Source organism: Paraburkholderia dipogonis (assembly GCF_046027395.1).
Taxonomy (GTDB): domain Bacteria; phylum Pseudomonadota; class Gammaproteobacteria; order Burkholderiales; family Burkholderiaceae; genus Paraburkholderia; species Paraburkholderia dipogonis_A.
Map to the genome: position 1 here is coordinate 57,672 of NZ_JAQQEG010000004.1, position 57,671 is coordinate 115,342.

The 57,671-nt window shown below is 62.3% G+C and carries 47 protein-coding genes, 1 tRNA gene, 1 pseudogene and 1 riboswitch (2 of these 50 cut by a window edge); of the genes and pseudogenes, 25 read left to right on the top strand and 24 right to left on the bottom strand.

Annotated features, from left to right (window positions below; genetic code table 11):
* Positions 1-1,584, top strand: partial view of a methyl-accepting chemotaxis protein gene (locus PQR32_RS05855; RefSeq protein ID WP_408223468.1) — the 3' portion only. It extends 90 nt beyond the left edge of the window; only the last 1,584 of its 1,674 coding nucleotides appear in the window; its start codon lies beyond the left edge, outside the window; its stop codon occupies positions 1,582-1,584.
* A 103-nt stretch (positions 1,585-1,687) separates the two neighbouring features.
* On the opposite strand, the gene PQR32_RS05860 is transcribed toward PQR32_RS05855, so the two are convergent.
* From PQR32_RS05860 to PQR32_RS05915, 12 genes and pseudogenes are all read right to left on the bottom strand, one after another.
* Positions 1,688-2,116, bottom strand: a complete 429-nt coding sequence (locus tag PQR32_RS05860) for a DUF3293 domain-containing protein (RefSeq protein WP_408223173.1) — start codon at positions 2,114-2,116, stop codon at positions 1,688-1,690.
* A gap of 28 nt (positions 2,117-2,144) precedes the next feature.
* A riboswitch (SAM-I-IV-variant riboswitch) is annotated at positions 2,145-2,249 on the bottom strand.
* Between the two features lie 185 nt (positions 2,250-2,434).
* Positions 2,435-4,321, bottom strand: a complete 1,887-nt coding sequence (locus PQR32_RS05865) for a hypothetical protein (RefSeq protein ID WP_408223175.1) — start codon at positions 4,319-4,321, stop codon at positions 2,435-2,437.
* A gap of 170 nt (positions 4,322-4,491) precedes the next feature.
* Positions 4,492-5,712, bottom strand: a complete 1,221-nt coding sequence (locus PQR32_RS05870) for a glycosyltransferase (protein ID WP_408223177.1) — start codon at positions 5,710-5,712, stop codon at positions 4,492-4,494.
* A gap of 26 nt (positions 5,713-5,738) precedes the next feature.
* Complete coding sequence (locus tag PQR32_RS05875; RefSeq protein WP_408223179.1) at positions 5,739-9,539, bottom strand: methyltransferase domain-containing protein; 3,801 nt, start codon at positions 9,537-9,539, stop codon at positions 5,739-5,741.
* Positions 9,536-10,945, bottom strand: a complete 1,410-nt coding sequence (locus tag PQR32_RS05880) for an ABC transporter ATP-binding protein (protein WP_408223181.1) — start codon at positions 10,943-10,945, stop codon at positions 9,536-9,538. The genes PQR32_RS05875 and PQR32_RS05880 overlap by 4 nt, the downstream gene beginning before the upstream one ends.
* Positions 10,935-11,762, bottom strand: a complete 828-nt coding sequence (locus tag PQR32_RS05885; protein WP_408223183.1) for an ABC transporter permease — start codon at positions 11,760-11,762, stop codon at positions 10,935-10,937. Before PQR32_RS05885 ends, PQR32_RS05880 begins: the two co-directional genes overlap by 11 nt.
* Positions 11,763-12,228: 466 nt before the next feature.
* A pseudogene (locus PQR32_RS05890) lies at positions 12,229-12,628 on the bottom strand (NAD-dependent epimerase/dehydratase family protein); the annotation flags it as partial.
* A gap of 411 nt (positions 12,629-13,039) precedes the next feature.
* Positions 13,040-13,115, bottom strand: a tRNA-Ala gene (locus PQR32_RS05895).
* Between the two features lie 76 nt (positions 13,116-13,191).
* Positions 13,192-13,542, bottom strand: coding sequence for a c-type cytochrome (locus PQR32_RS05900; RefSeq protein WP_408223185.1), 351 nt, complete (start codon positions 13,540-13,542; stop codon positions 13,192-13,194).
* A complete protein-coding gene (locus PQR32_RS05905; protein WP_408223187.1) occupies positions 13,539-14,333 on the bottom strand; it encodes a BON domain-containing protein in 795 nt (264 codons plus the stop codon). The genes PQR32_RS05900 and PQR32_RS05905 overlap by 4 nt, the downstream gene beginning before the upstream one ends.
* A 26-nt stretch (positions 14,334-14,359) precedes the next feature.
* The gene (locus tag PQR32_RS05910; RefSeq protein ID WP_408223189.1) at positions 14,360-14,947 is read right to left on the bottom strand and encodes a phosphoheptose isomerase; all 588 of its coding nucleotides are present in this window, start codon (positions 14,945-14,947) and stop codon (positions 14,360-14,362) included.
* Positions 14,948-15,163: 216 nt separating this feature from the next.
* The gene (locus PQR32_RS05915) at positions 15,164-15,628 is read right to left on the bottom strand and encodes a YraN family protein (RefSeq protein WP_408223470.1); all 465 of its coding nucleotides are present in this window, start codon (positions 15,626-15,628) and stop codon (positions 15,164-15,166) included.
* A 37-nt stretch (positions 15,629-15,665) separates the two neighbouring features.
* On the opposite strand from PQR32_RS05915, the gene rsmI reads away from it, so the two are divergent.
* The gene (gene rsmI, locus PQR32_RS05920; RefSeq protein WP_408223191.1) at positions 15,666-16,544 is read left to right on the top strand and encodes a 16S rRNA (cytidine(1402)-2'-O)-methyltransferase; all 879 of its coding nucleotides are present in this window, start codon (positions 15,666-15,668) and stop codon (positions 16,542-16,544) included.
* Between the two features lie 127 nt (positions 16,545-16,671).
* On the opposite strand, the gene PQR32_RS05925 is transcribed toward rsmI, so the two are convergent.
* A complete protein-coding gene (locus PQR32_RS05925; protein WP_408223193.1) occupies positions 16,672-17,274 on the bottom strand; it encodes a septal ring lytic transglycosylase RlpA family protein in 603 nt (200 codons plus the stop codon).
* 637 nt (positions 17,275-17,911) lie between these two features.
* Between PQR32_RS05925 and PQR32_RS05930 the strand changes: the two genes are divergently transcribed.
* From PQR32_RS05930 to PQR32_RS05940, 3 genes are all read left to right on the top strand, one after another.
* Positions 17,912-18,556 (top strand): MBL fold metallo-hydrolase, encoded by a 645-nt coding sequence (locus PQR32_RS05930; RefSeq protein WP_408223195.1) that lies wholly within the window; start codon positions 17,912-17,914, stop codon positions 18,554-18,556.
* Positions 18,553-19,182 (top strand): 3'-5' exonuclease family protein, encoded by a 630-nt coding sequence (locus PQR32_RS05935; RefSeq protein WP_408223197.1) that lies wholly within the window; start codon positions 18,553-18,555, stop codon positions 19,180-19,182. The genes PQR32_RS05930 and PQR32_RS05935 overlap by 4 nt, the downstream gene beginning before the upstream one ends.
* A gap of 90 nt (positions 19,183-19,272) precedes the next feature.
* On the top strand, positions 19,273-19,731 hold the full coding sequence (locus PQR32_RS05940; RefSeq protein ID WP_012431468.1) for an Lrp/AsnC family transcriptional regulator: 459 nt from the start codon (positions 19,273-19,275) through the stop codon (positions 19,729-19,731).
* Between the two features lie 56 nt (positions 19,732-19,787).
* Here PQR32_RS05940 and PQR32_RS05945 read toward each other — a convergent pair whose 3' ends face one another.
* The 3 genes from PQR32_RS05945 to PQR32_RS05955 form a co-directional block, all read right to left on the bottom strand.
* On the bottom strand, positions 19,788-21,041 hold the full coding sequence (locus PQR32_RS05945) for a cation diffusion facilitator family transporter (protein WP_408223199.1): 1,254 nt from the start codon (positions 21,039-21,041) through the stop codon (positions 19,788-19,790).
* 307 nt (positions 21,042-21,348) lie between these two features.
* Complete coding sequence (locus tag PQR32_RS05950) at positions 21,349-21,651, bottom strand: H-NS histone family protein (RefSeq protein WP_132376344.1); 303 nt, start codon at positions 21,649-21,651, stop codon at positions 21,349-21,351.
* 397 nt (positions 21,652-22,048) lie between these two features.
* Positions 22,049-22,711: a HugZ family pyridoxamine 5'-phosphate oxidase gene (locus PQR32_RS05955; protein ID WP_408223201.1), complete on the bottom strand. Its 663-nt coding sequence runs from the start codon at positions 22,709-22,711 to the stop codon at positions 22,049-22,051.
* Between the two features lie 211 nt (positions 22,712-22,922).
* Between PQR32_RS05955 and PQR32_RS05960 the strand changes: the two genes are divergently transcribed.
* Positions 22,923-24,134, top strand: a complete 1,212-nt coding sequence (locus PQR32_RS05960) for an MFS transporter (RefSeq protein WP_408223203.1) — start codon at positions 22,923-22,925, stop codon at positions 24,132-24,134.
* 21 nt (positions 24,135-24,155) lie between these two features.
* On the opposite strand, the gene PQR32_RS05965 is transcribed toward PQR32_RS05960, so the two are convergent.
* The 3 genes from PQR32_RS05965 to PQR32_RS05975 all read right to left on the bottom strand — a co-directional run bounded on the left by PQR32_RS05965 (position 24,156) and on the right by PQR32_RS05975 (position 27,978).
* On the bottom strand, positions 24,156-25,172 hold the full coding sequence (locus tag PQR32_RS05965) for a cupin-like domain-containing protein (RefSeq protein WP_408223205.1): 1,017 nt from the start codon (positions 25,170-25,172) through the stop codon (positions 24,156-24,158).
* Between the two features lie 133 nt (positions 25,173-25,305).
* On the bottom strand, positions 25,306-26,451 hold the full coding sequence (locus PQR32_RS05970) for a branched-chain amino acid ABC transporter substrate-binding protein (RefSeq protein ID WP_408223207.1): 1,146 nt from the start codon (positions 26,449-26,451) through the stop codon (positions 25,306-25,308).
* Positions 26,452-26,874: 423 nt separating this feature from the next.
* Positions 26,875-27,978: an NAD(P)H-dependent flavin oxidoreductase gene (locus PQR32_RS05975; RefSeq protein ID WP_408223209.1), complete on the bottom strand. Its 1,104-nt coding sequence runs from the start codon at positions 27,976-27,978 to the stop codon at positions 26,875-26,877.
* A 253-nt stretch (positions 27,979-28,231) separates the two neighbouring features.
* Between PQR32_RS05975 and PQR32_RS05980 the strand changes: the two genes are divergently transcribed.
* Together PQR32_RS05980 and PQR32_RS05985 are read left to right on the top strand one after the other, a co-directional pair.
* Entirely contained in the window at positions 28,232-28,930 is a 699-nt protein-coding gene (locus PQR32_RS05980) for a dienelactone hydrolase family protein (protein ID WP_408223211.1), read from the top strand.
* 265 nt (positions 28,931-29,195) lie between these two features.
* The gene (locus PQR32_RS05985; RefSeq protein ID WP_408223213.1) at positions 29,196-30,716 is read left to right on the top strand and encodes an amidase; all 1,521 of its coding nucleotides are present in this window, start codon (positions 29,196-29,198) and stop codon (positions 30,714-30,716) included.
* 87 nt (positions 30,717-30,803) lie between these two features.
* Here PQR32_RS05985 and PQR32_RS05990 read toward each other — a convergent pair whose 3' ends face one another.
* From PQR32_RS05990 to PQR32_RS06005, 4 genes are all read right to left on the bottom strand, one after another.
* Positions 30,804-32,096: an MFS transporter gene (locus PQR32_RS05990; protein ID WP_408223215.1), complete on the bottom strand. Its 1,293-nt coding sequence runs from the start codon at positions 32,094-32,096 to the stop codon at positions 30,804-30,806.
* A gap of 255 nt (positions 32,097-32,351) precedes the next feature.
* Positions 32,352-32,663: a high-potential iron-sulfur protein gene (locus PQR32_RS05995; RefSeq protein ID WP_408223217.1), complete on the bottom strand. Its 312-nt coding sequence runs from the start codon at positions 32,661-32,663 to the stop codon at positions 32,352-32,354.
* Positions 32,664-32,912: 249 nt separating this feature from the next.
* Entirely contained in the window at positions 32,913-34,019 is a 1,107-nt protein-coding gene (locus PQR32_RS06000) for an NAD(P)/FAD-dependent oxidoreductase (RefSeq protein WP_408223219.1), read from the bottom strand.
* 783 nt (positions 34,020-34,802) lie between these two features.
* Positions 34,803-35,780, bottom strand: coding sequence for an AAA family ATPase (locus PQR32_RS06005; RefSeq protein ID WP_408223221.1), 978 nt, complete (start codon positions 35,778-35,780; stop codon positions 34,803-34,805).
* Between the two features lie 269 nt (positions 35,781-36,049).
* On the opposite strand from PQR32_RS06005, the gene PQR32_RS06010 reads away from it, so the two are divergent.
* Positions 36,050-36,565, top strand: a complete 516-nt coding sequence (locus PQR32_RS06010) for a hypothetical protein (RefSeq protein ID WP_408223223.1) — start codon at positions 36,050-36,052, stop codon at positions 36,563-36,565.
* An 88-nt stretch (positions 36,566-36,653) separates the two neighbouring features.
* Entirely contained in the window at positions 36,654-37,451 is a 798-nt protein-coding gene (locus PQR32_RS06015; RefSeq protein WP_132376358.1) for an endonuclease/exonuclease/phosphatase family protein, read from the top strand.
* A gap of 24 nt (positions 37,452-37,475) precedes the next feature.
* Here the strand turns inward: PQR32_RS06015 and PQR32_RS06020 are convergent, their stop codons facing one another.
* The gene (locus tag PQR32_RS06020; RefSeq protein WP_408223225.1) at positions 37,476-38,456 is read right to left on the bottom strand and encodes an aldose 1-epimerase; all 981 of its coding nucleotides are present in this window, start codon (positions 38,454-38,456) and stop codon (positions 37,476-37,478) included.
* A gap of 309 nt (positions 38,457-38,765) precedes the next feature.
* On the opposite strand from PQR32_RS06020, the gene PQR32_RS06025 reads away from it, so the two are divergent.
* From PQR32_RS06025 to PQR32_RS06095, 15 genes are all read left to right on the top strand, one after another.
* Positions 38,766-39,848: a LacI family DNA-binding transcriptional regulator gene (locus PQR32_RS06025; protein WP_408223227.1), complete on the top strand. Its 1,083-nt coding sequence runs from the start codon at positions 38,766-38,768 to the stop codon at positions 39,846-39,848.
* Positions 39,849-39,961: 113 nt separating this feature from the next.
* Positions 39,962-40,981, top strand: a complete 1,020-nt coding sequence (locus PQR32_RS06030) for an ABC transporter substrate-binding protein (protein WP_012431449.1) — start codon at positions 39,962-39,964, stop codon at positions 40,979-40,981.
* A gap of 432 nt (positions 40,982-41,413) precedes the next feature.
* Positions 41,414-42,988, top strand: a complete 1,575-nt coding sequence (locus tag PQR32_RS06035) for a sugar ABC transporter ATP-binding protein (protein WP_408223472.1) — start codon at positions 41,414-41,416, stop codon at positions 42,986-42,988.
* Positions 42,978-44,015: an ABC transporter permease gene (locus tag PQR32_RS06040; RefSeq protein WP_408223229.1), complete on the top strand. Its 1,038-nt coding sequence runs from the start codon at positions 42,978-42,980 to the stop codon at positions 44,013-44,015. The genes PQR32_RS06035 and PQR32_RS06040 overlap by 11 nt, the downstream gene beginning before the upstream one ends.
* 36 nt (positions 44,016-44,051) lie before the next feature.
* Positions 44,052-45,011, top strand: coding sequence for an ABC transporter permease (locus tag PQR32_RS06045; protein ID WP_408223231.1), 960 nt, complete (start codon positions 44,052-44,054; stop codon positions 45,009-45,011).
* Positions 45,012-45,659: 648 nt separating this feature from the next.
* Complete coding sequence (locus PQR32_RS06050; RefSeq protein WP_168792274.1) at positions 45,660-46,430, top strand: ferredoxin--NADP reductase; 771 nt, start codon at positions 45,660-45,662, stop codon at positions 46,428-46,430.
* A gap of 432 nt (positions 46,431-46,862) precedes the next feature.
* Positions 46,863-47,732, top strand: coding sequence for a sensor histidine kinase (locus PQR32_RS06055; RefSeq protein WP_408223234.1), 870 nt, complete (start codon positions 46,863-46,865; stop codon positions 47,730-47,732).
* 10 nt (positions 47,733-47,742) lie between these two features.
* On the top strand, positions 47,743-48,399 hold the full coding sequence (rqpR, locus tag PQR32_RS06060; protein WP_408223236.1) for a response regulator transcription factor RqpR: 657 nt from the start codon (positions 47,743-47,745) through the stop codon (positions 48,397-48,399).
* Between the two features lie 293 nt (positions 48,400-48,692).
* Positions 48,693-50,084 (top strand): branched-chain amino acid transporter BcaP, encoded by a 1,392-nt coding sequence (gene bcaP / locus PQR32_RS06065; protein ID WP_408223238.1) that lies wholly within the window; start codon positions 48,693-48,695, stop codon positions 50,082-50,084.
* A 1,127-nt stretch (positions 50,085-51,211) separates the two neighbouring features.
* Entirely contained in the window at positions 51,212-51,742 is a 531-nt protein-coding gene (locus PQR32_RS06070) for a (2Fe-2S)-binding protein (protein ID WP_408223240.1), read from the top strand.
* 10 nt (positions 51,743-51,752) lie between these two features.
* On the top strand, positions 51,753-54,134 hold the full coding sequence (locus PQR32_RS06075; protein WP_408223242.1) for a xanthine dehydrogenase family protein molybdopterin-binding subunit: 2,382 nt from the start codon (positions 51,753-51,755) through the stop codon (positions 54,132-54,134).
* A 22-nt stretch (positions 54,135-54,156) separates the two neighbouring features.
* A complete protein-coding gene (locus tag PQR32_RS06080) occupies positions 54,157-54,954 on the top strand; it encodes an FAD binding domain-containing protein (protein ID WP_408223244.1) in 798 nt (265 codons plus the stop codon).
* Positions 54,955-55,068: 114 nt separating this feature from the next.
* Positions 55,069-55,956 (top strand): AAA family ATPase, encoded by an 888-nt coding sequence (locus PQR32_RS06085; protein WP_408223246.1) that lies wholly within the window; start codon positions 55,069-55,071, stop codon positions 55,954-55,956.
* A gap of 5 nt (positions 55,957-55,961) precedes the next feature.
* The gene (locus PQR32_RS06090; protein WP_408223248.1) at positions 55,962-57,344 is read left to right on the top strand and encodes a vWA domain-containing protein; all 1,383 of its coding nucleotides are present in this window, start codon (positions 55,962-55,964) and stop codon (positions 57,342-57,344) included.
* Positions 57,335-57,671 carry the 5' portion of an SRPBCC family protein gene (locus tag PQR32_RS06095; protein ID WP_408223250.1) on the top strand. The gene runs 260 nt beyond the window's last position, so 337 of the gene's 597 nt are visible here — the first part of the coding sequence; it begins with the start codon at positions 57,335-57,337; the stop codon falls past the right edge of the window. The genes PQR32_RS06090 and PQR32_RS06095 overlap by 10 nt, the downstream gene beginning before the upstream one ends.

Consider the following 57,671-nt stretch of genomic DNA (forward strand, 5'->3'; position numbering starts at 1 on the left):
ATCAACGCACGCGCGGACATGGCGGTGCAGGTGCGAACCGCCGTCGACCGCCGGGCCATCGCCGCGCGCAACCTCGTGCTCGTGACCAAACCTCAGGATCTCGACCTGGAGAAAGCCGATGTGCTGCGCGCGCACGAAGATGTGCAAACCGATCTGAAAAAACTCAACGACATGATCGCGACCGCAACCGACACGTCGGAGAAAGCGCGCAGTCTCGTCGCCGAGATCAACCGGGTGGAGGCGTTGTACGGACCGGTCGCCACCGACATCGTCAATCTCGCGCTGGCCAACAAACGCGACGATGCGATCGTCAAGATGGACGATCAATGCCGGCCGTTGCTCGCCGCGCTGATTCGCGCGACCAACGCGTATGCCGACTACACGCATGGCCGCCAGGAACAGATCATCAACGAATACGCGGCGCACTACGAGAACCAGCGCAACCTGCTGATCGCGATCAGCCTGATCGCGGTGGCGCTCGCGATCGGCGCATGCGTGCTGATCACGCGCGCGGTGACCGGACCGCTGCGCCAGGCGATCGACGTCGCGCGCACCGTGTCGGAAGGCGATTTGCGCACGCGCATCACCGTCGACGGCAGCGATGAAACCAGCAAGCTGCTGGGCGCCTTGCGCGAGATGAACGAACGGCTGACGAAGATCGTCGGACGCGTGCGCGACAGCAGTACGAGCATCGCCGGCGCGGCGCGCGAGATCGCCGCGGGCAATATGGATCTGAGCCAGCGCACCGAACAGCAAGCGGCCTCGCTGCAGGAAACGGCGTCGAGCATGGAGGAACTCACGTCCACGGTGAAGCAGAACGCCGACAATGCGCAGCAAGGCAGCATGCTGGCCGCGAATGCTTCGTCGGTCGCGCAGAAAGGCAGCGAGGTGGTCGGCCAGGTAGTGAGCACGATGCACGACATCAGCGAGAGCTCGACCAAGATCGCGGACATCACGGGCATCATCGAAGGCATTGCGTTTCAGACCAACATTCTCGCGCTCAACGCGGCCGTCGAAGCCGCGCGCGCCGGTGAGCAGGGCCGGGGTTTCGCGGTGGTGGCGAGCGAAGTCAGAAGCCTGGCGCAGCGCTCATCGAGCGCGGCGAAGGAGATCAAGGATCTGATTGCCACCTCCGTGGACAAGATCCGCGACGGCTCGGCGCTCGCGGGCGAAGCGGGCAAGACGATGGCCGACGTCACCCAGGCGGTGGCGCGGGTGACGGACATCATGTCGGAGATCGCGGCGGCATCGAGTGAACAAAGCCGTGGCATCGAGCAGGTCAATCTTGCGATCACGCAGATGGATAACGTCACGCAACAGAATGCCGCTTTGGTGGAAGAAGCGGCGGCGGCTTCGCGGTCGATGGAAGATCAGGGGCAGCAATTGAATGAGGCTGTGGCGTTCTTTCAGATTTTGAGTGGTGATCGTGCGGGAATTGTTTCTGCTGGTCCGCTGCAAAAGGAGGCGCCGCGGCGCGAGCTGCATGTCGTGCCTGTGCGGCGTACTGTGCGCGCGACGGCCGCGCCGGTTGCCGCATTGGCGACGGCAGCGGTCAGCGCGGATGATGGGTGGGATAAGTTCTGAGTTTTCTCTGGTTGAGCGCCGAGCTTGTATGGGCGGCGCTCGACCAGGATGTGTGCGAGAAGGAATCCGGCTGGCGAATCAGCCGAATTAAATCAACGACGATTCATCGCAGCAGGACAAGCTGAGGTTTCGCGTCGGCGCCTGACCAGACGATGGCGTTCTGACCGTATCGCGTGCCGAGTGTCTTTGCGGCCTCAAGTGCGAGTCCCAATACGAGGAAACTCGTTTCGCCCGGCCAACTGTTCGATGGGTGTTGACCGATGCCGTCGACAAAAGTCAGGCCAAGTTCCTTGAGCTCATTGGCCAGCGCCTGTTGTTTGGCGGCATTGAACTCATCGCTGGCATTCTGGCTGAAGGGATTGCACGCGGTGATGAATGCACTGCAGTCGGTGTGATGAGCTTTATGCAGCGTCGCCAGCGTTGGGCTGGTCTCGCCGATCTTTAATGTCGTGGGCGTGTCGCCGTGAACACGGTAGCACGTCTCCAGATAGGCCTGGATCGTCTCGCGGGGAATGTCTGAGTCAGTCAACAAAAAACCCTCCGTTCAAGGAGGGTCGACGCGCTATCCGTTTGGTTGCTCGCTCCGGAGCCACATCCGCTTTCGCGATCCACCTTGCCCGGGAGGCAGGTTGGCTTGGGCGTCGACCCAATTCAGAATGTGCGGGGATTGGAGCATGTGGGGGATGCGGTTGTCAAGGCGGCGCGGTGCTGCCGCCGAATGCGCAAAAACCTCTGCCCGAATGCAAAACAACGCACCCTATCGCGAGATGTAGTGCGTTGTTTCTTGAGAACTTCGTGGTGGCGAGGAAGACATTGCAACTGACTCGACAATCGTGCGCCGCCAATGCCTTTAAGAGCGCGCCGTCAGACTCCTGTCACGCCTCATGTACATCCATCTCTTGTACCCTTGCGCCAACCTCATGACCAGCATCAGCATGGTCCGATGCACAAGTCTCAGATCGCGGCGCGCCTGAATGCCAGCCGCCCATTGGTTCTGGCGAATGTACATAACGACTTCGCGACGGGCCCGTGGCGACACGAGACCCTTGAACAGCTTCCGGATACCCGGAACCACGGATTTGTCGACGAACTGGCCCGCTCCGAACACGTCGTTCTGATTGAGCGCGCTATAAGCCGCGACAAAATCGTCGAGTGGATTCGCGAGGACATTCGCCCAAATCTTGCGCGCCGGCGTTCTGAGTTCGTCGGCTGTAATCGCGCACATTTCGACGTAGCGCGCCCACGCACGCGTGCCACGCAAGAAGCCGGCCTGGAAGCCTTCGACGAACTCCTTACTCAATGCATGCGCGAAATCGGCGTCCGCGCGAATCACGGTAATGTCGCCACTATCGGGACACGCACGATATCCCGAAACCGAACCCGCGGACGAACTGAACAGCATCTCGATGGGCGCGACGGCATCGAGCAGCGACGGATCTCCCGACGCTTCGTTGGCGTTCGGCCCGAATGCCCGCTTGCTGACGTTCGACGGCTGTTCGTTCAGATAACGCTGCAAGCCCAGATAGTGACCGCGGAACTGCACCGCGGGAAGCAGCCAGGCGAGATTGTCCTGAATCGTTCCGCGCCAGCCAATGTCGACGACGCCCACCACGCGCGCCTCGTCGCCCAGCCCTTGCGACGCGAGGTAAGCCAGCAGGAGCGCCCGGTCGGCGCGAATTCGCTCTTCGATCCGCGAAGAAAAATCCGGATCGGCGAACAGACGGATGATTCGTTCGTCCTTCCAGGGATGCCTGATCTCGTCGGTCAAGGACAACTGATACTTCGCACATGTTTCCGAAAACGGCTCGGGGTCCATGCCCATCGATCTGAGCAGCGCGGCCAGCGAGTGCGTGGAATAGAGATTCCACAGACGACGCATTTCCGAAGGTGTGACTTCCCTCAGCGAAGCGCAAAACGTTGCAAGGCGGCTGACCTCGAGCACCGATGCCTTCGGCAAAACATGACCGGCATACTCCCCGCGAGGAAAGAGTTCGTTCCACACGCGCAGAAAGAACTCGCCCTCACGGGAAAAGAAGTACACGTGTTCGAGACCTTCGGCCAGCGCGCGTTCCGCGATGTCGAGGCAAAAGCCGACGACGAGCGGAGCCGCGTGCGCACCCGCGCGTAGCGCGGCTTCGCGCGCCGAGAGGCGTTCAGCGGAGCACTCGCCCAGATCCGCGAGCACCTCTGCGTCGATACGCCGGAACAGCGCTGCACGATCCGCGAAAAGCGACTCGCGATCCACGCGTTTCGCATGCTCGGCTTCCGGCACAAAGTGGACGACATTCACGCCGAGCGCGCGAGGCACTTCGACGTCGGCAACCGCGTTGTCTCCGATGTGAACATGCTCCGGCGGCGTAGTCTGATACAGCGCCTGGACATGGCCGAACAATTTTCCCGACCGCTTGTTCACGCCGATATCGCAGGAGCTGATTCCGTTAGGGACGAACGCGTCGATGCCGTGGCCCTTGAGCAGCGTGCGCAAGCGCTCCGCAGACATGTAAAAGTCGGAGAGAAAGAGCGTCTTCTCGGCCGGATGTTGCTCCACGACCTGCCTGATCGTCGGATCCGGATAGGTGTGCCGCAACTCGAAATTCACTTCGAAGTCGGCAAGCTTCGCCGGCACCTCGGCGTCGATATGTCGATCGACGAGTTTGCGCAGCCAATGGGTCAGGACGTCGACGATTTCGTACTCGTTGTCGCGGCCCGCGGCACGCGCGGCATCGGCGAGTTCCATCTCCTGCTCGACGCGAAGGCGGTAAACGTCCCACACGCTCTTAAATCGTCTTGAAATACCGAGGTGCGGATCCAGAAAAGCATTCAGGGCCGTGGCCAGTTTCGCGAATTCCGGATGGCAATTCCGCCTCAGTAGCGTATCCCAAACGTCGATGGTTCTTAGCTTGTACATCAGTAGGCCTTGCGTTTGCCGATGAACACCTCGCTCACCGCTTCGAACTGCTTCAGGCGGCGTGCCCATTCAGCCGGGAGCTTGCCAGCAAGCGCCCGCAATTTTTGACGGCGGACAGTCGACGAAATGTTCGCGAGCCGGAGCTTCTCGTCCCGTCCGTAATTGCTCCACGCTTCCGCGACCATGGCCGCGCAGGTTTCGCGCGACACTGCAGGTTCTTCGAGGCACGAGCGCACCCAGTCCGCGAACTGTGCGGACGACTTGCTCCAGGACGGCCAGTTCTGCGCAGTACGCAGCGCGCCTTCCTTCAGTCGCGACAACTCGCTGGAATCGCTCAGCAATTCGCGGATCGCGGCCACGACGCCGTCGAGATTTCGCGCGGAAATGACGCGCGCGTTCTCCCCGTCGACGATGTATTCGTCGTGCCCCGTGACGTCGAAGACAATCGACGTGCCGCCGCAGTGGAAAATCTCGAGCGGCGGACCGAACATGCCTTCCACCGTGCTCAGCTTCAGCAGAATGTCGCACGACCGGTAAATTTCCGCCGTCTTCACCATTGGCACGCGGGAAAATACCTTCGACACGCCGGGTACCCACTGCACCGGCGAGCCGGTCAGCAGCCAGATATCGCGCGCGCCCGCTTCGCGCGCGAGCCGAATCGCCAAAGCGGTGTTCTTGAACGAGACGCCGAAATGACCTTCCACGAGTACGCGCGGACGTTTCGGATCTCTCGGCGCTATCGTCGGTCCGACCGTGTCGTACACGTCCTTGCGGATGCCGTTCTTCACTAGTGCCGCATCCTGACCATAGGACGTTTTCAGATACTCCTGAATCCACGTGGCCTCGGTGATGTAACGGACCGGCAGCCGATAGGTCGCATCGACGAGCGCGCGCAGCGGCACCTCGACTTCCGGATAGAAGCGCGATTCGATTGACTGTACGAAATAGGCGTAGCGACTTGCATTGAATGCCGGCAGCTCGAGAGCGGTCTTCCACCACGTCGCGATCACGAGGTCATAGCGCTCGCTCTTCGCGTCCTCGATCGGGATGCAATGCAGCCGGCTGGCTTCGTTGTGCCACGCTAGCGTCGCTGCGGTGAATGGCTCCTGCACCGCGAGCGTAACGTCGTAACCGTTGTCGCGCAGATAGCTGGCATGCTGGACAATTACGTACGTTCCTCCGCTGATCGTCATCGACCCGACAAGGAAGCAAATCTTCATCTTTACGTCGCCCTGTTTTTTCATTTTCACAAACCCGGACGATACGTCCGACGGTTCTGCCAAAGACGAACCGCGCGGTATGCTGCACTCATGCCCTGAATGGCTCGCTCCTTGACCGTGAGCCACGGCCAGAATCCCAGCTCGGAAGGACGCCGGCGCTGAACCAGATTGATCGTGAAGCGCAGTCGCGCTGCCAGGGATTTATGCTTCCTGCTGTTACCGAATGTGGATTCCTCGAAAACCCCGAAATTCTCGACGTGCGACAGCGAATACATCCAGTCGATTTCCGCGGCCGACGGCGAGAATACCATACGCGCATGCTGTCGCACAGCCAGTGCCAGGAGCTCGTGATCGGTCATATCGATGCTCGACATGACCGCGGCCAGTTGCGCATATTTCGTCCAGATGTGGTCGGCAACGGGCTTGATTTGCGTCTCGATCATCGGGCCTTCGGCAAAGTCATCCTCCACGACGGCGATCTGCCCGCCGTCGGTCTCGACATAGCGTTGGGCGGACCCGTGATTCGCGTGAAGCAGCACCTCGAACAACGATCTATTTTCGTTGAATACGTAATAGCCCGGCGTCAACGTGCCCACGTTGGATAAAAGCAGGCCGCTCTTTTCGTTCGCCGGGCCCGCATTGCCAGTCGCCACGAGTCCAACGTAGTAGCCCTTGACGTGCGCCGCGTCGCCGTGAACATTGCGCAGCCAGCCGAACAGGTTGTCCTGAATCGAACCCTTCCAGCCGACGTCGACGACGCTCATGCGCCTGGGCACTCTTCCGCCGACGAATCCGCCGACATATTTCGCAAAGGCGCGGCTGCGGGACACGCGCTCCGCTTCGTAAATGCGCACGAAGGCAGGCAAGGCCATCAGACGTGCATAGAGCGGATCGTGAGGCAAATCCTCGCTACGCCGCCCCAAGTCCTCCATCGAAACGTCGAGGTCCGCGGCAAAAGCCGGCGCGTGTTCCTCCAGCGCCTGGCTCTTCAGGAATTCAAGAATCGAAATGCGCCGGTATTGCCGGAACAGAACATCGAATTTTTCTTCCTGCAGCGGGCGCAGCGAAAGCAGGAATGTCGAGCGGCGCGATACCTTCAGGTAGTGCGTCCGGATACTCGTGCCGCCGCGGCTGAACTGCAGCAAGTCGAACATGCGCTTGAGCGGCTCCCCTTCCCGTGCGAAGAAGAACAGATCGCGGACGCCGTCGCTCACGGCCGTGTCATAAAGCCGGCGTGTGAACAGATACATGGTCAGCGCCATACCCTCGAAAGGAGAACCCTGCGGGCCCGCGGCAAACAGTTTCCCCACGATATCGTCGGCGCCGCCTTGCTGGCCGGCCACGGCGCGCAGCGCTTCCTTGTAGGCGGCAATAACGCCTTCCTGAGTCGACGTGACTGAATTGCGCCGAACTGCGTCCTGGGCCTGAGATTGCATATGTGCTATTCGTTCGTCAATCATGTTGCTCTGCGTGGCGCTCTCTTCCGCGAGTTCCCGCAACTCCTGCTCCATCGACTGCATGCGCGCCCAACGTTCCTCGAGCATCTTGGTCTGAGTGGCGATCACTTCGTCGCGCGCGCGCACCGCCTCGTCCATCGACTGCATGAGCGCCCAGCGTTCCTCGAGCATCTTGCCCTGACTGGCGATCGCTTCGTCGCGCGCACGCACTGCCTGATCCATGGATTGCATGGCGATCCATCGATCGTTGAGCACACGCTCCATGGTGCTGATCGTATCCGCCCGTGCCGCGAGCATGCTCTTCCAGTTTTCGTTGGCAACCACCGGCAACGGCGCGAGCGGGCGCTCTTTGCCTGGCGCCGTCCAGCGCAGCGCCTTGATGCAGCGAACGGCCGAGTCGAGAAACTCGACGGCGACAATGCTTGCAAATTCGTGCGGCTCTTCGATGTCACCCACGTAGGCAACCATCGGAGCCGCAAGCAGCGCATAGGCGCGGGTCACACCCAACTTCCAGAGTTCTCTCGCCTCGACAGTCTCGCCGCGCCCCGCGTGCAGCATGCCGGCATCGAACGCGGCATCGACGATCTTCGTTCCCAGCGAAGGACTGAAACCATCAATCGAAGTCGTCGCCACCTGTCTGAATAGCGCCAGCGCGTCATCGAGCTTGCCGATCTTTCGATACAGCACGGCGGCAAGGAAGGCCAACGAAACGCGCCATCGCAGCCGATGGCCGTGGGCGGCATCGTCCGTGACATAGGGCTGAATTCTCTCGATGAACGCTTCGATATCCTGCGCGGACGCGTTGGCGTTCGATTGCAGCTGGTAGCCAACGACGGCAAGCGCAGCGGCAGTGTCGGGGCACACACGTCCGGCTTTCGCATCGAGCGTATCGGCGGCGATCTTCGTCAGAACGCCTTGCTCCTTCGCGCGGAACTGGAATTCCAGCATCGATCGCACGAGCCACGGATTGTCGTAATCGCGCTCGAACTCCAACAGATGCTCCGGCGACGAACTGTAGCCGTACACGCTTTCCCGATACGGGATATCGCCTTTCGCGGGATGCTTCATGCCGACGATGAGCCACCACTCTCCGGCCGGAGGCGTTGCCTCATTGACTTCAACCTGACGCAGCGCTCTGGGCGTCTTCTGCTGCGTGATTTCCAGCTCGTCGCTCTCGCGTCCGCCGCCGCTCTGCTGAAAGAGCACCTCGATCAGGAACTGCTTGCCGATCTGATCTTTCAGTTTGTCGAGCGTGTAGATGCGCGGGCGAGAAGAATCCGAGAGTTCGACGCTGTCGTCGCGCTCGCCTGCCGGAACGCCGACCACGATCCGTCCGCCCGGGGACAGGACGCGATGGAACTCGTCGAGAAGCGCCTGCGGATCCTCGACACGCTCGAGCGTGTCAAAGCACAGGATGGTGTCGAAATGCCCGTCTGCAAAAGTCGGCAGGCACTCAGGAAGCGACCCGGCACGGAACGTCAGCTTGCTATCGACCGATGCAAAGTTGGCCTTTGCATATTCGATTGCGCGCTCGCTGGCATCGATACCCGTGACCGAACTGACTTTGGTCAGTTGTCCGAGATAGTAGCTCCCGTAGCCGGTGCCGCAGGTAGCGTCCAGCACCCTGTCGCCCTGCCTGATGTATTCGGACGCCCACTTGTAGCGCACGACGTGCGCATCAGGGCGCTCGCCGATCTCGCGCAACATGTCCGTTGGCAGACCGCGCGATTCGCCAGGCGCGACAAGCGGATAGTGGGCGAGCGCGGCTTCCGGAACTTTCTCGAGGAGCACGAGAATCGGACTTCCGTCGTGACTCGGCTCCTCGTAATCGTTCAACTGATAATAGACGGGATGCTTTCGAAAGCCCGCTTCCAGACAACGCTGCTCCCACCAGGCACGATTCTCGGTCGTCAGATGCCAGCCGTGATCCGAGTCCGCTGCCGAGCCGATCTGCAGGAAAACATAACGCCGGGAAACGCGATAAATCTCTGCCAGCGCTTGTGGGACATCTTCGGCGGCAAGGTATTCAAGCGTGCTCGTGGCTGCCACCGTATCAAATGCGCCATCTGCGTACGGCAGCGCCAGAAGCGAGCCGGTTTGGAAGCGCGATGGATATCTGCGACTGGAGGATTCGACCGCGATCGACGACACGTCCACGCCATAGGCGTCCGCTCCGGCCTGGAGCAGCTCGCCGACGACGCGTCCGTTGCCGGAACCCGCATCGAGCACGCTGCCGATACCGAAGGCGCGCACGATGTCCTTCGCCACTCGATCTGCCTCAGCGGCTGCTGCACTCAATCGATCGCCCTCGGACCAATACTCATCGAACCGCTTGTCGTAGGAAACGACGATCGCAGAATCGCTGCTCACCACTTCGCCTCCATTCGCATATCCAGCACCCCGCCGAAAAAGTATTCCTCGCGCTTGATCAGCACCTGGAAAAATGCCGCTTCGTCGCGCCAATGGAGCATTCTTTGATTGTGGTAATCGGGAGTGTCCTCGTAGCTGACCGCCGCCTGAATTTCATACAGATTCACGCCGAGCGAGCATGCGGTCCTGAAGGTGACTTCGAACTCCTCGCCAGCCGACACGCTTTTATTCCAGAACAGGCTCGCGCCATTTTTGGCGGCGATGTTCGCCATGTCCTGATTCAGCGTGCCCCACGAATAAAGCTTGACGCCTTCCTTGTTTCGAATCCGCACGCCCACGTTCAGATGCGTCATGTCCTTCTTGGCGCGGCACACGACGCGAATGGTCAAGGGCTCGTTCGGATAGAACACGTGATTGCGCTCTCCCGACGGATCCCTCGTCTCGACAGATACAACCTCGACTTCGCCGCTGCCGAATTCCAGCTTGTTCGAACGCACGGCAACACGCGACGCCGACTCGACGGCAACCGCGACGTCCCCTTCGCTTTCCGCGCCCGTTTCAGGGGCTGGCGCGACTTCAACTTCCTCGTGAGTGGCCGTGCGTTCGGCGACCTGCGCCGTTATCGCGCTGAAGTATTCGGCCTCTTCGGCATGCAGTTGCTTTCGATAGGCGAGCACGACATCCGAGCTCACGCCATAGGCCACTTCCCGGCCTGCCTTGAGCAGCAACGACTTGTGCGTCAGCGTACGAATGCTTTCGATATCGTGCGAAACGAACAACAGCGTCACGCCATCGCTAACCAGCTTTTCGATGCGCTGAAAACAGCGCTTCTGGAACAGTGCGTCGCCGACCGCGAGCGCCTCGTCCACGATCAGAATGTCCGGCTCGAGCTGGACCTGTACGGCGAACGCGAGACGCACCATCATCCCGCTCGAATACGTCTTGACCGGCTGGTCGATGAACGATCCGATATCGGCAAATGACGCGATCTCGTCGAAACGATCGTCGATCTGCGCGCGGCTCAGGCCGAGCAGTGAACCGTTCAGATAGACGTTCTCACGCCCGGAAAACTCCGGGTTGAAGCCCGAGCCGAGCTCGAGCAGCGCCGCCACGCGGCCATTGACTTCCACCGTACCGCTAGTCGGTGTCAACGTTCCGCAGATCAGTTGCAGGAGCGTTGACTTGCCCGATCCGTTGCGCCCGAGAATGCCGACACTTTCGCCGCGCTTAACGTCGAACGAAACGTCGTTCAATGCCCAGAATTCACGTTGATACTGGGTCACGGGACGAGCCAGCAGACGCTGAACACGCGGTACGAAAGTCTGCTTCAGACGATCCTGGGGACGGTCGTAAATGTGGTAGCACTTGGAAAGTTGATCTACCTTGATTGCGTACTCAGATGACATCGGCAAATCCTCTTCGCGACTTTTGAAACGATGCAAAACCCACAACAGCGACGAGTGCGGTCGCTGCAGTCCACATCGCCCAGAGACGCCAGTCAATACCGTTGCCCCAAATCAGCGAATTGCGAATTTGCTCAATGATGAAGGTGAGCGGACTGAGCGCGATAATGCCTCGATAGCGTTCGGGCAACGCGGACACTGGATAGAAGATCGGAGACAAAAACATCAGCATCGAAACCGCGATGCCGATGAACTGCGAGACGTCACGCAGATACACGCCCAGGGCGGACAGGATCCACACGCAGCCCAGGGTGAATAGCACGAGCGGAATCAGGGCGATCGGCGCCAGAAGCACGGTGACGTGCGGAATGCCAAGAAAAATCAGGTAAAAAATCATCCAGACCGACATGCTCACGCAAAAGTGAAACGCTGCTGAGCCAAGCGCGACGACCGGCAGCACCTCGAGTGGAAAGATCACCTTCTTGACGTAATTCGCGTTGCTCAGGATGAGGCTCGGCGCCCGATTGACGCATTCGGCGAAGAAGTTGAAACACATCAATCCGGCGAACAGCACCAGCGCGAATTCCGCGCGCGAATCCGACGCTCCCGCCCAACGCGTTTTGAACACGACGCTGAACACGAATGTGTAGACCGCCAGCATGAGGACCGGATTAAAAAACGACCACAGGAGCCCCATGAACGAACCGCGATATCGTCCAATCACCTCGCGACTGATCAGATTCACGATCAGGTCCTTATTGGACCGCAGTGAACGCAGGGCCGCCAGCGGCGAGCCTGATGGAATTGCATGAGGATTCATATCAATAGATACCTAGTTTTCCGTAAATCGATATTCAAAATCTGGAACAAATGCAGTCTTCGCCAGACGCATCGGGAACCTCCGTGTGAGCTTTGACGTAGCGAGCCGCGAACTCAAGGGATCCCGTGGAACCACTGGATATGCGCCGGACGTGACGGGCATGGCCGCGAGGTGATAGATCCCGTGGTGCGCGGCGTCCGCGCATCGAGTCCGTCGTGCGCGCTCACGGCTAGCGCAAGTATCGGTGCCGTCATCGCGGCGATCGCGCATGAACCGCGTGGTCAGCAGAAAGTTCTTCCCCCCCGCCCATTGATCCCATTGGCGCGCAGCACGAGAAAATCGCAACCGGGAGCCTCGAACGCGTGCCAGCCGTCGCGCTTCGTCGCACCATGGATGCCGACCGTCGGGATACCAGCGCGCCGTCTTCGCAAGACCCATTTCGAAGATTCTGGCGGCCTTCCAGCTACGCGAGCACGAGGTGACGGGCACCGACCTCGGTCGGCGAATACAGGCTGCCGGGCGCATGGCGCGAGGTTTCGGAGAGCTGCGGAACGGGCGCACACAACGTCTCGAACAGCTCGTCCGTTGAGTCGCGCAGAAAGCGAAAGCCGGTCTTCTGGCACTTGCTCAAGCCGGTCCAGAAATGCAGCACGGCGCGGGGCTTGTGCTTGGCGAAAAGCATGGGGAACGCAGCGCGACTGCAAACGCCCACACGCGCAAACCTGTCTTTCGGGTTGGCCTGCAGCGACTCCAACGTCACGAAATGGCCCGCGCGGGTCAGCTTGTCCACGTTCAGGATGGCCACGTCGGATTGACGCAACCCGTCTGGCGCCGGTGAAGCCGGCACCGCCCGTCACCTGAATCATGGAACTCCTTTAAGACGCGAATGGGTGCTGGTCTGGCGTGAAGCACCCCCACTCCAGACGTCTCGGAAGAAATATGCAAGAACCGCTTGCTGACAAAACCGATGCGCGATTCTATCCGTTCAGCGCACTCCGGCTCCGATTTTGCAACACGAGATTATAGCGGACCTCGTCTAACACGAAGTTTTCTGCGAATTGTGCGGCGACACTATTACGATGGAATTAGGCTGGGTTTGTCCAGCCGATCACCCTATTTTGGGTGATGCCGTGCCGCGTTCAAATCGCGTCAGGCATGAAGATTCGATCCGCCGGTGACGTCGGACTACGTCGGGGATCGTCGGATACAAAAAACCCGCGAAGCCTTGCAGCTACGCGGGTTTTAGGACTTACACTCGTACAATCTCGGATATCTATTGGTGGAGAGGAGGAGGATCGAACTCCCGACCTTCGCATTGCGAACGCGACGCTCTCCCAGCTGAGCTACCCCCCCAACGTGGAAACAATTCTAGCACAAGCATTTTGCGTTTTGCCAAGCCCGCCGGACCCAGCAAAACGGCAGCAAACCATCACTTGGAAGGCGCACCAGCAAGCACCCAATCCACCACCGAACGAATATCCGCATCGCTCATCGATTGATGCGCAGGCATCGGAATCATGCCCCACACGCCGGAGCCGCCGTCCTTCACCTTGCGCGACAATTTCGCCGGCGCTTGCGCATCGCCTTTGTACTTCGCGGCGATCTGCTGGAACGATGGGCCGACCAGTTTGCGGTCCACCGCGTGACATCCCATGCAGGCATTCGCGTTGGCGATCAATTGGCCACGCGGTGCATCGGCGGCACGCGCAGCCGGTGCGACAACACCCGCAAGCGCGCCAAGCATCAGCGCGCTGACTGCTACGGCAACACCGCGCATCATGGCGTCGTCGCCTTCGGATTACCGGGATGCACCGCGTTCGAATTGGTGACCGGCGCGGGCGCCTGCTGCTCGAGCGGCCGCGAACTCACCGACGAATCAGGAATCGCGCCGACGGTCGCCGCGTTCGCGTCCGGTTGCGAAGCCGCCACGGGCGCCGTCCCCGCCGCGGCGGCAGCCGCCGCGGCTTCCGCCGGCTGGATGTACTGGAACACCTTCACCACCTGCACCACGCCCGGTACCCGGCTCGCGACGTCGGCGCCGCGATTGCCTTCGTCCATGGTGACGAGGCCCATCAAATACACCGAGCCACGCTCGGCCACCACCTTGAAGTTGTTCGCCGAAATGTTCTTCTCGGCGATCAGCGCGGTCTTCACACGCGTCTCGAGGTAAGTGTCATTGGTGCGCGACGAGAACGAGCTGGCCGGCATGATCGTCAGTTCGTTGACGATCGTGCTGACATTGTTCAAGCCACGCACGATGGTCTCCGCGCGTTGCTTGGACACGTCTCCCGCCACTTCGCCGGTCAACAGCACGCGGCGGTTGAACACCGCCACGTTGACGTGCGCGTTGTCGGGCAAGTTCTGGCTGATCTGCGAGAGCGCCTTCACTTGCAACTCGCGATCCTCGGTCTGCGCGCCGAGCGTGCGCCGGTCGGTCGCCACCAGCGCGCTGCCGCCCGCCGCGCCGGCAACGGCGAGAAAGCAACCCTGCAACGTTGCGGACAGCCCCGCCGCGAACCCAACCACCAGCACGGTTCTCACCAGTGTCTTCTTGACGCGGAATGCGCTCATCAACTAGCTCTCCTTCGGAATCAGTCTCAGTCTTCGCCCAGCAACATGGCATCGATGCCGTCGCACAGACAATGGATGGTCAGCAAATGCACTTCCTGAATACGCGCGGTGCGGTCCGACGGCACGCATACATGGATATCGGTATCGCTCAATACTTCCTGCGCGCGTCCGCCGCCCTTACCGGTCAGCGCGACCACGATCATTTCCCGCTCGTGCGCGGCCTCGATCGCGGTGAGCACGTTGGCGGAATTGCCGGACGTGGTGATCGCCAGCAGTACGTCGCCCGGCTGGCCGAGCGCCCAGACCTGCTTCGAGAATATCTGCTCGAAGGAATAGTCGTTGGCGATGGCGGTCAACACCGACGTGTCGGTGGTCAGCGCGATCGCCGGCAAGCCCGGCCGCTCACGCTCGAAGCGGCCGATCAGTTCGGCGGCGAAGTGTTGCGCGTCGGCCGCCGAGCCGCCGTTGCCGCACGCGAGAATGCGATTGCCGTTGGCGAGCGCGGCGAACATCGTGTCGATCGCAGCGGCGATCGGCATCGACAGGGTTTCGAGGGCTTCGAGTTTGACTGCCGCGCTGTCGCGGAAGTGTTGTTGAATGCGTTCGACTGACATCGAGTCTCTATCTTCTACCGCGAATGGACCGCACTGCGCGGCCGTGTTGTGAAGTCGTATTGCGAAATCGTGCCGCTCCGATGAGCGTGGCCAGCAACGCGGTGCATGCCGCAAAATCATCGCGAATTGCGCTGCTTCCTGCGTTGCCGACGTTTCCCCGTGGCCCGCACGCGAGCGCAAGTTTATCGCACTCACGCGCGTTCTCCGCGCATGGCGTCAGACTTCGTCGGCACGAAACGCGTCGCGCAACCACACGAGCCGGCCGGCTTCGAACGCAATCACGTCGAACCGGCACGCGGGCTGATCCTGCCAGCGCGAGGCACGGGTTACCAGAAAATGCTGCGCGGCGCGTACGATGCGCTGCTTCTTCTGCCAGCCGATACTCGCCGCCGCACCACCATATCGGCGCTGCGCACGCGCGCGGACTTCGACGAACACCAGCGCGCCGTCACGCTCTCGCATCACCAGATCGATCTCGCCACCGCGGCACGACACATTGCGCGCGACGAACCGCAGACGCTGGCGCTGCAAAAATTCCTGCGCGCGCGACTCGAAAGCCGCGCCGACGAGTTTGGACCCGGCGCGTCCCGAAAAGTTGTGCGGCGTGGCGAAGGCACCGATCGGCGCCACCGCGCTCACGGCCGGTCCGCCGCGCGGGCCGCGTGACACTGCGTGGCACAATGGCGGCCTCGTTCCGTCTGTTTGCGTCTTCTGTCTCATGACTCCTCTCTCCGAACTCGCGCAAGGGCAGCAGTACCCCACCGCCGCGCTGTATGTGGTGGCCACGCCGATCGGCAACATCGCCGACGTCACGCTGCGCGCGTTGCATGTGCTCGGACTGGTGGACCGCATCGCCGCCGAAGACACTCGCAACACCGGTCAGTTGCTCGCGCGCTACGGCATCTCGAAGCCGCTCGTCGCCGTGCACCAGCACAACGAACGGGCCGCGGCACTGCGTCTGATCGAACATCTGCAAGCGGGCGAACGCGTGGCCTACGTGTCCGACGCGGGCACACCGGGCATCTCGGACCCCGGCGCGAAACTCGTCGACGCGGTCCGTGAAGCCGGATTTCCCGTTATTCCCCTTCCCGGCGCAAGCGCGCTCGCGACCGCGCTGAGCGCGGCCGGCGACTGGGTCGCGACGTTCTCCTTCCTCGGCTTCCTGCCGCCGAAGGCAAAAGCCCGCGCCGCGACGCTGCAGCCGCTCGCGACGCATCCTCACGCAATGGTGTTCTACGAAGCGCCGCACCGGATCGTCGAAACGGTGCAGGCGCTGGCCGACACATTCGGCGGCGAGCGCAAGCTGCTCATCGCACGGGAATTGACGAAGTTACATGAAACGCTGCATCGCGGCACCCTGGCCGAAGGGCCAACGTGGCTCGCCGCCGATCCGAACCGGCAACGCGGCGAATTCGTGCTGGTGGTGGAAGGCGCGCAGCCGGAAGCCGTCGGCGAACACGATCACGACGCGCTGCTAGGCATTCTGTTGGAGGAGTTGACGGTGAGCAGCGCGGCCAAAGTGGCGGCGGCCATCACCGGAGCGTCGCGCAACGCGCTGTACACGCGCGCCTTGGCGCTGAAGAAAGACGAAGAGTAAAACTGACGGCCAAACGAAAAGGGCCGCGCGATGCGGCCCTTCGTTTTTCTGCGGACACAACCCAAGCGGCCACCGTGCTGCGCGGCGCTACGAGGAGCGCGCCCGAACCGCGCTCGCCGCCGCTACATCACTTCTGGGCGCTCGAATCCGAGTTCGATGCCAGTATTTCATTACGCGCGTCGCGTGCTTCCTGCTGCGTCAGACCTTCGATCTGCACACGCGCCGTACCAGCATGGCGCATGTCCAGAGCGGACGCGGCAGCCATGGACAGATCGATCACGCGGCCCCGCGCATACGGACCACGGTCGTTGATACGCACGACGACCGAGCGCGACGTGGCCGGATTGGTCACGCGTACATAGGAGCCGAGCGGCAACGTACGATGCGCCGCGGTCAGCGCGTGCATGTCGTAGCGTTCGCCATTGGCCGTACGGCGGCCATGGAAGCCGCGGCCGTACCACGAAGCACGACCGGTCTGATGAAAGTCCGAAATGCCGGAACCGTCATCGGTAAGAGGCTTTGCATCGGCCAGCGACGAGCCTTGAGCAGTCGCGTCGGAGGCCGGCGCGCTACCGAAAGCTTGCGGTCCGAAGGAGCCCGCCTGCGTCAATTTCGTGCTCTGCGGCACGCCGCTATCCGACGTGTTGCCGGCGCCCGGAGGCGTGGCGCAACCAGCCAGCACAAAAAAGGCAAAAAGAGTCCCCAGACCACGGGATAACCGAGTTTTCATAAGACGTGCAATCAAATTGTCGAGCCGCATCACGCGAAGTTGAGCGTGTTGCCTGCGACTCCGGCGGCAATGGACGACAACGCGCCGCGCAAACGAGCGCAGTACGTCAAAGCCCGGATGCGGCTCATTCAGCCGCTACCGCACGGTTAATTTTCACGTCTGGCGCAACCTGTCCCCGGCAGCCTGACCAGACCCCACATGCCGCCATCGAACGTGGCAAACACGTTCTTGCGCGCGAAACTCAGCGCGCAGGAACGGCGGCGTAGGCCCCACCCAGCGTCACGGCAGTTAAGTCCGTAGCAGGCGCGCGGCGCCTGGCTGGGCAAGACGTGTGCATCGAAAGCATCGATACTTGATGGCCGTCCAAAAGTGCAACAGCCCATACTTGAGTGGCAATCCGCGCGCCCATTTTTGATGGGGACGCATCGCCTTGTGGCATGCACAATTCCCTGTGCATGGAGTGCATTATACCTAAAACAGAATTCTGGGATGGCAAGCGACTGAAAACCTTGATGAATTTTCACTCCTGCTGCAAAAATGAGCAGGCCAAAGCCCGCTGCGACAGGGCTTGAGCTCCCTCGGCGAGCCTCGGCAGGAGGCCGGTACAATCAACGTTTTTCCAGCGGCGCCGTCATCCATGAAAGTCACCCTGATCCCCGTCACGCCGTTCCAGCAGAACAGCTCACTGCTCGTTTGCGAGGCAACCGGACGCGCGGCCGTCGTCGATCCGGGCGGCGACCTCGACATCATCCAGGGCGAAATCGCGCGGCAGAACGTGACGGTCGAAAAAGTTTTTCTGACGCACGGCCACATCGATCACTGCGCGGGCGCCAAGACGCTGGCCACGCACTACGGCGTGCCGATCGAAGGCCCGCATCCCGACGAACGCTTCTGGCTCGACAAGCTGCCGGACCAAAGCACGCGCTTCGGCTTTCCGGCCGCCGAAGCGTTCGAACCGGATCGCTGGTTGCAGAACGGCGAGACCGTGCAGTTCGGCGACGAAACGCTCGAGGTGTATCACTGCCCGGGCCACACGCCGGGCCACGTGGTGTTCTTCAGCCGCGCGCATCGGCTTGCGCTGGTCGGTGACGTGCTGTTCGCCGGCTCGATCGGGCGCACGGATTTTCCGCGCGGCAATCATGCGGATCTGGTGCGCTCGATCCGCGAAAAACTTTGGCCGCTCGGCGATGACATCACCTTCGTTCCGGGCCACGGTCCCACTTCGACGTTCGGCGCTGAACGCCGCACCAATCCCTACGTCGCCGATGGAGTCGAGGCATGAGCAGCGAAATCTACGTGAGCACCGATGTCGAAGCGGACGGCCCGATTCCCGGTCCGCATTCCATGCTCAGTTTCGCCTCGGCCGCTTACACCGAAGACAAGCAGCTCATCGCCACCTTCTCGGCGAATCTCGAGTTGCTCGAGGGAGCCAAGGCCCATCCTGTGCAGGAAGCGTGGTGGAAGACGCAGCCCGAAGCATGGGAAGCCTGCCGCAAGGACTTGCAGACGCCTCAGGCCGCATTGACGGCGTATGTCGACTGGGTCGAAGCGTTGCCGGGCAAACCGGTGTTCGTGGCGATGCCGGCCGGCTTCGACTTCACTTATATGTTCTGGTACATGATGCGGTTTGTCGGCCGCTGTCCGTTTTCATGGTCGGCGCTCGACATCAAGACGCTGGCCTTCGCCATGACCGGCCTGCCGTATCGCAAGAACATCAAGCCGCGCTTTCCCAGGCACTGGTTCGACGAACATCCGCACACGCATGTCGCGCTGGACGACGCGATCGAACAAGGCGCGCTTTTCTGCAACATGTTGAAGGATCTGCGCGCAACTCAGGCGATCACGCTCGCAGCGGGTAAAGATGGGGACGGCACAGGACAAAACGCCGCTGAGGAACCGGCAAATTAGGTAATCTCCCTCGTCGAACCCGTTTTACATTGCGTTTCGTTTTCGCGCCCTCTACCATGCGTTGATACGGCGACGCAAACGGAGGCGCAGTTGACACTCGATACGTTCTCTCAAAAAATCCTGCGCCTATTGCAGCTCGACGCACGCCGCTCGGTGCAAGAAATTTCCGACCAGGTTGGCCTGTCGAGCACGCCATGTTGGCGGCGTATTAAGGACATGGAACAGTCGGGTGTCATCCAGCGCTACACGGCGCTGCTGGATCGGGAAAAGCTCGGGCTGCACGTGTGCGCCCTCGCACATATTCACCTCACGCGGCACACCGAAGGCGGCGTGGAACAGTTCGAGCGGGAAATCGCCACCTGTCCGGAAGTCACCGAGTGCTACAGCACGACCGGCGAATCCGACTACATTCTCAAGATCGTCGCCCCGGACATCAAGGCGTACGACAGCTTTCTGCACGAACGCATCTTCAAGATTCCCGCCGTCGCGCAGGTTCGCACGAGCGTCGTGCTGCGCGAAATCAAGTTCGATACGCAATTGCCGCTGTGATCCATCAACGGCCCGACGGCGCCGCGCAGCAGCATGCGCGCGCGGCGCCGCAAGTATCAACTGGCACTGTGCGGTTCCGTCGCCTTCGTAGGTTCTTCAAGGGCCCCGCCGGCCTTTGGGCCGAGCGCCGCCGGATCCGCTTCCGCGGACACCGCGTCCAATTCCAGTAGCAGGTCCACTTTACGTGCGCCCAGGCGCGCCTTGAGCGCCCCCAAATCCACTCGCCCAGCCCGTTGTGTTTCGCTGCCCAGCGCGCGCGGCGACAACGCAGCCGGCAGCGCCACTTCGACATCCAGTCCCGTGCTCAGGTAGTGGATATTCACCGCCGCCGCCTTTATGCCGTGCGGCGCCAACGCGGCGTTCACTTCGGCGATCACCCGCTCGCGCGTAGGCAGATCGACGGGCGGATGCGCAAGCGCATCGTTCTCGGGATCGACATGAATCAACGCGTCGAGCACGCGGTTGTCCGTCAGCACGCGCAAACGCGCCGACTCGGCGATGTAGTGCCCTTCCGACACCGAGATCAGCGGATCGACCAGAATGTGCGCGTCGACGAGCGCGAAGTCGCCCATTTTGCGCGTGCGCATTTCGTGCACGTCGCGCACACCGGGCGTCGAAAGCAGCAGCGCGCGCATGTCGGCGGTGGCGGCGCCGTCGAGCGCGCGGTCGGAGAGATCCTGCAGCGCGTCCCAGCCGAATATCCAACCCATACGCGCCACCATGAAACCGACGATCGCCGCGGCAATCGGATCGAGTAACCGCACGCCAGCGAGGCTGCCGACAATACCGATCGCGACCACTAGCGACGACGCCGCATCCGAGCGCGCGTGCCACGCATTCGCGATCAACATGGCGGATCGCACGCGTTGCGCTTCGCGCAGCATGTAGCGAAACAGACTCTCTTTGGAAATCAGAACCAGCACCGCGACCGCGAGCGCACTCATATGCACGGCGGGGATGCTTTGCAAATCGGCGAGACGCGTTCCGGCTCGCCACAACATGCCGACGCCCACCGCGATCAAAAGCGCGCCCAAAAATAAGGACGCCACGGTTTCATAGCGGCTATGCCCGTAATTGTGATCCGCGTCGGGCTTTGCGCCACTGTGCCGATTCGCAATTAGCACGACAAAATCGGAAATCAGATCGGCGAGGGAATGGACACCGTCGGCGACCAATGCCTGCGAGTGTGCAAACACACCGATGACGATTTGCAGCGTCATCAACACTGTATTGAGCGCAATACTGACAAAGGTACTTTTGCGCGCAACGCGATGTTTTTCGGCGGATTGGGCAGCGGCGGCGGCAGGCATCTCTGAAGCGGAATGAAAAGTTCAATCCCTGCATTCTACCCGGCACGTCTCGAAACGCGCTGGAGATATCTAAAATTTCCTTTTAAATCAGCCGCTTATCTAAACGAAAAGCATTCGCGTTCAAGTTGGGGGGAGGTTCATGCGACAAAAAACCACGGCATTGGAAGCGGCAATAAAAAACCGCGTCCTGGACGGTACGCGGTTCTCTCTTGCAACGGCAGACGCGATAAGTGCATCTGATTGAAGCTATTCGTATTACTTGACGGCCAGAAGCATCAGTTGCTGGCAAAAGCGGCTGGCCAAAGCATTACTTCTGGATCAAAAACTTCTCGCGATCCAGACCTGCGATCCAGCGCGGCGGCTTGCCACGGCCAGACCACGTGCTGCCGCTATCCGGGTCGCGATACTTCGGTGCGACACCTGCGCGCGGACGCGCGGCTTTCGCACCCTTGGCGGCACGACCACCGCCGAGTTCTGTGAGAGAAATGCCGTAGTCGGTCATTTTCTGCTTGATCTCATTCAACACTTCCGCGTATTCGCGCGACTTCGCTTCTTCGATCTGCTTTTCGAGCTTCTCGCGCTGAGCGAGTAGTTCCTTGTAGGAAGACATAGGTTCCCTTTGTGGTTTGGATAAATGACTGCCAGTCTTAAGCCAGCTTGCCCTTTGAAGGTGGATCATGCCTCGGAATTTGATGGCGAGATTAACACAAAATAGAAAGATTACAAAAGCGTGCGCGTTAAATTAATCCCAATTCGTTTCAAAAAATTTCCATCCGCCACCCTGGTTACACCATTCCCTTTCAAATACCTGATTTCGCATTTTGCTGAAAAACGCAGTCGGCACCAGTAATTATGGGATTAACTATCAAAAAATGAAAATTAAGATCGTGATTTGGCATCAACATTTCACGCCATGAGAGCTTCAACATGAAACGTCGTAACATATTGCGGCAGGCGTTCTGCGCTGTTATTACGCATGAGTGTTTTCCCCGAACGGCGGTAAAAACCTAATTCACGTAGCGCTGCATGCAATCTTCGAGCGCTGCGTGCAAGGTTTCGGTATTGAGTTTTGCGTCGTCGAAGACAAAACGGCTGCGCACACCGTTCAGTTTCAGATCTGCGCCATATCGATCGACGCCGAGCAGTTGAAATTCGCCCTTGCTGCCGGAATGGCCAGCGAATTGCGCGATCAGCGCGTTCTCTTCCTCGAAACCGAGAGGCGGCAATGGATCGAGTTCGGCGCTGGCGAGCCATCCCATCGCGCCGAAGCCGCCGATATAACGCAGCCGCTCCAGCCTCATTGCCCAAAACGTGAAATCGCCGAGCACGAGGTAGCGCTCCGCGTCCGGGTGATAGCGCAGATAGCGCTGCACCACCTCCGGCGTCGAGTCGACCGGTTCGAAGGTGCCTAGCAAGGTGACACGCTGGCCGCTCAGCACGTCGCCGTCGGGGGCGTCGACGGCCAGAAAACCGGCGCGCGGGTCGGCGTGCAGGTTATGGGTATGCTCGGCGAGCCGGCTCACGAGGATCGTCGGACGATGCTGCGGGTCCGGTGCGAACGGCAGCACGGACGGATAAGGAAAACCTTCCGGCTGGCGCGCGTGAGTGGCGAGCGTGCCGACAGCGACTGTGTGCAGGAGATGCAGCGGAGCGTGAGCGGGAATATTCAAGTGCGCGTTCCTCGATAGATGAGCGGCGAATCACGAAAGACTGGCCAGCGGAGCACCATGCCCAATGCCTGTCATGTCCGAGCCGAACAATCGCCAATGTGCGGATTCCGCCTTCCAAGCATAAGACAGCATGCTTCGTTAGAATCGGAAATTCGCTTTCAACGTGCTTTCCTCCGCCGCTTTTTCTCGCATCACCCTCCACGAGATTTCCGTGTCAGACCGCTCCTCCGAATTCGCCGCCCTCCCCGCCGCTCACCGCGACCTGTCCGATACCGCCCGGCAGCGGGCCCGTATCGCCACGATGGCGGTGTTCTTCATCGCCGGCATGATGTACGCGTCGTGGGGAGTGCATGTACCGACGGTGCGCGACCGTTTCCATCTGAACGCGGCGCTGCTCTCCTTCGCGCTGCTGGCCGTGGCGGGCGGCTCGATCGGCGCGATGGCGGCCAATGCTTCGTGGATTGCGCGGGTCGGCACGCGCCGCGCCTGCCTCACCGGCGGCCTTGTGATGGCCGTATGCGCGGCGCTGATTCTGGTCGTGCCGACTTACTGGCTGCTGCTGGTCGTGCTGGCCACCTTCGGCGCGGGCATGGCCACGCTCGATGTCGCGATGAACGCCGAAGCCAGCGCCGTCGAGAAAGCGCTCGGCAAGCCGATCATGTCGTCGTTGCACGGCATGTTCAGCGTTGGCGGAATGTTCGGTGCGGCGGTCGGCGGTGCGCTGCTGTCGCGCGGCATGGCGCCGGCGGTGCATCTTGCGCTGGCCGCCGCGGTCAGCGCGCTCGTGCTGATCGCCGCCTGTCCTTCCGTGTTGCCGCACGTGCCGCACGCCGATCATCCCGACTCCGCCACGCCGCGCGCCAATCGCTGGCGCTCGCCGGCGTTGTGGGCGCTCGGCGCGATGGCGCTGGTCGCGCTGATCGCGGAAGGCGCGATGTATGACTGGGCGACCGTCTATATGCGCGACGTCGTGCTGGCCACACCTGCGCTCGCGAGCGCAGCCTACGCGGCATTCTCGGGCGGCATGGCGGCCGCGCGCTTTGCCGGCGACGCGGTGCGCGCCCGCTTCGGCGCGCCGCAACTGGTGATGGCAAGCGCGACGCTCGCCTGCGTCGGGATGGTCGGCGCGCTGTTGCTGCCGAATCCGGTCGTCGCGTTGATCGGCTTCACGCTGATGGGTCTCGGTCTGGCGAACATGATGCCTGTGCTGTTCGCGGCGGCGGCGAACGTCAAAGGCATTCATGCGGCGGAAGGACTCGCGCACGTTGCCGGGTTGGCGTACTTCGGGCTGCTGCTCGGGCCGGTGATCATCGGCGCGGTGACGCAGGTGACCAGTTTGCCGATCGGATTGTCAGTGGTGGCCATCTGTTCCGCGTTGATCGCGATTGTCGGTCCGAAGGTGCTGCGGCGTTTGAAGATCTGATGCGAAGGCGCGCCGCGCCCGTCACAGTTCGTGATACGTATCGTAGTGACGCGAGAAGTCGTTACTGCGGAGAAAATTCGTGAACGTCATCGTCACCGATGCGTCGAGTCCTTCCACGTAATGCCACCAGCCGATCGGCAGAAACAGCAATTCACCGGGCGCGAGCGTGCACTCGATCAACTGCGCTTGCCGCATCGACGGGAAACTGTCGTAGTCGATCGCGCCGCCATCGACTTGCGAATAGCAATGCAGATGGTTTGCCATATGCGGCGTGTCGGACAGCGGCACGAGTTTGATCTGTTTGCGGCCGATCACCTGCGCCATGAAGTTGTTGGTCAGGTCGTGGTGAAACGGCGTCTTTGTTCCAGCCGGTCCCATCCAGAAGAAACCGGTGTCGGGCGATGCGGCGTCGAGATATTCGTCGATTGGCGGTACATCGGACCATAACGCCGCAAGCGCCTCGCGATTACGCGAGGTGTTATTGGCGGTCATGTAGAAATCGTTAGTCGGCCCGCTCCGCTCGACGAGATCGACATAATCGGCAAAGCGCATCATGTGCCTGAGCCTGAGCTGATTGACTTCGTAATTCGCGTCCGATTCACGGCCGACCTGCACTTCCACTTCACAATCGCCGCACCGCTCGCGAAGGTAGTCCCAATTCCATTGCGAACGCGCAGGCCAGAAATCGAATGCGCCGGTGATGATCACCGGCCGGTTCTGAAAGTAGTACTGCTCAAAGAACGCGTCGCGCGATAAACGTTCGCGCCGTTCGATTACGCCGCTCGCCGCGCGCATGCGATTGAGCTCGCCGTACACCGACAGGATCCATTCGCGCTTACGCAAACGATTGCGCAGACGCGTTGACCCGTGAAAATAAGGACTCGCGAGCGCCGCATCGATTTCTCGCGTGGCATCGACCGTGTCGAAACCGTGGCCGACCAGAGCGCCATGCACTGCGGATGAGGGTGCGTCGAGCAGCAGATTCTCGGCAATCCAGCGGCGCCACGCGTCGTCGAACGAACGGGTCACAGTGGTCACGGCAGTCTCTCCGAGCAATGCGGATCCGCAAAAAGGATCGGCAAAAGAAAAGGCACGCGAACCTCGCGGCGCGCGTGCCTTTTTTCCCATGTAACCGAAGACAGACAATACGCTGCCTTCGGCCACGCGGTTTTTACATCTTCACTACGTCGAGCAGCGTCTTCTTGCCTGCCTTGTAGTTGTACAGCGAGATCACGCCGTGTTGAAGGTCGCCCTTCGAGTCGAACGTGGTTTCGCCGATCACACCCTTGTAATCCGTGCTCGGCATCGCTGCCAGGATCTTCGCCGGATCGGTCGAGTTAGAACGCTTCATGGCGTCGACGATGATGTACACAGCGTCATACGTGAACGGAGCGTAGATCTGGATCGGCTGACCGAAACGCTTCTGATACTTGGCGAGGAACGCCGAGCCGCCAGACATCTTCTCGAGCGCCATACCGGCTTCCGAGCAGACGATGTTGTCGGTTGCGTCGCCAGCCAGGTCCGACAGCTTGTCGGTACACACGCCGTCGCCTGCCAGCACCTTCGCGCGCAGGCCGAGCTGCTTGGCTTGCTTGGCGAACGGGCCGCCGGTGGCGTCCATGCCGCCGTACATGATCGCGTCCGGGTTTTCGCCCTTGATCTTCGTCAGAATCGCGCGGAAGTCGACAGCCTTGTCGTTCGTCGCGTCATGCGACATCACGTTCAGGCCCAGCGACTTGGCGGTCTTTTCGAATTCGTTTGCCAGACCCTGGCCATAAGCGGTCGAGTCGTCGACGATCGCGACGCTCTTCACTTTCAGACCCTTCGCTGCGTAGTTAGCCAGTGCCGGACCTTGTTGCGCATCGGTCGCCACGACGCGGTACGTCGTCTTGAAACCTTGTTGCGTGTAGGCCGGGTTCGTTGCCGACGGCGAGATCTGCACGATGCCAGCATCGCTATAGATCTTCGAAGCCGGGATCGACGTGCCCGAATTCAAGTGGCCAACCACTGCGACGACCTTATCGTCGACCAGTTTCTGCGCGACTTGAGTTGCCGTACGCGGGTCGGCTGCGTCGTCTTGCGCGTCGAGTTGCAGCGTGATTTTCTGGCCACCGATCGTCAGGCCCTTGGCGTTGATTTCTTCAACTGCCAGGCGCGCGCCGTTTTCGTTGTCTTTACCCAGGTGAGCGATACCGCCGGTCAGCGGTGCAACGTGACCGATCTTGACGACCGTGTCGGCTGCAGCCGAAGTTGCCAACGTCGCGAACAGCATCGCCGCAGCGCTGATCGGCAACAGCTTTTGAATCTTGATGTTCATGTAAGTCTCCAGTTTCGGTCCCAAAAACAACGTAATCGCCCTGTGCCCCCGCTTCCCCAACACGTGTCGCTCAGTCCCGTGGACGACCACGCCGGTTGCATCGTTCATGCACTTGGCCAGCACGCTCACCGGACTGTTTGTGGCAGGCGGCAAACCGTACTTGCGCGCAAGTGTAGGCCATCAAATTAAATTGTGGGACTTTTTTGAGGAAGTGGGATGAACACTAATAGCGTTTATCCAACAGGCGCTGATTCCGGCCGGAGAGACTGACTGGAAAGCACCAGCCCATGCGGGTTTCCGCTATGTGAGGCTTTCGTCTAACAGCACGGCCTAAAGCTTTTAGCGTGTTAAACCGTTAATCATCCGAATAGGCTTCGTGCTTGAAAAGGAGGCACGTCCGGACCCCGTCCGGATCGTGTTGAATCAGCTTTTGAACGCGGCGATGCGCGCCGTTGCCGCGCGCCATTCGTGTTCGAGTTGGCCTATCAGTTCGGCGGCGCCGAGACCTTCGCGGCGGGCGCGGCCCAAAGGCGCGCCCTGGCCTGACCATAGCGAGAGATAGTCGCCGTTTTCCGCGCGGCTCGCGGTTTGCCGCAGCTCCTGCGTCAACGCGTTTTGCACCGGATACGGCGCGATCTTCTGCGCCGCTTCGCTCAAACGCTGCATCAACGGATTGCGTATGCCGCGCGCATGGCGGCCGGTGATCGCGCGCGTGACCGAAGTCGACGTGTCGGACGCGGAGCGCACACGGGTTTTCCATGCCTGCGGGATCGCGCTCTCGTGACAGGTGAGAAACGCGGTGCCCATCACCGCGGCTTGCGCGCCGAGCGCGAGCGCGGCGACGATGCCGCGGCCGTCCATAATGCCGCCGGCGGCGAGCACCGGCAGCCCGGTCGCGTCGACGAGTTGCGGCACGAGCGCCATCGTGCCGACCAGCGCGTCTTCGAATGCGCCGATGAATGTGCCGCGATGCGCGCCCGCCTCCGCGCCTTGTGCGGCAATCGCATCGGCGCCCGCGTCGCGCCAGGCCACACCTTCGGCGGCATGCGTCGCCGTGCCGATTACATATAGACCGTTGGCGTGCAGCCGGGCGACGTCGTCGGCCGCAAGCAATCCGAACGTGAAGCTCGCCAGCGGCACGCGCAATTCGATCAGCATGTCTAGTTGCGCGCGGAAATCCGGCGCGTAGCGTGCGAGCGGAGCGCCCGGCGGCAAACCGAGGTCGTGGCGCAACGGATCGATGGCTTCGAGCGCGCTACGCACCGTCGTGTCGTCCGGCGTGGCCGGCTCGAGCACGAACAGATTCACGCCGAACGGACGATCCGTCAGCGCGCGAATCGCCGCGACTTCGCTTGCGATCTTCTCGGGCGAGAGCGCCGCGCCCGCCAGAAAACCGAGACCGCCGGCGTTCGATACCGCAGCGACCATCGCCGGCGTCGTCGCGCCGCCCGCCATCGGCGCCTGCACGACCGGCACACGCAACCCGAAACGCTGCGCAAACGGCGTCACAAAACTGCCTTCACTCATGATGATTTCCTTTCCCGTCAATGCGCTCGCGACATGAGCAAGCCGATACGCTTCAATGTACCGATGCGGCCCGCGCGGGAAAAATGAATTATCGAGAATGTTTCAATCGCCTTACGAGATTTCTGCCTCACAGAGCCGCGCTGCACGGCGTTTCGTTTGGTGGCAAACTGACCGCCCCGCTTCAGGCATTCAGGCCTCTGGCCTTCACTCGGACCGACCTCGCGCAGCCGCGCGCGAGTCAATGGAGAGCAACATGAGCACGACTTCCCGATGGATCGACATTCCCGCCGGTAACGACAGTTTCGGCGGCTACCTGGCGTTGCCGAAGGGCGGCAAGGGACCGGCCGTCATCATCATTCAGGAAATCTTCGGCGTGAACAGCCATATCCGTTCGGTCGCGGATCAGTACGCGCAAGACGGCTACGTCGCGCTCGCACCGGACGTGTTCTGGCGCGTGCAACCGCGCGTGGAATTGACGTACGACGGCGCCGATCGCGAGAAAGGCATCGAGCTGATGCAGAAACTCAAGGTCGACGAAGCGGTGGCCGATATCGGCGCAGCCGCGGCCGCGCTGCGCGCCATGCCGGAAGTGACCGGCAAGGTGGCGGCAATTGGCTTTTGCTTCGGCGGCCGGCTCGCGTATCTGGCGGCGGCGCAAGGCACGCTCGACGGCGCAATCGCCTACTACGGCGGCGGCATCCAGAACCAGCTCGACGAAGCCGCGAAGGTCAAGGTGCCGATGCAATTCCACTACGGCGAACTCGACGCGCACATCCCGCTGTCGGCCGTCGGCCAGATTCAGGAGCGCTTCGCCGGCCGCACCGACGCCGAATTCCACATCTATCCGAATGCCGATCACGGCTTCAACTGTTCGGACCGTGCATCGTATAGCCAGCGCGCCGCCGCGTTGGCGCATGGCCGCACGCTGACTTTCCTCGGCGAACGTCTGTAACGTGCGGTTTTAATTGGCGCGCTGATTTGTGCCGCCATTCGCGACGCTTATCTGCGCGCGTCAATTGCGTTTTTTGTCAGCGCTTTTCATGTGCGTCAGTAACTCGCGCGCATAACTCAGTTACTCTCTCAAAGACGGCGTGTCAGTGGCACGCCGTCTTTTCCATGTGTGGCAATCGATCCGGGCGACAAAACCTCGCGGCGCGGTTCATCGCGCGCGTGGACCGCCGGCCGATTCAACACTCGATAGCGAGGGCTCATCCGTCGTGCATTCAGACTATCTCGCCCATGACGCCACCGGCCTCGCCGACCTGGTACGCAAGCGCGAAGCAAGCGCGCGCGAGTTGCTCGACATCGCGATTTCACGCACCGAAGCCGTCAATCCCGCGATCAATGCGATTGTCCTGAAGGACTACGATGCTGCCCGCCAACGCGCTTCACGCGACGATGCGAGCCGTGCGAACGGCGCAAGCAACGCCGATGGCGTCAGCGCGCAATCAGCGCTGGCCGGCGTGCCCTATCTGATCAAGGACCTCGGCGCGCCGGTCGCAGGACTGCGCATGGCCATGGGCAGCCGCCACTACCGCCATTTCATTCCCACCGAAGACGCGCCGGTGGTCGCGCTCGCGAAAGCGGCCGGCCTCAACATCTTTGCCAAGACCAGCACGTCCGAGCTCGGCCAGATGCCTTATACGGAGCCCGAACTGTTCGGCGCGTGCCGCAATCCGTGGAATCTCGACCATACGCCTGGCGGCTCGAGCGGTGGCGCGGCGGCGGCGGTTGCCGCCGGCATCGTGCCGCTCGCACATGCGTCGGACGGCGGCGGCTCGATCCGCATTCCGGCGTCATGCTGTGGACTCTTCGGCCTCAAACCTTCACGCGGACGTGTGCCGCGCGCAACCGCGGAGGCTGAAGCCGGTGAACTCGGCGTCGATCATGCGGTGTCGCGCAGTGTGCGCGACAGTGCGCTGCTGCTCGATCTGCTTGGCGGCAATGCCGAGCGGCCACTCGGCGCGCCGGGCACGTTTCTGAGCGCGAGCCGCGAGCCGTGCAAACCGCTGAATATCGCGTACGTCACCGAGCCGATGCTCGCGCCGTCGCTTTCCGCCGACGCGCGCGCCGCGCTCGAAGACGCCGCGCAACTCGCCAGCTCGCTCGGCCATAACATCGAACCGGTGTCGCTCGGCATCGACTTCGCGGCGGTTCGCCACGCGTTCCTCACGCTCTGGTCCGTGACGGCGGAAGATCTGGTGCTGAACGCCGAGCGCATCAGCGGCCGTAAACCGCTGCGCGCCGAATTCGAAATTTCGACGTGGGCGATGGCGCATGTGGGCCGCAAACTCGGCGAACGCGGCCTGCCCGCCGCGCTCGAAGAACAGCGCCGCATCACCGAGCGGCTCACCGATCTGCTGAATCGCTACGACGTGATTCTGTGCGCCACGCTCGCCGCGCCGCCGATCAAGATTGGCGAGATGCATCCCACGTCGGCTGAACGCATGCAAATGCGCGCGGTCACCGCCATGCCGCTCGAAGCGCTGATGAAGAAGGTGCTGATGGAAGCGTCGAACAAGGCGTTTACCTGGGCCGGTTGCACGGAACTGTTCAACCTGAGCGGCCAGCCGGCGATGTCGGTGCCGCTCTACTGGAATGCGCGTGGGCTGCCGATCGGTGTGCAATTTGCCGCGCGCGACGGCGGCGAGGCGACGCTTCTGCGTCTGGCCGCGCAGCTCGAAACGGCACGGCCATGGTTCGACAAGCGGCCGCCGTTGATACAGGCACGCAACTAGGCGAGAGGCGTGGGAGAAGGTGTCGCAGCGAAATAGCGGCAATGGCTCGCAGCCGGCATCAAAGCCTGACTAAAAACCGGCCGCCGTTCAGGCCGGCTTGCGATGCGCGTCGAGATCCGCGTGGCGCTTGCCCGGAATGCAAGCCACCGCGACGATCGACAGCGCCAGTCCGCCCATCACGTAGTAAGTCGGCGCGAGCGGTGAGCCGGTGGTATTGATGAGCCATGTCACGACGAACGGCCCGAAGCCGCCGAACACCATCACCGCGATGTTGTAGGCAAGCGATAAGCCGGTCGAGCGCACGTTCGCCGGAAACAGCTCCGCGATCAGCGCGCCGAACGGTCCGTAATAGCCGGACAGCGTGATCGATAGCAACGCCTGCACGAGAATCAGTTTCGACACGCTCGGCTCCGCCGCGAGCCACGCGAACAGCGGATAGATGATCACGAGCGTGATCACCAGCGACCACAGCGACAGCCCCTTGCGCCCGATCCTGTCCGACCATGCGCCGGTCAATGGCGACAGCACCGTCAACAGCAGATTGCCGACGATCACCGCGTAAAAGGATTGCGCGTAGGGCAGTTTCAGTTGATTGACCGCGAAGGTCGGCAGATAGCTGATCAGCACGTAGATCGTCACCGTGAGCGCGACCACCGAGCCGAGTCCGCAGAGCACGTCGCGGGTGTGAGTTCTGAAAACCTCGCCGAGCGTCGCGCGCCGCGCAGTTTTTTGCGCGAGCAGAAACGCTTCCGAATCCGCGAGATGCCGGCGGATATAAAAACCGATCGGGCCGATGATCAAACCCAGAATGAAGGGCACGCGCCAGCCCCAGGATTTCAGCGCCTCGGGCGACAGTCCGCGGGTGATCAATGCGCCCACCACCGCGCCGAGCAGCAGCGCCGCCGCCTGGCTCGCCATCTGCCAACTGCCGTAGAAGCCGCGCTTCGAAAACGGCGCTGCTTCAATCAGCAACGCCGTCGAACTGCCGAACTCCCCGCCGGCGGAAAAGCCTTGCAGCGAACGTCCAACTACGATCATCAACGGCGCGCCGATGCCGATCGCCGAATACGGCGGCGCGATCGCCAGCAGCAGAATGCCGAGCGTCATCAGCGCGATGACGAGCGACAACGCCGCTTTACGCCCCGCGCGATCCGCGTAGAGTCCGAGTACGATGCCGCCGATCGGCCGCATGACGAAAGCAACGCCAAACGTCGCGGTGGCGAGGAGCAACGACGAATAGTCGCTGCCGGCCGGGAAGAACAACTGTGCGATCACCACCGTCAGAAAACCGAACACGGTGAAGTCGTACCACTCGAGTGCATTGCCGATCACGGCCGCGACGACGGCTCGCGTATGAAGGCTCCTTGACGCTGGTTTCATTCGAATCTCCAGCCTGCCAAAAGTATCCTGTGGTGCGTCGTTTTAGTGCAATGCCGTGTTAGCGCGAGCGAGAAAAAAGAGCGCGAGCCGTAGAGGTCGCCTTGGAGTGTAAAGAGCGCATCAGCGGTTTTCAAGCAGCAAAAAGGCGTCTGCCGCGCGGGGTGGCAGACGCCTGAATGACTGGACCTCGAATTCGCACCGCGATGTTGCGGCGCGTTTCGCGCAACACTGAGTGCGTGTGCGGCCGATGGGTAATCAGGCCTTCTTGTTATATGCGCTGCACCAACCCTTGCTCGCGACCTGCTTGCCGGCGAACATCGGGCAGCCGGCGTAGGCGTCGGTCGGCTTGCCTTGGTAGAAGCTACAGTTGCCGCAGTCCTGGCCTGGTGCGTACTTGGCGAATTTCGCCTTGTCGACTTTCGTGGCGTCTTCCTTATAGCCGAGGGCCTGCGCGGTCGGATCGCTTTCGGCGACTTTCGGCGCGTCGGCGAATGCCTGGCGCGACAGCGCAAAGGTGGACGCCACACCAATGCTGGTGATCAAAAACGTACGACGGGAAGGTTTCATGGGGACTCACTCCATTTATATTGAACTGATCGCCGTTCTAGTGACAGCGGTCCCCAAGGATAGCAATGAAGGCGTCGCGCGTGACGGTCCAAATGATAGAGATAACCGAATTGGTACGACCGCGCGGCTGAATGTCGCGCGAAATGCGAATCGATCGCAGGCGAGGTGAGCACTCGCGGTGAAACGCGCGATGCGCGATGTGCGAACCGCGCGCGAGTCGAGCGCTGGCAGTGACACCGTTGGCGCGAATCACGCGCGTCCGCTCAACTCGCACACGCGCTGCGCGATCGCGAGCGACGCCGTCAATCCCGGCGACTCGATACCGAACAGATTGACGAGTCCACGCACACCATGCGCCGCCGGACCTTGAATCACGAAGTCGGCAGCAGGTTCGCCGGGACCGGAAAGCTTCGGACGAATCCCCGCATACGCGGGCTGCAATGCATCGTCCGGAAGCGCGGGCCAATAGGCGCGAATCGCCGCATAAAACGATTCCGCGCGACGCGGATCGACGTCGTAATTGATCGCATCGACCCATTCGACATCGGGACCGAAACGCGTTTGGCCGCCGAGGTCGATGGTCAGATGCACGCCGAGGCCTGCTTCGTTCGGCATCGGATAAATCAGGCGGCTGAATGGCGCGCGCCCCGAGATGCTGAAGTAGTTGCCGCGTGCGAGATAGAGCGGCGGCACATGTCGCGCGTCGAGTCCGCGGATCTTGCGCGCCAGTGCGTTCGCCTGCAAACCGGCGCTGTTGATCACGCACGCTGCGCTGATCGTGGTCGGCGCGCCACCGCCCACGTTGATGATGAAGCGGCCATTGCTCGCTTCGATCGCTTTGACCGGCGCGTGAAACGCACACACCGCGCCGTCGCGTTCGGCGTCACCCTGCAGCGCCAGCATGAACTGATGACTATCGACGATGCCCGTCTGCGGCGAGAACACCGCTTCGACACATTCGAGCGCGGGTTCGAGCGCTTGCGCCTGGTCGCCGGTGATTCGCATGAGGTCGAGCACACCGTTGTCGCGGCCTTTGGCCATGATGCTTTCGAGCTGGGGAATCTGGTTGCGCGAAGTGGCCACCAGCAATTTGCCGCAGCGTGAATGCGGCACGTTGCGCTCGACGCAGTAGTCGTAGAGCATCTCGCGGCCGCGCACGCAAAGCGCGGCTTTGAGCGAGCCACGCGGATAGTAGATGCCCGCGTGAATCACCTCGCTGTTGCGCGAGCTGGTGCCCACGCCGATTGCTTCGGCCCCTTCCAGCACGATGACGTCGCGGCCTCGCGCCGCCAGTGCGCGCGCCACCGCGAGACCGATCACGCCGGCGCCGATCACTACACATTCGATTTGGTCCATGTCCCTTGACGCGGCCAACGTCGCCGCGCGCTACCTCGTTCACCCGATCAAGATGAAGACAGGGTGCGGCTGTCGCGTGCCGTACACCGCTCGCTGCCGAACGCACCTGTCCATTCGCAACCGCTACGTGAAATTGTACGACGCCGTACAGACACAAATGCCCGCAGTCGGCAATGACTGCGGGCATGCGGTCTTGAGCGGGTCTCAAACGTAGCGGCCAGACTTAATTAGTGTACGCCGTCGAGGGTCGCAGCGCTCGCTTCTTCGCGCGGCTGGTGAATGTGATACGCGGCTCGACCGAGCCGGCGTGTTTGCGGGACGATCGGCGCTTAATCCTGCGTGCTGTTGACGCCTGGACGCGCAGCTTCCGCCACATGGGGCCTTTGCGCGCGACTTACGTCGCTCGGTTGCGTGGCTGTGGCGACCTCGGGACGAGACGACGCCGCCGTTCCGTAGCCGTTCGCGAAGGCCGGTGCCGCAAGAGTGGAGGAGAACAGTAAAGCGAGGGAAGCCGTTCGCATGATCGTCGTTTCCAATAGTCGTTGAATTTGAGGTTCCGTGCATTGCGGAGTGACGTCTGGCGTATCGCCCAAATGTCATCTCGTTGGAGACCAAGTCTATTCCTTGACTATCGAAAAGCCAGATCGATTGGCGACAACTTAACATCTCATTAATAGCAACAATTGCCATGACATTCACTGCGGTTCAGGCACAAATTCCCGGCTTTGGCCATAAAAAAAGCCGCCTGGCGGCGGCTTTTCCGCGAAAAAGTGGCAAAAATGCTCAAAAACCGATGGGTTTTCGCCGGTTTCCGTGGTCCAGGCGAATGTCGCCGGCCTCGACATGATCCCGTCCGTCGATTCGCGCTGCGCCGAAGCCGTTGAGAATCGCCCGGCGCATTTCACGCGGTGAAGCGCGCATCAGCGCGTCAAGCGCGGCGTCGCCGAGCACCTCGGGAAAGCGCAGTCCCCAGTTGTGCGCGCAACGGATCTCGTCGTAGATCGCCTGCGCGATGCGGCGCGCGCCGTCCCGATCCGGCGGCGGGATCTCGTACACGTTCATGCGGTTCAGGATCGGTTCGGGAATCGAGCGTTCGTCGTTCGCCGTCGCGATCCAGATCACGTGGCCGGCATTGATCGGAATCTCGGCGAATTCGTCGATGAAAGTCTGCGCCGTGTCATGCTCCAGCAGCGCATACAACGCGCCGAGCGGATCGTATTGCGAATCGCCAGTGGCCTTGTCGATTTCGTCGACGGCGATCACCGGGTTCGCGTAGCTGCCGTTCACGACCGCATCGAACACCTTGCCTGGCTTCGCGTTCTTCCATTGCGACGAGGCGCCCGACAGAATCCACCCCGCCGTCAGCGAACTCATCGCCACGTATTGATACGCGGTGCCGAGCAGGCGCGCCAACTGCTTGGCGAAGTGAGTCTTGCCGATGCCAGGATCGCCGAGCAGGAGGATCGGCATCAGTTCCAGCCGATCTTCTGTTTCGAGACACAAGGCGACCTGCTTGCGAATGTCGTCGAGTGGCGCGGAAAAGTTGGGCAGCGCGTCGATCAGATCGTCAATCGACGGCATGCGGTTCGGCTTGACGCAAAAGCGCAGATTGCCGGTTTTCAGCATCTTTTCGTATGTCGCGCGCAGTGCCTCGTTCGCGCCTTCACCGAGATCGTTCAGCGCGGTCTCGACCTGATCGAGGTCGTACACCCTGCTGAAAGACGCCACGGCGATTTCCTGTTTGACCATTGCTGTTGTCATCGCTCACCCCGTCTGGCTGGTCTTGCTGCTGCGGCTCCTTGTATGGCGCCGTTTCAGGTCCAGTGTATCGAGGACATATTCGCGTGCAAGCCAGCAGTCGTGCCGCTCTGCTGCTAACGGCGGGTTGTTTTTGGCGATTCCCAGCCTTATCTGAAATGGATTGTTGCTGAACCCGGCCCCGTTTGAAGTGTCAGAAAGGCGTTGCGCCCATCAGGGGTAAGATGGCCCTCTGACTACGCTGCCGGATCCCGTGACCGGAGACTTCTTCTATGTGGAAAACCAGTATCGCGGCCGTATTGCTCGGCACCTCGTTGGTTGCAAATGCACAACAAAGCGCACAACAACGGCCGGCGCAGCAGGTCGTGCAATGGCAGTTGCAAGTCATGCGCGACGGCCAGCAAATCGACGCATTCGACGGCACCACCACCGTCGGCCAGGCGCGCACGGACACGCATCACAAGATCGTGCAACATAACGTCGGCTGCAAGGATCAGCCCGCCGGCAGTATCGATCTGGCACGCACGCTGACCGTCTCGCCGCTGCAGGCGGATGCAAGCAGCGTCACACTGTCGATCGAAGCGCAGGAAACGTTTGACGAAGACGCCGCGCGGCAAACCGACACCGGCTGTAAGCTGCCGCCGCAACCGCGTCAGGTGAGCGCGAGTCATCCGGGTCTGAAGGTGGCGACGGGGCAATGGGCCACCTGGACGATCGTCGACAAGGACCCGAACCTGGTCTATCGCGTGCGTGCGAGTCTCGCGGACAGCGCCAACACGGCAAACTGATCACACTGATGCAACGAACACGCAAGAAAACACGCAAACAACGCGCGACTAACCGACGCCCCCAACCAGAACACGTGGACAACGCGGCATGCGAAACCCCGAAGAATTGATCCGCGAGAGCGTAGCGCCCAAGGATTTCATTGCGGTGAGCTGGAACCTGCATAAAGGCCGCACACCGCTCGGCTTTCAGGCCTGGCAGGCCATGCAACGCTGGGTGCAATCGACCCACGCGGACGCCTATTTTTTGCAGGAAGCGATGGCGCGGCGCATGCCGTCGCCGGTATTGGCGAGCAGTTTCGGCGCGCCGCTCTCCGATCCGTTGAGCGACGTCTGGCATTGTCAGGCCACTGAAATCGCGCGCGCACTCGAACTCGAAATCGCGCTCGGACCGAACGTCTTCAAACCGTCGTGGCGGCATGGCAATGCGATCCTGTCGCCGCATCCGCTCGATCTCGGCGGACGCTGGGATATCTCCGCGCATCGCTTCGAAAAGCGCGGTTTGCTGGTGGCGCGAGCCACCTTCGGTGGCCACTCGGTCACGCTGCTGTGCGCGCATCTTGCGCTCACGCGTTCGGCCCGCTTGCGTCAGATGAACTGGATCGCGCACTGGATCGCGAAGGAAGCGCCTGAAGGTCCGCTCGTGCTGGCAGGCGACTTCAACGACTGGCGCAACGATTCCGTGCCGCTGTTCGGCGAGCATGGTTTGCAGGAAGTGGCCACGCTGCTCGGCGAGTCTGGCCGAACCTTTCCGGCTTTCTCACCCGCACTCGCGCTCGACAAGATGTTCGTCCGTGGCATGAAGCCGATCGAATGGATCCAGCCGACGCAGGAAACCGCGTGGCTCTCGGATCACTTGCCGTATATGGCTCGCTTGCGGGTCGAATAGAGACAATCCTTCAGGCGCCGCACGTTAGTCCTTGTACGGCGTCCATTTCAACATCGCGGCGATCTCCTCGCCCGGCTGCAACACGCAGCCGCCCACCTGCTCACGCATGCCGGCCGCGTTGAAGCAATCGGTGGTGTTCGTCACCGGTTCCACGCACAGTTGCGCGTCGTTGGCCGGCGCGAATACCACCATGTGGTCGAACGGCGCGTCGGCTGTCATCGTCAGTCGACGGTGTTCGTCGGGCCACGCAATGGTCGCCTCGCGCGACCAGTTCGCGAAGTTGTTGTCGAGATCGAAAGCGTCCGGCGACATGCCTTCGCGCAACGCGTTCACAGCGGGATGCGGGCCGAGATGCGTCGGCAACACGTCGGCGTCGGCGTGCCACATGGCCTCCACCTCGGCGTACACGCGAGTTTGCGCAGTGCGCGGATAGTACGGGTGATGCCCCATGCCGAACGGCATCGGCTGCCCGGCCAGGTTTTGCGCTGACAGGGTGATGCGTAATGCGCCGCCGCTCAACTCGATACGCTGCCGCGCGCGATAGCGAAATGGCCAGTCGCCGGGTATGCGCGAATCCGGTTCATGTTCGAAGTGCAGTTCCACCGAGCTTTCCGTGCGCGCCCCGACTTGCCAAGGATGCCGCCACGCGTTCCCATGCAGCGCGTGGGCGAAGCGCACGTCGTTTCCGGTGAGATCGATGGTGCGGCCGTCGAAGTCGAAACGCGCGTCGCGAATCCGGTTGCAGTAGGGCAACAGCGGAAAGCTCGCCATGCGCAGCGGATCGCGCTCAGCGAAGGCCGCCGGCGCGGCCGGCCGCAGCCAGTGCAGCGGGCCGTCCGGCGTCGTTTCGTAAAAAGCCGCCAGCGCGCCGCCCACTTCGGGCGCGATCACGGCACGCAGCGCGCCGGCCGAGAGCGTGACGACCGTGGCCACGACCGCGGGATCGTCGAGCCACATGAGTCCGGTCGCGGACGGCCGGATCGAATTCAAGGAAACGTCGCGCATGGTCAGGAAAGGCGGGGTCTCAGGCGGATGGCGGCATGAACGCGCATTGATGTCTCCTATGTCATGCCGCGCACTGCGCGCAGCCGGCGGACTGTCGAAATCCGCGCGACCGAGAATCGCACGCCAAAGCGCAGTCGTCAATATTATTAGTAATAAATTTGCCGGCTGAGCTCGCGCAAGCAGCGATGAAGCTCTCCCAAATGACGGGTTACCGCGCGTTGCCGCGCGCATATTATTAGTGGTACCGTCAAGCACCAAGATGCCCACGGCATGCCCCAGCTTTAGCGCCGCTGCAGCGCGGCCCGCACAATGAAAAAATCGACTCAACGCCGTCCGACCATGACCGACATCGCCAAGCTCACTGGCGTGTCGCAATCGACTGTCTCGCTAGTGCTGAACAACGCGACCGGCGCGAAGTTCTCGGAGACTACGCGCAACAAGGTGCTGAAAGCCGCGCACGACCTCGGCTACCGGCTGTCGCTGCGCGAGCCGGTGTCGGCCTCGCCCGACGAACGCAATCTGATCGTCTATCTCGCCGACGAGATTTCCACCAGTCCGCATCCGGTCGTGAACATCGACGGCGCGCGCGATGCGGCCTACGCCAGCGGCAAGATGCTGGCGGTCTATTCGACGCACGGCAACGCCGACATCGAGAAGCAGGTGCTCGACACCACGCTGTCGAATCCGCATGTGTTCGGCGTGATCTACGCGACCGTCTATACGCGCAAGGTGACGCCGCCGGCGGCGCTGTCGCAGGTGCCGACCGTGCTGTTGAACTGCTATACAGGCGAAGGCGGGTTTTCGTCGGTGGTGCCCGCCGAAGTGGCCGGCGGCCATCTGGCGACCGACTGTCTGCTGCAAGCCGGGCATCGGCGGATCGGCTATATCAACGGCGAACCCTGGCAGGATGCTTCGAAAGATCGTCTCAAAGGCTACCGCACCGCACTCGCGACCGCCGACCTGCCCTACGCGCCGGAACTGGTGCGCGACGGCGACTGGAGTTCGGGCCTCGGCTTCGAACTGACGCTTTCGCTGATGCGCGAAGCCAATCCGCCGACCGCGATTTTCTGCGCCAACGACCTTACCGCCATCGGCGCCATCGAAGCGTTGAAGCAACTCGGCCTGCGCGTGCCCGAAGACGTCTCGGTGCTCGGCTACGACGACCAGGAAATCGCCCGCCACACGCATCCGCCGCTCTCGACCGTCGTGCTGCCGAACTACGAATTGGGACGCTGGGCCGTCGAGACCTTGCTGCAGGAAGAGCACAACCGTGCCGCCGGTGCACCGGTACGACATCGCATGGTGAAGCTCGACGGTCCGCTGGTCGAACGCGGTTCGGTCAGGGTAATTACCGAGGCAAAAAAGCCAATAATTAATATTATTAGTGATTGACCGATAATAATTTTGGATGGAATAATCGGCACGTCCGGTAGAGCAGATCAACGCCGGCCGGCAGGAGAAATTAAAAGCAAATACACCTACCTCACCAGGTACTGGAGGAAGACATGGCGTCGCTCAACACGCAGTCGCGCAGACACGTGCGCAAGCAGCAGATTCGTCCGCTGGCGGGTTCGCTGCTGGCTCTGGCAATCGGTTTTGGCGTCGCCACCGCGCACGCCGACGACGCGCTGCCGAAGTTGGCCAGCAAGACTCCGCTGAAGGTCGGCTTCGCGCAAACCGAAAGCAACAATCCGTGGCGTCTGGCGGAAACCAAGAGCTTCAAGGACATCGCCGCGAAGTGCGGCTGGCAGTTGGTCATGACCGACGCCAACAGTTCGAACTCCAAGCAGGTATCGGACATCCAGAACATGATCGCGCAGCACGTCGATCTGCTGGTGTTCCCGCCGCGTGAAGAAAAGCCGCTTGCACCGGTCGTGCTGCAAGCTAAAAAGGCCGGCATTCCGGTGATCCTGGTCGACCGCGACGTCGATCAATCGGTCGCCAAGGCGGGCCGCGACTACATCACCTTCATCGGCTCGGACTTCATCGATCAGGGCCATCGCGCCGCTGACTGGCTCGTCAAGGCGACGGGCGGCAAGGCGAAGATCATCGAACTCGAAGGCACCACCGGCGCGTCGGCCGCGAACGATCGCAAGAAGGGCTTCGACGAAATCATCGCGAAGAATCCGGGCATGACGATCATCGCGTCGCAAAGCGGCGACTTCGCGCGCGACAAGGGCCGCCAGGTCATGGAAACGCTCTTGCAGGCGCATCCGGATGTGACTGCCGTCTACGCGCACAACGACGAAATGGCGCTCGGCGCGATCGCCGCGATCAAGGCCGCCGGCAAGCAGCCGGGCAAGGACATCCAGATCGTCACGATCGACGGCACCAAGGGCGGCATGGACGCGATCGCGGCCGGCGAACTCGGCGCGAGCGTGCAGTCGAGCCCGTTCTTCGGCCCGCTCGCCTGCGACGTCGCACAGCGTTACGCGAAGGGCGAAAAGATCCCGACGTGGGTCAAGGTGTCCGACAAGTTCTACGACAAGAGCAACGTGCAGCAGAACATGCAGTACGGCTATTGATAGCGAAGCGGCGCTGTACGCGCAGTTTTGAAGTTTGAGCGTTGTGCCGTAGCGGAGCGTCCACGCGCTCCGGCGGCGCCCCGAAGGAAGTCCCCTGCCCCGAAGCAAGTCCTGTTAGATGCATCGGGATCAGGGGGTTGCCTCGCAGGACGTCCCCGCCCCGAATCTGTCTCCTCGGGGGGCGGGCGACGGGAAGGGTTCGGAGCGACGCGTTCGTGGCAGCACGAACCGTCGCTTCGCTTTTATGCGGCGTAACATGGTTCGACGACACTGCCCGCATCAGAGCCCGAACTAAGAGCCGCACCGGCTCGCACGTGCAAGGCATAGCGCGCACGCGGCAAATAAAGCAGCACACGCATCAGGAGGACACCCGTGACGGAATCCGGCACGCAGACACCACACTCTCCCCTCACCCGTTCGCCGCTGCTCGAGATGCAGGACATCGGCATCAGCTTCGGCGGCGTACCCGCGTTGCACGCCGCCAACCTGAGCGTCGCCGCCGGCGAAGTGCATGCGCTGATCGGCCAGAACGGCGCGGGTAAATCGACCATGATCAAGATCCTGACCGGCGCGTATCGGCGCGGCTCGGGCAGCGTGCGCTTCGAAGGACGCGAAGTCGATTTCCGCACGCCCAAGCAGGCGCGCGAAGCCGGCATCAGCACGATCTATCAGGAGATCAATCTGGTGCCGTTCCGCTCGGTGGCGGAGAACATTTTCCTCGGCCGCGAGCCGCGCCGCTTCGGGTTGATCGACTGGCGCGCGGTGCAGCAACGGGCCGCCGCGCTGCTCGAATCGTTCGGTTTGCAGATCGATGTGAAGAAACCCGTCGGCCGCTATTCGACCGCCATCCAGCAGATGGTGGCGCTCGCGCGCGCCGTGTCGTCGGACGCGAAGATGGTCATCATGGACGAGTCCACTTCATCGCTCGACGAACGCGAAGTGGAGCTGCTGTTCACCGTGGTGCGCAAGCTGCGCGACGACGGCCGCGCGGTGATCTTCGTGTCGCACCGGCTCGACGAACTGTACGCGCTGTGCGACCGCGTCACGGTGATGCGCGACGGCCAGACGGTCGCGCAAAGCACGATGGCGGACATGGACAAACTGCAGCTGGTCACGACGATGCTCGGCCGCACGCTCGCCGCCGTCGTGCAGGACGACGCCGAAGCACGCGAAGCGAACCTCGCGCGACGCGGCAAGCAGATGATCGCGGCCACGCAACTCAGCGCACATCCGAAGGTGAGCGACGTGTCGCTTGAAGTTCACGCCGGGGAAGCAGTCGGTCTCGCGGGCCTGCTCGGCTCGGGCCGCACCGAAACCATGCGTCTGATGTTCGGCGCTGATCCGCTGGAACAAGGCTCGCTGTCGATCGGCGGCGAGAATGTGGCACTGAAGTCGCCGCAGGACGCAATTTCACGCGGTCTCGCGTACCTCACCGAAGACCGCAAGGCCGAAGGCATCGTCCCCGAACTCTCGGTGCGCGACAACCTCACGCTCGTCTGTCTGCGCACGCTGGCGAAGAATGGCGTGGTCGACGTGAAGAAGCAGCAGGCGATTGTCGATCGCTTCATTGCGTCGCTCGGGATCAAGCTGCGCTCCGCCGATCAGCCGATTCGCGAACTGTCGGGCGGCAATCAACAGAAGGTTCTGCTGGCGCGCTGGCTGGCCGCCGAGCCTTCCCTGCTGCTACTCGACGAACCGACGCGCGGCATCGACGTCGGTGCCAAAGCGGATGTGGCGAAAATCGTCCGCGAGTTGCGCGATGCGGGTCTCGCCGTGCTGCTGTCCGCTTCCGAACTGGAGGAGCTGACGGCCGTAGCCGACCGCGCTGTGGTGATTCGCGACGGCCGCACGGTCGCCGAACTGAATGGCGCCGACATGAGCGAGACCGCGATCATGGATGCCATCGCCTACGGCAGCGACGGCCATTCGCAATTGGCCGAAGCCGCGCAAACAGCGAGCGCCGCACACATCGAAGACGCGTTGGAGGGCGACCGTCATGGCGCTTAAGTTGCACACCGAATCGCTGCATACCGAGCCGCGCCTCGGCGAAACCGCCCAGCAGATGACGGCCGCGCCGCCCGCCACCCCGGCAACGACGGTGCGTAAATGGCGCCATCTCGCCATGCAGCGGGAAGTCATCGTGCTACTCGCGATGGTGCTGTTCAACCTGATCTTCACGCCGCACTTCTGGTCGCTGCAAACCTTCAACGTCAACATGACGCAGGTGGTGACGATCGTGATCGTCGGCATCGGCATGACGCTGGTGGTGGCGACGGGGGGCATCGATTTGTCGGTGGGCGCGTCGATGGCGATTTCCGGTGCGCTCGCGCCAATGCTGTTCCTGAACATTGCCGGCCCCGGCGGCATCGCGCTCGCGTTCGTGCTGCCGGTGCTGGCCGCCGCGCTGTGCGGCGTCTTCAACGGCTTGCTGGTGACGAGGCTATCCGTCCAGCCGATTGTCGCGACGCTGGTGCTGTTCATCGCCGGCCGCGGCATCGCGCAAGTGGTCACCGACGGCAGCCTGCAGGCGTTCAACACGCCCGCCTTCCAGTGGATCGCGCTCGGCAAGGTCGCAGGCGTGCCCTTTCAGGTGCTGCTGATGCTGGCGCTGGTCGTCCTGTTCGCGTGGGTCGTGCGCAAGACGCTGTTCGGCCAGTATCTGCTGATCACGGGCGGCAACGAGAAGGCCGCCTATCTATGCGGCGTGCCGACGGCCACCGTGAAGCTGATCGCCTACACGCTCTGTGCGGCGCTCGCGGGACTCGCAGGGCTGATCTCGATCTCCGTGAATTCGTCCTCGGATGCGAACGTGGTCGGGCTCGGCGTCGAACTCGATGCGATCGCGGCGGTCGCTGTCGGCGGTACTGCGCTGACGGGAGGCAAGGCGTATATCGGCGGCACGCTGATCGGCGCGCTAATCATCCAGTTGCTGCGCTACACGCTGCTCGCGCACGGCATTCCCGACGCGGCGGCGTTGGTGGTGAAGGCCGGCATCATCGTCGCGGCGGTGTATGTGCAGCGGCGTTCGCGGTAACTCACGCGCCTCAGAGAAAATTCCGGACTCGAAGCGATGAAAAAGAATCTTCCCATCCTGCTCGCACTGGCCGCGCTCGTCGTATTCGGCCTCGTGCGCTATGAGCATTTCGGCTCGGCGTACAACATCACGTCGTTCTGGCGCTACAACTCGATGTTCGCGCTCATCTCGGTCGGGATGGCGTTCGTGATCATCACAGGCGGCATCGACCTGTCTGTGGGGACGGTGGCCGCGCTGGCGAGCGTCGTCGCCGCGCTGACCAGCGTCTACGGCGGCTGGGTCGCCGTGCTGGCGGGCTGCGCCGCGGGACTCGCGGTCGGCGTGCTGAACGGACTGATCATCACGCGCCTGAAGATTCTGCCGTTCATCGTCACGCTCGCGACGAGCCTCGGCGCGCACGGCGTCGCGCTGCTGCTCGGCAAGAACGATGCGGTGTCGATTGCCGCCGAGTCGAACTTCGGCAACTTCGGTCAAGGCGATCTGTTCGGACTGCCGATTCCGGGCATCGTCGCCGTGGCGGCGGCGGTGGCCGGCTGGCTCGCACTGCGCAGCACGCGCTTCGGCCGGCACTCGCTGGCGATCGGCGGCAGCGAGGAAGCCGCGCGGCTGATGGGTCTGAACGTCGACCGCACTCTCGTGATGGCCTATGCGGTCAGCGGGCTGCTCGCCGGCATGGCGGGCGTGATCCTCGCCGCGCAGTTCGGCGCGGGACAACCCAACGAAGGCGTCGGCTGGGAGCTGTTTGCGATCTCGGCGGTCGTGCTCGGCGGCACGTTGCTTACGGGCGGCGAAGGCTCGATCGCGATGACGATTGCCGGCGTGTTGCTGCTCGGTCTGGTGTTCAACCTGCTGAACTTCGAGAACGGGCTGGGGTTTATCAGCTTGTCGGCGTACTGGCAGTCGGTGATTCGGGGTGTGTTCCTGTTGCTGGTGATCGTGCTGCAGGCCCGTGTGTTGAAGCAGCGCGGGAAAAAGCGGGTCGTGGCTGCGGCGTGATCGGCTGATTCACGCGGCGTGGCTGATCGATACGGCGTGGGTTCGCTGCGGTTGTGGGCTCACTTTTGCCAGCCTCGGAGTAATCAAGACCGAAAACGTATGAAGCCTTATTCCGACTGGGATTTGGGCATCTTGAGCCGCTGCCCATCCGATTTTGTGTACCAACACGCCATGGTCAGAGCGGACCCAACAGGAGCACCGTCGCGCATCCCGCCGCGATGCGTTTCCTCACCATTCGTTACGCTTTTGCCAGTTTTATCAGCAGGGTCAATGCTGCAGCGCATGGCGCGTTTCGGTATCATCCTGAAAATGTTGCCCGCGCGGCGCGCCTACCCGGCGCATGCCGGATAACCGATGGCAGCCGCCCTGCGCGGCGCTCGCCCATCGCCGCACCCCTGCTGAAGCGCGTAGCCGCACCACGCCAACGTATTCCGCGGCGCCGATCGCAAAGACAGCCGGCGCCGACGCTTCCAGGTCCGGCAACCCGCTTCACCACGCTCAATCGCCGCGCCGCAGCCCTCAGGCAGCAGGCGCGGTAAAATAGCGGATTGCGCGTGATTCCCGTATGGGTTAGCGCAGCATCGCCCTTGCCGTGCCGGCCGGCTCAAAACGACTGGCCGCCTTTGTTTTCGCACTATCCAAGAAGCCATGAGCAACCTGAATTCACAAACCGTCCTGAGCGTCCATCACTGGACCGATACGCTTTTCAGCTTCACCTGCACGCGTGATCCGTCGTTCCGTTTCGAAAACGGCCAGTTCACGATGGTGGGACTGGAAGTCGACGGCAAGCCGCTGATCCGCGCCTACAGCCTCGCGAGTGCGAACTACGAAGAACATCTCGAGTTCCTGAGCATCAAGGTGCAGGACGGCCCGCTCACGTCGCGCTTGCAGCATCTGAAGGTCGGCGACGAAGTCCTGATCGGCAAGAAGCCGGTCGGCACGCTGATGGCCGACAACCTGCTGCCGGGCAAGACGCTGTGGCTGTTGTCCACCGGCACGGGCCTCGCGCCGTTCATGTCGATCATCAAGGATCCGGACATTTACGAGCGCTACGAGCGCGTCGTCCTCACGCACACCTGCCGTTTCGTCGACGAACTGGCGTACAAGGAATACATCACGGATCACTTGCCGGCGCACGAACATCTGGGCGAGCTGGTTCAGGAAAAGCTGCTGTACTACCCGACCGTCACGCGCGAAGCGTTCCAGAACCGCGGCCGTATCACCGAGCTGATCGAAACCGAAAAGCTGTTCGCCGACCTCGGCGTGCCGGGCTTCTCGCTCGAAAACGACCGCGTCATGCTCTGCGGCAGCCCGCACATGCTGCGCGACACGCGCAAGCTGCTCGACGACGCAGGCTTCCAGGAAGGCAGCAACAACTCGCCGGGTCACTACGTGGTCGAAAAGGCCTTCGTCGGCTAAGTCACGGTCCGACATTCGCGGCCCGCGCCGCGAAATCAGCAAAAGGAGCCTTCGGGCTCCTTTTTTTTTGCCCAGTTACAATTTTGCGTCCCTATACTGACATTCAGCGTCAGCATTCTTCCTACAAATTTCATGTTGCAAATCATCAACCATTGCATGAAATGCAGCCGCTAACCCTTGGTGGGACTGCATTTTTTCTTTTTATGAGATATGATCGCGGCGCATCATCAGTCGAATTGAGACGCTGTCGTGGCCTACCCGCCATGTTACTGAATGTAAATTTCGTTACGCCATACTGTAGCGATTCGTCCGTTGCGTCCTAAGCGCGACGGCCCGCACCTGGAGGCTAGAGACCCACATGCGTTCTTTCGTCTTCGCGCCGCCGATGCGCATCCGCTTCGCTGTCCACAGCGCTTCCTGAGAGGGAAAGTCATGGATACGTCGACTGTCGTCCCGTTCACCGCCCACCTTCCTTCGTCACCGGCACGTGATGGATTCGACGCGTCCGTTGCGGTCGAGCCCGTTGCGCTGACTTCGCCGGCTGAACGGGAACTCGCGCGGCTGCGCGCGCGGGTGCGCGAACTCTCGGCCGAGCTGGTTCAGGCGCAGGAAGCCGCTTGCCGCCACGTGGCGCGTGAGTTGCACGATGGCGTGGGCGCCGAACTGACGGCGACGCGTTTCGCGCTCGCCGGCGTCGAAACCTGGCTGCCCACCGATGCGCCGCCGCAGTGCGCCGCCGCGCTCGCCGTGGCGAACCGTTCGCTCGACGCCGTGTGCGAGGCCAGCCGTCAGGCCGTCGCGGAACTGCATGCACCGTCGCTAGAGGCCGGCATTGTCGGCGCGCTGGCCCACTGGACCGGCGACTTCGCCGCGCGCACGCAACTGCGCACGAGCTTTGTGTGCGCCGCCGACGTGCGTCTGACGCGCCTGCCCGCCGACGCCGCGTTGGCCGTATTCCGCGTCGCGCAGGAAGCGCTGAACAATATTGCCAAGCACGCGCGCGCCGAATCCGCCGACGTGCGCATCGAAACCAGCCGCCGTCACCTCACGCTGATCATCAGCGACGACGGCGTCGGCGTCACGCGCAACGCCCGCAGCCGCCTTGGCCATTTCGGCCTGAGCGGCATGCAGGCGCGCTGCGCGGCTTTCGACGGCACGCTGCGCGTGAACGCCCGGCGCGCCGGTTCGGAGCACGGCGAGAGCGGCAACGCATCGCGCGGAACCCTCGTGCGCGCGCGCTTTGCCTGGGACGCGATGCTGGCGCATGCGCCGCGCGCTGCTCGGCACGCGCTGCAATCGTGAGTACGCCATCATGAGTCTGCGCATTCTGCTCGCCGACGACCACGCGGTGGTTCGACAGGGCGTCCGCCAGTTGCTGCTCGACCGCGGCGTGGCGCGCGAAGTCACCGAAGCGCAAAGCGGCGCCGAAGCGCTCGACGCCGCTGCCCGGCACGCCTACGACGTGGTGCTGCTCGACATTTCGCTGCCCGACATGAACGGCGTCGAAGTGCTCAAGCGTCTGAAGCGCAAGGCGCCGCGCGTGGCCGTGCTGATGTTCTCGATGTACCGCGAGGACCAGTACGCCGTTCGCGCCTTGAAGGCCGGCGCCGCCGGCTACCTGTCGAAAACCGTCGACGCCGCGCAGATGATCAGCGCGATCAAGCAGGTCGCGGCGGGCCGCAAATACGTGAGTCCGGCGATGGCCGAAGCGCTCGCCGACTACGTTTCCTTCGACGGTGAACAGTTACCGCACGAAAAACTCTCCGACCGCGAATATCAGACGCTGTGCATGCTCGCGTCGGGCAAGCGGCTGACGGATATCGCCGTGGCGCTCTCGCTGTCGGTGAAGACGGTGAGCGTGTACCGCACGCGGCTGCTCGAGAAAATGAAGCTGCGCAATAACGCCGAACTGACGTTCTATGTGATGAGCAACCGGCTCATCGATCTGAATCCGGCGATGGCGGGCTGACGTCGCTCCGCCGCCAGCGCGGCTCTGTGTCGTTGAACAGATCGCCTTGCCGAGGCCCATTTGCGGGAGAGCGCATCCCGCACGGTCGTATGCGCATCGAGCGAAAGCTTTGCGGCCATTGCCTGTCCGGCGGACGAAGGTGCCACTCGAATCATCTCTGCCGGGGATTTTCAGCCCGGCGCATCGACCCTAAAAAGCACGTCCCAAAATGGTGCAAGGGCATGCATCCGTTAAAATCGCGGGTTTCCCGACATTCGGCGCGCAACACGCGTGCACTACTGGAGACCCCGCCAATGTCCCTGTTTCGCAAGAAGAGCGTCGAGCACATGATCGCCGCGAGTGCCCAGAACGCCGGCCTGAAGAAAGCGCTCGGCGCGCTCGATCTGACCTTTCTCGGTGTCGGCGCCATTATCGGCACCGGCATTTTCGTGCTGACCGGCACGGGCGCCGTGCAGGCCGGCCCGGCGCTGATGATCTCGTTCCTGATCGCGGCGATCGCCTGCGGCTTCGCCGCGCTCGCCTACGCCGAATTCGCCTCGACGATTCCGGTGGCCGGGTCGATCTACACCTACTCGTATGCGACGCTTGGCGAACTGGCCGCGTGGATCATCGGCTGGGACTTGATGCTCGAGTATGGGCTGGCCACCTCCGCGGTGTCGGTGGGCTGGTCGGGTTATCTGCAATCCTTGCTGTCGGGCTTCGGCGTGTCCTTGCCGGTCGCGCTGACGGCAGCGCCGGGCGCGTTGCCCGGCCATGAGACGCTCTTCAACCTGCCCGCCTTTCTCGTGATGATGGCGATCACCGCGCTGTTGTCGGTTGGCGTGCGCGAGTCGGCGCGGATCAACAACATCATGGTGGCGATCAAGGTCGTCGTGGTGTTGCTAGTGATCGGCGTGGGCGTGTTTCACGTGACGCCGGCCAACTGGCATCCGTTCATGCCGAACGGCTGGAACGGCGTGTTCGGCGCGGCTGCGGTGATGTTCTTCGCGTTCATCGGCTTCGACTCGGTGTCGTCCGCGGCGGAAGAGGTGAAGGATCCGAAGCGCGATCTGCCGATCGGGATTATTGCGTCGCTGGGCGTTTGCGCGGTGTTGTACGTGGCTGTGGCTGCGGTGGTCACCGGTATCGTGCCGTCGGCACAGTTCGCGAATACTTCGCACCCGGTGTCTTATGCGTTGCAGGTTGCTGGTCAGAAGTGGGTCGCGGGGTTTATCGACCTTGGCGCCGTTCTGGGGATGCTGACGGTGATTCTGGTGATGGCTTATGGGCAGACGCGGGTGATTTTCGCGATGTCGCGGGATGGGTTGTTGCCTGAGCGGCTGTCGCGGGTACATCCGCGGTTTGCTACGCCGTTTTTTACTACCTGGCTCGTTGGGATTTTCTTTGGGTTGATCGGGGCGCTGGTACCGTTGAATGTGTTGGCTGAGCTGATCAATATCGGTACGTTGGCCGCGTTTTCGATGGTGTCGATTGCGGTGCTGGTTTTGCGGAAGACGCATCCGGATTTGCCGAGAGCGTTTCGGTGTCCTGGCGTGCCGGTTGTGCCGGTTTTGGCGGTGGCCGCTTGTCTGTTTTTGATGGTTAATCTTCAGGCTGTTACGTGGGTCGCGTTTGTCGTTTGGTTGCTGGTTGGGATGGTGATCTATTTCGGCTATTCTCGGCGGCACTCCAAGTTGAGCAAGTGATGGTTTCTTTTTGCCTGGTCGGTGGGTTTTTGGTTCGGCTCTTTGGGGTGTTGGCCTTTCCTTGAATTCTTTGTGGTCTATTGGCGTTGCCCCTGTGCGGGGCGGCACTCCCTTTCTTTGCCGCCGCCGCAAAGAAAGGAAGCAAAGAAAGCGGCTTCACACCGCCAGCCTATAAGTGGGTCACCTGGCTTGGAGGGGGCAGTCGTGCATCTGGAATCCGTGTTCTCGCACATTCCGCGTCAGTGACAACGCGCTCATTCTTCCGGCGGCGCTTCGCGCGCCGTCGCGGTATTCATCCAACCAGCGTGACTCGCACGCCAGCGGCTTTTCCCAAATTCTGGGTCCGTCTTTCGTGCCGAGGCACCTCTCACGTCTTGGTCCGTCTCGTGCGCCGAGGCACCTCTCGAGGCTCGGTTCGTCTCGTGCGCTGAGGCACCTCCCAACTCCTGGACGTCTTTCTCACCGCGGCATTCCGCGAATCTCGTGCAGCCTCACGCCTTACCGGTAATTCGGGAATGGCTTGCCGCCACTCGCGAGAGTGGCAACTCTGGAACCACAGTCATCTTTCTCGCCGCCGCACTTCTGAGGCCGTCGGTCTCAGTTGCTCCAGAGGCGTCTCTTCAAATACGTCAATGTCAGCGCCTCGCCGAGGCGAAGCCGACGGCCACCGCATCGCACAAACGAGTCCACTGTGTTCAAGCGGACCGTTCCGGCGAGCACACCGTGCGAGGCGGGAAGCATGACTGCTGTGTCACGAACGTTGAATGTGCGAGGTAACAGATTCCAGATGCACCACTGCCCCCTCCAAGCCAGGGGACCCACTTATAGGCTGGCGGTGTGAAGCCGCTTTCTTTGCTTCCTTTCTTTGCGGCGGCAAAGAAAGGGAGTGCCGCCCCGCACAGGGGCAACACCAATAGACCACAAAGAATTCAAGGAAAGGCCAACGCCACAAAACCACAACCCAGAAAGCGCCCCGCGCAAAAAACCCCTCATAGCGCCCCAGCTCAATTTGTGCTTTACTTTTCGGCAGCCTTATAAAAAACCGAAGCACCCCAACCGGCCCCCGCGAACAGGCAACAAAAGAAAAAAGCAAAAGGTCCGGTCTCACCCCATAAGGAGACAACTTCATGGCGATCAGCATCAGTCTGACGGTGAACGGCGCGCCCATCAGCGCGTCAATCGACCCTGGCACCCTGCTTGTCCAGTTCCTTCGAGATCAACTGCGCCTCACCGGCACGCACATCGGCTGCGACACAGCCCAATGCGGCGCATGCACGGTCCACCTGAACGGCCGCGCGATCAAATCCTGCAACATCCTCGCGGTGCAAGCGGAAGGCGCGCAAATCACCACCATCGAAGGGCTCGCCAAAGACGGCGCGCTACATCCCATGCAGACGGCCTTCAAACACTGCCACGGCCTGCAGTGCGGCTTCTGCACGCCCGGCATGGTGATGAGCGCGGTCTCGCTGGTCCAGCGCCAACCGGATCTCACCGGCGACGACGTGCGCGCCCAACTCGACGGCAATCTGTGCCGCTGTACGGGTTATCACAACATCGTCAAAGCAGTGCTCGAAGGCGCCGCAGGCATGAAGTCCGCCGGCACGGCCAATGCGGCCGAGAATGCCGACGCGCAAGCCACCGCACCGGCCACCGCCTGAGGAGCCGACGATGAACGCACCCGACACTCACCTGATTGGCGCTTCCGTCGAACGTAAGGAAGACTATCGGTTCCTGACCGGCAACGGCCAGTACACGGACGACATCGTCCTGCCCCAGCAAACCTACGCGGTGTTCCTGCGCTCGCCCCACGCGCACGCGAAGATCAACAGCATCGACACCACCGCGGCCAAACAGTCGCCCGGGGTGGTCGCGATCTTCACCGGCGCGGACATGGCGGCTGACAACGTCGGCGGCCTGCCGTGCGGCTGGCTGATTCACAGCACCGACGGCAAGCCGATGAACGAACCGCCACATCCGATCATCGCGCATACGAAAGTGCGTCACGTCGGCGACCAGGTCGCGCTCGTGATCGCGGATTCGATCAAGGCCGCCAAAGACGCCGCCGAATTGATCGAAGTCGATTACGACGTGCTGCCGGCCGTGGTGGATACCGCCCATGCAGCCGATCCCGGCCAGCCCGCCGTGCACGACGAAGTGCCCGACAACATCTGCTACAACTGGGGCCACGGCGACAAAGCCGCCACCGACGCCGCCTTCGCCAAAGCCGCGCACGTCACCACGCTCGACATCGTCAATAACCGTCTGATCCCGAACGCGATCGAACCGCGCGCGGTCAACGCGAGCTATTCGGTGCAGGACGACAGCTACACGCTCTACGTCGCGAATCAGAATCCGCACGTGGAGCGCCTGCTGATGGCCGCGTTCGTGCTGTCGCTGCCGGAATCGAAACTGCGCGTGATCGCGCCGGACGTCGGCGGCGGCTTTGGATCGAAGATTTTCCTGTACGCCGAAGACGTCGCGCTGACGTGGGCGTCAAAGAAAATCCGCCGTCCGGTCAAGTGGACGGCCGAGCGCTCGGAAGCATTCGTCTCGGACGCACACGGCCGCGATCACGTGACCAAGGCCGAGCTGGCCATGGACGCGGACGGCAAGTTCCTCGGCATGCGCGTCCACACGACCGCCAACATGGGCGCGTATCTGTCCACATTCGCGTCGAGCGTACCGACTATTCTGTATGCCACGCTGCTCGCCGGCCAGTACGCGACGCCCGCGATCTATGCGGAAGTGAAAGCGGTCTTCACCAACACTGTTCCCGTCGATGCCTATCGCGGCGCGGGCCGCCCCGAAGCGACATACGTGGTGGAGCGGCTCGTGGAAACCGCCGCGCGCGAGATGAAGCTCGATCCGGCGGAGATTCGCCGCCGCAATTTCATCCGCCAGTTTCCGTATGCGACGCCGGTCGGCCTCACCTACGATACCGGCGACTACGAGACCATCCTCGCCCGTTCGCTCGAACTTGCGGACGTGAAAGGCTTCGCGGCGCGCAAACAGGAATCCGAAAAGAACGGCAAACTGCGCGGCCTCGGCTATTCCTGCTATATCGAAGCGTGCGGTCTCGCGCCGTCGAATATAGCGGGCGCGTTGGGCGCACGGGCCGGACTTTTCGAAGTCGGCCAGATTCGCGTGCATCCCACCGGATCGGTCACCGTGTTCACGGGCTCGCATAGTCACGGCCAGGGACACGAGACGACTTTTGCGCAAGTGGTGGCTGACCGGCTCGGCATTGCGCTGGAAAACGTCGAGATCGTCCACGGCGACACCGGCCGCATTCCCTTCGGCATGGGCACGTACGGCTCGCGCTCGATCGCGGTCGGCGGCTCGGCCATCATGAAGGCGCTCGACAAGATCGAAACCAAGGCGAAGAAGATCGCCGCGCACCTGCTCGAAGCCGCGGCGGAAGACATCGAGTTCAAGGACGGCGTGTTCCGCGTCGCGGGCACCGATCGCACCAAAGCGTTCGCCGACATCTCGCTCGCCGCCTACGTGCCTCACAACTATCCGCTCGATGTACTCGAACCGGGCCTCGAAGAAAGCGCGTTCTACGATCCGACTAACTTCACCTATCCGTCCGGCGCGTACATCTGCGAAATCGAAGTCGATCCGGAGACAGGCGTGTGCCGGATCCAGCAGTTCACCGCGGTCGACGATTTCGGCAACGTGATCAATCCGATGATCGTCGAAGGCCAGGTGCATGGCGGGCTCGCTCAGGGCATCGGCCAGGCGATGCTGGAGCGCTGTGTGTACGACAACGAGAGCGGCCAGTTGCTGTCAGGCTCGTACATGGACTACGCGATGCCGCATGCGTCCGATCTGCCGAACTTCACCGTCGAAACCGTCAAGGGCACGCCGTGCACGCACAATCCGCTCGGCGTGAAAGGCTGCGGCGAAGCGGGCGCGATCGGCTCGCCGCCGGCGGTGATCAACGCGATCCTCGATGCGCTCGCGCCGCTCGGCGTGACTGACCTGCAAATGCCGGCGACGCCGCATCGTGTGTGGTCCGCGCTTCATGCGGCCAAGCAACCCCATTGAGATCCTGAGCGGAGCATTCGACATGTATTCATTCGAGTATCAACGCGCGACGGATCCCAAAGCGGCCGCCGCCATTCTCACCGCCGACAGCGACGCGAAGTTTCTGGCCGGCGGCCAAAGCCTCTTGCCCACCATGCGGTTGCGTCTCGCCCAGCCGTCGCAACTGATCGACGTGACGCGCATTCCGGCGCTCAAGTCGATCACCGTTGACGCGAAAACGGTGACGATCGGCGCCGCCGTCTGTCATGCCGACGTGGCGGATCACGTGGAACTGCGGCGCGTATCGCCGGGGCTCGCGGATCTCGCCGCGCACATCGGCGATCGACAGGTGCGCGCGCTCGGTACGATCGGCGGCTCGCTCGCCAACAACGACCCGGCTGCGTGTTATCCGGCGGCGGCGATGGCATTGGACGCGACCATCGTGACGGACCGGCGGCGCATTGCATCGAGCGATTTCTTCGTCGGCATGTATGAGACGGCGTTGGCGCCCGACGAGTTGATCGTCGCGGTGGAGTTTCCCGTGCCCGAGCGCGCGGCGTACGAGAAATTCCGCAATCCCGCTTCGCACTTCGCGTTGGTCGGGGTGTTCGTCGCGAAGTTCGCTAGCGGTGTGCGGGTGGCGGTGACAGGCGCGGCGGCGTCGGTGTTTCGTGTGCCGGAGCTGGAAAGCGCGCTGTCGGCGAACTTCACGCCCGAGGCAGCACGCGGGGTGACGGTGTCGGCTGCCGACCTGAACACCGACATGCACGCGAGCGCCGAATACCGCGCGCATCTGATTCCGGTGCTGGCCGCGCGCGCGGTGACGAAGGCGAACGGTTAGCTTCTCCTCGCTGTTCGCGGCTGATGTGGTCTGTGCTCGCGCAGGTCACATCGGCCGCATTTCGCTCACATATGCCAACACCGCTTTGCTTCGTTGCGCAGATTCAGGAACACCATGCAGCCCGCTTCAATCGACGACACCCTCGCTCAACTCGCCGCCCAGAGCTATTTCGCCAGCCGCGAGCTGGCGACCGCGCTGTATCTCGCGCTGCGCATGGAGCGGCCGTTGTTCGTCGAAGGCGAGCCGGGCGTCGGCAAGACGGAGCTCGCCAAGGCTGCGGCCGGCATGCTCGGCACCTCGATGTTGCGCCTGCAATGTTATGAGGGTCTCGATACGGCAAGCGCGCTCTACGAATGGGACTATCCGCGGCAAATCATGGCGCTGCGTCTTGCCGAGGCCGCGGGCGATCGTCCTGATAACGACACCTTGTATCGCGGCGAATTCCTGCTGAAGCGCCCGTTGCTGCAAGCGCTGATGCCGGACGAAAATCATCCCGGTGCACGGCGCGTGCTGCTGATCGACGAGATCGACCGCGCCGACGAGCCGTTCGAAGCGTTTCTGCTCGAACTGCTTTCGGACTTCCAGGTATCGATTCCTGAATACGGTACCGTCCGCGCGGAGCAGCCGCCGCTCGTCGTGATGACTTCGAACCGGACGCGTGAAGTGCACGACGCCTTGAAGCGCCGTTGCCTGTATCAATGGATCGGCTATCCGGAGCGCGATCGCGAGCTGGAGATCGTCGCCGCTCGCGCGCCGCAAACGTCGGCGGAATTGCAGCGGCGTGCGGTCGATTTCGTGCATCGGCTGCGCGGCATGGATCTGTTCAAGGCGCCCGGCATCGCCGAAACGATCGATTGGTGCCGCGCGTTGGAGGCGTTGTCGGTGACGGAGCTCGATCCGCAATCGGTGCACAACACGCTCGGCGTGCTGCTCAAGTATCAGGACGATCTGGCGCGCATCGACGCCGCGCAAATCGCGCAGTGTCTCGCGGCGCCTGGATAGCCAGCATGACGAATTCAATCGACGCGGGCAGTAGCGAGGCCTCGGGACATAGCTCACGGCTTGACGCCGGCAACAGCGACGCTTCAGGCGATAGCTGGCGCATTGGCCTATCCGGCAAACGGGTTGTGGCGCCGTCCTCATCTGGCGAGACTGCCGTCTCACCACTCGACGACACACCCACGCTCGCCCGCAACGTCGTGCATTTCGTGCGTGTGCTGCGTGGCGCCGGTTTGCCGATGTCGCCCGCGCAAGCCGTCGATGCGCTCGCCGCGCTGCACTGGATCGATCTGGGCAGCCGCGACGACGTGCGCGCCGCCCTCGCCGCGTCGCTGGTCTCGGCGCCTGACGAACGCGATCTGTTCAACGCCGCGTTCGACCTGTTCTGGCGCGATCCCGATTGGGAAGGCAAACTGCGCGCGCTGCTTCTGCCGAAAGTCCGCGATGGCCTGCCGCCTCCCAAACGCAACAACCGTCTCGCCGATGCGCTGGCCGTACGCGCGCCGAAGTCGCCACACAGCAAAGCGCCGCAGGAAACCGAGCAACACGAACTGCATGCGCACGTCACCTTCAGCGCGGAAGAGCGCTTACGTCATCGCGATTTCGACACCCTTTCCGCCGATGAATGGCGCACCTTGCGTCACCTGATTCGCGGCCAGCGTCTGCCGCTCGCCACCGAGCCGACGCGTCGTCTGAAAGCGGCTTCGCACGGCACGCATGCGGACTTGCGCGCGAGCGCCCGGCACGCGGTGCGCGCGGGCGGCGACTGGACGGTGTGGAAGTATCGCGCGGTGGTCGAACGCAAGCCGCCGCTCGTGCTGCTGCTCGACATCTCCGGTTCGATGAGCAGCTATTCGCGCGCGGTGCTGTATTTCTGCCACGCGCTGCTGCAGTCGCGCGAACGCTTGCAAGTGTTTCTGTTCGGCACGCGGCTCACCAACGCGACGCGTGCGCTGCGCGAGCGCGATCCCGATGTGGCGATCGCGACGCTCACCGAGCAGGTGGTGGACTGGTCAGGCGGCACGCGGATCGGCGCGGCGCTCGCCGAATTCAACCGACGCTGGGCGCGGCGCGTGCTGACCGGGCGGGCTACGGTACTGCTCGTCACCGACGGCCTCGATCACGAAGCGATCGACGTGCTCGACACCGAGATGGCCCGCCTGCACCGCTTCGCCCACCGCATCATATGGCTCAATCCGCTGCTGCGTTTCAGCGGCTTTTCTCCGAAAGCGCGCGGCGTGCAGGCGATCCTGCCGCATGTCGACGCACATCGTCCGGTTCATAATCTAGACAGCCTGACGGCGTTCGGCCGCGACCTCGCGCAACTCACGCGCGCGCCTCGTCGCAGCACAGGCGCGACAGGCACCGCAGGAGCGACACCATGGAATTGACCGAAACCCATACGCTGCCCGTTTCGCAGCAGCGCACATGGGCCGCGCTGAACGACACGGAGGTTCTGCGCGCCTGCATTCCGGGCTGCGAAAGCATCGACCCGGACGGCGAAAATGCCTATGTGGTGGCGCTGAGCGCCGCAGTCGGTCCGGTGAAGGCGCGCTTCAAGGGACGCATGCAACTCACCGACATCGAGGCGCCGACTTCGTACAGCATCGTGTTCGAAGGCCAGGGCGGCGCAGCGGGCTTCGCCAAGGGCAATGCGCACGTCTCGCTCGAAGCCGACGGCGACACCGCCACGAAGCTCAGCTACACGGCGAGCGCGC

Excerpts from the sequence above, each read along its gene's own strand:
- PQR32_RS05865 (WP_408223175.1), bottom strand. The coding sequence starts at position 4,321 with ATGGAACTCGCCGATGCCGCGCGTGCCGCGGGCCGCGACAACGAGTAC.
- PQR32_RS05870 (WP_408223177.1), bottom strand. The coding sequence starts at position 5,712 with ATGAAGATTTGCTTCCTTGTCGGGTCGATGACGATCAGCGGAGGAACG.
- PQR32_RS05880 (WP_408223181.1), bottom strand. The coding sequence starts at position 10,945 with ATGTCATCTGAGTACGCAATCAAGGTAGATCAACTTTCCAAGTGCTAC.
- PQR32_RS05885 (WP_408223183.1), bottom strand. The coding sequence starts at position 11,762 with ATGAATCCTCATGCAATTCCATCAGGCTCGCCGCTGGCGGCCCTGCGT.
- PQR32_RS05900 (WP_408223185.1), bottom strand. The coding sequence starts at position 13,542 with ATGATGCGCGGTGTTGCCGTAGCAGTCAGCGCGCTGATGCTTGGCGCG.
- PQR32_RS05905 (WP_408223187.1), bottom strand. The coding sequence starts at position 14,333 with ATGAGCGCATTCCGCGTCAAGAAGACACTGGTGAGAACCGTGCTGGTG.
- PQR32_RS05910 (WP_408223189.1), bottom strand. The coding sequence starts at position 14,947 with ATGTCAGTCGAACGCATTCAACAACACTTCCGCGACAGCGCGGCAGTC.
- rsmI (WP_408223191.1), top strand. The coding sequence starts at position 15,666 with ATGACTCCTCTCTCCGAACTCGCGCAAGGGCAGCAGTACCCCACCGCC.
- PQR32_RS05925 (WP_408223193.1), bottom strand. The coding sequence starts at position 17,274 with ATGAAAACTCGGTTATCCCGTGGTCTGGGGACTCTTTTTGCCTTTTTT.
- PQR32_RS05930 (WP_408223195.1), top strand. The coding sequence starts at position 17,912 with ATGAAAGTCACCCTGATCCCCGTCACGCCGTTCCAGCAGAACAGCTCA.
- PQR32_RS05935 (WP_408223197.1), top strand. The coding sequence starts at position 18,553 with ATGAGCAGCGAAATCTACGTGAGCACCGATGTCGAAGCGGACGGCCCG.
- PQR32_RS05945 (WP_408223199.1), bottom strand. The coding sequence starts at position 21,041 with ATGCCTGCCGCCGCCGCTGCCCAATCCGCCGAAAAACATCGCGTTGCG.
- PQR32_RS05950 (WP_132376344.1), bottom strand. The coding sequence starts at position 21,651 with ATGTCTTCCTACAAGGAACTACTCGCTCAGCGCGAGAAGCTCGAAAAG.
- PQR32_RS05970 (WP_408223207.1), bottom strand. The coding sequence starts at position 26,451 with ATGAACATCAAGATTCAAAAGCTGTTGCCGATCAGCGCTGCGGCGATG.
- PQR32_RS05975 (WP_408223209.1), bottom strand. The coding sequence starts at position 27,978 with ATGAGTGAAGGCAGTTTTGTGACGCCGTTTGCGCAGCGTTTCGGGTTG.
- PQR32_RS05980 (WP_408223211.1), top strand. The coding sequence starts at position 28,232 with ATGAGCACGACTTCCCGATGGATCGACATTCCCGCCGGTAACGACAGT.
- PQR32_RS05990 (WP_408223215.1), bottom strand. The coding sequence starts at position 32,096 with ATGAAACCAGCGTCAAGGAGCCTTCATACGCGAGCCGTCGTCGCGGCC.
- PQR32_RS05995 (WP_408223217.1), bottom strand. The coding sequence starts at position 32,663 with ATGAAACCTTCCCGTCGTACGTTTTTGATCACCAGCATTGGTGTGGCG.
- PQR32_RS06000 (WP_408223219.1), bottom strand. The coding sequence starts at position 34,019 with ATGGACCAAATCGAATGTGTAGTGATCGGCGCCGGCGTGATCGGTCTC.
- PQR32_RS06005 (WP_408223221.1), bottom strand. The coding sequence starts at position 35,780 with ATGACAACAGCAATGGTCAAACAGGAAATCGCCGTGGCGTCTTTCAGC.
- PQR32_RS06010 (WP_408223223.1), top strand. The coding sequence starts at position 36,050 with ATGTGGAAAACCAGTATCGCGGCCGTATTGCTCGGCACCTCGTTGGTT.
- PQR32_RS06015 (WP_132376358.1), top strand. The coding sequence starts at position 36,654 with ATGCGAAACCCCGAAGAATTGATCCGCGAGAGCGTAGCGCCCAAGGAT.
- PQR32_RS06020 (WP_408223225.1), bottom strand. The coding sequence starts at position 38,456 with ATGCGCGACGTTTCCTTGAATTCGATCCGGCCGTCCGCGACCGGACTC.
- PQR32_RS06025 (WP_408223227.1), top strand. The coding sequence starts at position 38,766 with ATGAAAAAATCGACTCAACGCCGTCCGACCATGACCGACATCGCCAAG.
- PQR32_RS06030 (WP_012431449.1), top strand. The coding sequence starts at position 39,962 with ATGGCGTCGCTCAACACGCAGTCGCGCAGACACGTGCGCAAGCAGCAG.
- PQR32_RS06035 (WP_408223472.1), top strand. The coding sequence starts at position 41,414 with ATGCAGGACATCGGCATCAGCTTCGGCGGCGTACCCGCGTTGCACGCC.
- PQR32_RS06040 (WP_408223229.1), top strand. The coding sequence starts at position 42,978 with ATGGCGCTTAAGTTGCACACCGAATCGCTGCATACCGAGCCGCGCCTC.
- PQR32_RS06045 (WP_408223231.1), top strand. The coding sequence starts at position 44,052 with ATGAAAAAGAATCTTCCCATCCTGCTCGCACTGGCCGCGCTCGTCGTA.
- PQR32_RS06050 (WP_168792274.1), top strand. The coding sequence starts at position 45,660 with ATGAGCAACCTGAATTCACAAACCGTCCTGAGCGTCCATCACTGGACC.
- PQR32_RS06055 (WP_408223234.1), top strand. The coding sequence starts at position 46,863 with ATGGATACGTCGACTGTCGTCCCGTTCACCGCCCACCTTCCTTCGTCA.
- rqpR (WP_408223236.1), top strand. The coding sequence starts at position 47,743 with ATGAGTCTGCGCATTCTGCTCGCCGACGACCACGCGGTGGTTCGACAG.
- bcaP (WP_408223238.1), top strand. The coding sequence starts at position 48,693 with ATGTCCCTGTTTCGCAAGAAGAGCGTCGAGCACATGATCGCCGCGAGT.
- PQR32_RS06070 (WP_408223240.1), top strand. The coding sequence starts at position 51,212 with ATGGCGATCAGCATCAGTCTGACGGTGAACGGCGCGCCCATCAGCGCG.
- PQR32_RS06075 (WP_408223242.1), top strand. The coding sequence starts at position 51,753 with ATGAACGCACCCGACACTCACCTGATTGGCGCTTCCGTCGAACGTAAG.
- PQR32_RS06080 (WP_408223244.1), top strand. The coding sequence starts at position 54,157 with ATGTATTCATTCGAGTATCAACGCGCGACGGATCCCAAAGCGGCCGCC.
- PQR32_RS06085 (WP_408223246.1), top strand. The coding sequence starts at position 55,069 with ATGCAGCCCGCTTCAATCGACGACACCCTCGCTCAACTCGCCGCCCAG.
- PQR32_RS06090 (WP_408223248.1), top strand. The coding sequence starts at position 55,962 with ATGACGAATTCAATCGACGCGGGCAGTAGCGAGGCCTCGGGACATAGC.